A 54,670-nucleotide genomic window follows, 5' to 3' on the forward strand; every position below is an offset into this window, starting at 1 on the left:
TCGGCAAGCGCGCGGTCGAGCCCGCGCTCCTCGTAGATTTGCGTCAGTTCCTCCAGTTCGAACTCGGGATCGTTCGCGAGGTGGAGCTTTTCGAGTTCGATGTCGGCCTTTTCCGCATCGCCCTGCGAGCTCACCGAGACATATTCGCCCGCTGCCATCGACATCGCGCCCGCGACAAGCCCCGCGGTGCCGGTGACGAGGATCGACGATTCGGAGGCACCCGCCGCGGCGACGCCCGCGATCAGGCTCGCGGTCGAAACAATCCCGTCATTGGCGCCCAGAATCGCCGCGCGCAGCCAGCCGATTCGCGTAACGGCGTGTGTTTCCTCATGCATCGTGGCGCTCCCCGTTGCGAACGGCGCGCCATCAGGGTCAGCGGGCGCGCTCCGACTTCAGCCCTGCTGCCGCGATCCCGGCGGCGGCGCAAGCCGCATCGTCGGCGGGCGCTTCGCCCGATGCGCCGACCCCGCCGAGCCGCGTGCGTCCGTCGGCGCTGAAGATAGGCACACCACCGGGCACCGTGACGACGTGCGGCGCATCGGCGAAGCCCGGCGTGCCCTTCGCCGCTTCTTCCATCCCGCTGGTCGGAAAGCCCCATGCGGCGACCGCGCGGGCTTTCTCCAGTGAGAAGTCCATTATCCCGAAGGCATTGCCGTCCATCCGCCATGTCGCGACGGGATGGCCGCCAAGATCGACGACCGCGATCGCATGGCTCTGTCCCTTCGCACGCGCGTGCGCCGCGCAGCCCTTGACGATCGCATCGGCCTGGTCGGCGGTCAGCACCTGTGCGCTTGCTGGCGTTGCCGCGAGCAGAACGGCGGCCGCGAATATCTTCATCCTCGCCTCCCCAGCCAAAGTCAGTGCTGGAGCTTCAACCCCGGACGCTTCCACCGCGTCTTCACTAGCCGGCCAGACCCCGACAGGGTGAGATAGGCGTCCTGCATATCGGCTCCACCGAAGGCGATGTTGGTCGTGAAAATGTCGTCGGTCTCGACAAATTCGACGAGCGCGCCATCGGGGCCGACGACCGATATCCCGCACTCGCCGATCGTCGCGACGCAGATATTGCCGTTCGCTTCCATCGCGAGGCTGTCGAAGAATTTATAGCCCGCGGGGCGATAGAGCGGGATGCCGGGGCCGCCCGGCCCCGCGGCATCATCGACCTTGCCGGGGGCGATAATGTTGAACTGCGTCAGGCGGCAGGTGTAGGTCTCTGCCGCATAGAGTTTGGTTCCGTCGGGCGAGATCCCGATGCCGTTCGGATTATAGCTCGGGAAGATCACTTCCTCGATGAAGCTGCCGTCGGCCTTGGCATAGAAGATGCCGACGATGTCATGGCAGCGCTTCGCATAGTCGACCTTGCCATGGTCGGTGAACCAGAAGCCGCCGTGCGCATCGAACATGATGTCGTTCGGGCCGCGCAGCACGACGCCATGGTCGCCGGTCTGATACAGCACCTCGACCGCTCCGGTCTCGATGTCGATCCGTTCGATCCGTCCGCCCGAATAGTCGTCGGCGATCCCGTGCGGCGCCAGATAGCCGTTCGATTCGACATAATTGAAGCCGCCGTTGTTGCAGCAATAGAGCTTGCCGTCGGGGCCGATCGCGAGGCCGTTGGGGCCGCCGCCGGGGGTCGCGATGATCTCTTTCCGTCCGCCCGGCCAGCAACGCGTGATCCGCCCGGGGGCGATCTCGGTCACGATGACGCTGCCATCGTCCATCACGACCGGCCCCTCGGGGAAGCGCAATCCGTCGGCGATCAGTTCAAACTCGGCCATCCTCGTCTCCCTCTTTGCTCGTTGTTGCGGGGTCCGGGTCGTTCGCTGCTGCTTCTTTTTCGTCACCCCGGACTTGATCCGGGGTCCATCAAGGCCTCGGCGGGCGGAATGGATGCCGGATCAAGTCCGGCATGACGACTCAAGCGGCAGCGTCTCTCCTTGCTCTCGCGCGTTTCCTATGCTTTGCGCCCATCATGCCCGTTCGCACGCTCTTCGCCACCAATTTTTACGAGGCCGATATCGGCACCCCCGACCTGCTCGCAGAGCTGGAGGAAAGCTGCCGCCTGTTCGCCGAAGAGGATGGCGCGGGCCGTGCGTGGAGCCGCGAGCATGGCTACAAAGGCTATACCAGCTACGCGAGCCTCGGCGACCTGCCCGAACGCGACCCGGCTTTCCATGACCTCAAGAGGCTGCTCGACAAGGAGGTCAAAGCCTTCGCCAGGGCGAGCCATTTCGACCTCGCCAAGCCGCTGAGGCTCGACAGCCTGTGGGTCAATGTCCTGAAGCCCGGCGGCACCCACAGCGGCCACATCCATCCGCACAGCATCGTGTCGGGAACCTTCTATGTCGCCGTTCCGCCAGGATCGGGCGCGCTGAAGCTCGAAGACCCGCGCCTGCCGATGCTGATGGCCGCGCCCGGCCGCACCGACGATGCGCCGGAGCATCAGCGTCCCTTCATCTACGCCGAACCCGCGGCGGGCCGCGTCTTCCTGTGGGAAAGCTGGCTGCGGCACGAGGTGATGCCCAATGCCGCCAAGAAGGATCGCATCAGCATCAGCTTTAACTATCGCTGAGCGGCCTTATATGAGCGCTATCTGAACACCCATTTCCGTTCGTGTCGAGCGAAGTCGAGACACGCATCGGCGTGGAGCAAGGTCGAGGGGCATCTCGACTTCGCTCGATGCGAACGGATCAGGCAGGAAATCCCCCATGACCGCGACCTACGACGCCGACCTCCAGCTCTTCATCAACGGCGCCTGGCGGAGCGGCGAAGGGCGCGACGAGCGGCCGGTGTACAATCCCGCAACCGCGGGCACGATCGCCGAGCTGCCGGTCGCGACCGCGGCCGACCTCGACGAAGCGCTCGCCGCTGCGGAGCGCGGGTGGCCCGCCTGGCGCGCCAAGACCCCCGACGAGCGCGCCGCGCTGATGCACAAGGCCGCAGGGCTGATCCGCGAGCGCGTCGAGCATATCGCGACCTTGCTGACGCTCGAACAGGGCAAGCCGATCGCCGAGGCGCGCGGCGAGGTGCTTTCGGCCGCTGGGCTGTTCGCCTATTTCGCCGAGCAGGGCAAACGCATCGAGGGCCGCGTCCTCCAGCGCCCCGTCGGCCAGCGTGCGATGGTCACCAAGCATCCGGTCGGCCCGGTCGCGGGCTTCAGCCCGTGGAACTTCCCGGTCAATCTGATGGTGAAGAAGATCGCCCCCGCGCTCGCCGCGGGCTGCGTCGTGATCGCGAAAGCGCCCGAGGAAACCCCCGGCTGCACCAGCGCGATCATGCGCTGCATCGCCGATGCCGGCATCCCCGGCGACGTCGTCCAGCTCGTCTATGGCGACCCCGACATGATCAGCCGCCACCTGCTCGCCAGCCCGGTGATCCGCAAGGTCAGCTTCACCGGCTCGACCGCGGTCGGCAAGCATCTGATGAAGCTCGCCGCCGACGGCGTGAAGCGGATCACGATGGAGCTTGGCGGTCATGCCCCGGTGCTGATTTTCGACGACTGCGACCTCGAGAGCACGCTCGACAAGGTCGTATGGCAGAAGTTCCGCAACGCCGGACAGGTCTGCATCTCGCCGACGCGTTTCTATGTCCAGCAGGGCATCTACGACGCCTTTGTGAAGGGCTTTGCCGAGCGCACGGCGAAAGTGAAGATCGGCAGCGGCCTTGATGCCGATACGCAAATGGGCCCGCTCGCCAACGCGCGCCGCGTGCCCGCGCTTGAAGCTTTGGTCGCCGACGCCAAAGCCAAGGGCGCGCGCGTCATCGCGGGCGGCGAGGCGACCGGAAACGGCTATTTCTTCCAGCCGACCGCGATCGCCGACGTGCCGATCGACGCCGCGGCGATGAACAACGAACCCTTCGGCCCGATGGCGCTGATCCGCCCGTTCGGCACCGAGGAGGAGGCGCTCGAACAGGCGAACCGGCTACCCTATGGCCTCGCGGCCTTCGCCTTCACCGAGAACGGCCGTCGCATCAACCGCATCGTCGATACCATCGAAAGCGGCATGGTCGGGGTGAACAGCTTCGTCATCTCGACGCTCGACATGCCGTTCGGCGGGATCAAGGAATCGGGCTTCGGCAGCGAAAGCGGTCCCGAGGGGCTCGACGGCTATCTGGTGACCAAGGCGGTGCATATTTATTGATACGTCAATAATTTGGTGTGCCCCCGCGAAGGCGGGGGCCCATCACCTGCCGGTGCCAATTCGAGCCCACCGGAGATGGGTCCCCGCCTTCGCGGGGACGCGATTGGTCAATCCCGCTCCAACGCCACAAAATCGCGCCCCAGCGGCGCCAGATGCGCGCCGCCGTCGACGAAGATCGTCTGTCCCGTCACCGCCTCGGCGCGCGCCAGATAAACGACGGCATCGGCAACCTGCGCCGGCGTTGGCAGCGCGCCGAGCGGCATGCGCTTCGCCAGCCGCCCGACCTGCGCCGCCGAATAATCCTCGGTCGCCATCGTCAGCCCGGGCGCGACGGCATTGACTCGCGCGCGACCGCCGAATGCGACCGCCAGCGTCGCGGTCGCCTGCCACAGCGCCGATTTCGACAGGCTGTACGCTATCTGGTCGGGCACCGGGTGGACGACGCGTTGATCGACGATATTGACGATTGCGGGTCGCTTGCCCTCGCTCGCCGCAACCAGCGCCTTTGTCAGCATCACCGGCGCAGACAAATTGACCTGCATCATCTTGGCCAACGTCGCGGCGGACAGGTCGGTCCACTCGCCCTCGGCGAACAGCGCGGCATTGTTGACGAGCAGGTCGGGCGCGCGGCCGAACTTGTCGATTACCGCCGGGACCAGCGCGTCAACCGCCGCCGGATCGGCCAGGTCGGCGGCAAAACGGTGACTCACCGCCGCCGTCTCGGCCAGCGCCTCGGCCAGCACCGGATCGGCCTCGCCCGGGCTGCGCTTGTGGATCGCCAGCGCATAGCCCTCGCGCGCCAGCCGCGCCGAAATCGCCGCGCCGACGCGGTGGAGTCCACCCGTGACGAGAGCGAGCTTCTGCGTCACTTGCGGCTCCGCCGCATCGTGATGCCGATCTGCTCGCCTTCCTCGGCGATCGCGAGTTTGACGATCTTGACCTCGACCTCCTCGACCTTTTCGTCCTGCAGGAACAGCGTGTCGATGATATGGTCGGCGACGCTTTCGATCAGCACGAAATGCACGTCCTTCGGAATGCCCTCGGTCGCCGCGAATTTCAGGTGCATGTAATTTTTCGAGCGGCTGAGCGGGGTCGTCGGATCATAATGATCGGCCATTGCCAGCTTTGCGCGCACCGAGATGCGCAGCGGCTGCGGCAGGTGCGTTTCTTCGGAATAGATGCCGGTCAAAACGTCGACGGTCAGGCCGTCCACCTCCAGCCACAATGTGTCGGTCACAAGAAATTCCTGTTCGGCGGGACCGACATTCGGCTTTGCATCGCCGCGCAGCGCCCCTAAAGCGCCGCCGCATTAGCGAAAGGGTGCGCGTTGGTCGAGTTACTTCCATTGTCCGATATCGAGCCGCAGGCGGTCGAGCATCTGCTCGACCTCGCTTTCGGACCGGATCGTTTTGGACGAACCGCCTACCGTATCCGTCAGGGCATGGATGCGGTTCCGGCCTTGAGCTTCGCGGCGGTCGAGGGTGGCGCGCTGATCGGCACGATCCAGTGCTGGCCGGTCGCGCATCATGCGCCGGACGGCGGTGCGACGCCGCTGGTGATGGTCGGCCCCGTCGCGGTGCGTCCCGACTTCCAGCGCGGCGGGCATGGCCGGGTACTGATGGCACATATGCTTGAGGCCGCTCAGACGGAGGCCGACAGCGCGCTGATGATGATCGGCGATCCCGAATATTACGGCCGCTTCTTCGGTTTCACCGCCGACGCGACCGGCAATTGGGATTTGCCCGGCCCCTATGAGAAACGCCGACTGCTTGCGCGGGCAGTGAATGGGCATGGCTTGCCGACCGGTGCGGGGATGATCGGGCCGCGCTAGACAGAAAATCGCTGTCCTACATTATCCGGCGGGCATAGCCTTCCGGAATGCCGGTCGCCCGCCCTTCCGAATGTCGCTTTGCGCGTGAAGTTACGCAGATTTCTGCGGTCTCCCGGAAAGACTCCCGATCGCTCGTCCCTCTCTCCAGACCCAGTCTTCGTCATCCCGGACTTGATCCGGGATCCATCTGGCGGACGTGCCGTCGACCCACGCCTTCAGTGCAAATCGCGAGTGAAGTTGCGCAGTTTTCCGCCAATCTCCATCATCGCCCATTTCACGCGACCCGGCGCGGGGTCTCTTTACTTGCGCCCCCACATTCCTATGTCGGACGCATGGTCACTCCCGCACCCTCGCTTCCCAAGGACTTCGCCCAACTCTCGCTGACCGAGGTGGCCGAGCTACTCGCAGCGCGCAAACTGCCGCCGGTCGAAAGCTGGCATCCCGAGCGCGAAGGCGACAGCGCGATGGAGATTCGCGCCGACGGCAGCTGGTTTCACGAAGGCGGGCGCATCAATCGCCCGGCGATGGTCAAACTCTTCTCGACGATCCTCCGCCGCGAGTCCGACGGCGGCCACGTCCTCGTCACCCCGGCCGAGAAGCTGTCGATCGCGGTCGAAGACATGCCCTTCCGCGCGGTCGAAATGAAGAGCGAAGGGACGGGCGAAGCCCGCAAGCTCGTCTTCCGCCTCGACACCGACGACCTCGTCATGGCGGGCCCCGATCACCCGCTTCGCTTCGGCAGTGACGCCGACAATCCCGATCCGCGGCTCCACGTTCGCGGCGCCATCGGCAACGGCCTCGAAGCGCGAATCGACCGCGCGCTCTATTACGAGATCGTCGAGTTGGCGCTCGCCGAGAGCGCCGAGCCACTTGCAATCTGGTCGAACGGCGCTCGCTTCCCGCTGGTGGACGCCTGATGCTATCGGAGAGGCTGCGCGACGCGCTCGGCAATCTGCGCCCCGATGAGGGCGCCGACGAAGCCTACCTGCTCCACGGCCAGGCGCTGCGCGACGCCGCGGTGCTGGTGGCCTTCACCGACCGGCCCGATCCCGGTGTAATCCTGACCCAGCGCCCGCAATGGCTACGCAGCCACGCGGGGCAGGTCGCTTTCCCAGGCGGCAAGATCGATCCGAGCGACCGCGACGCCATCGACGCGGCGCTCCGCGAGGCAGAGGAGGAGATCGGGCTCCACCGCCGTGACGTCATGGTTGCGGGGGCGACCACTGCCTATCGCTCGGGTAGCGGCTATCACATCACGCCGGTGCTCGGCGTCATCCCGCCCGATCTGCCCCTCGATCCCAATCCGGACGAGGTCGAGGACTGGTTCGAGGTGCCGCTCGACATCTTGTTCGACCCCGGCAATTATCAGCGCCGCCATGCGAACTGGCAGGGACAGGACCGCCATTATTATGACATGGACTGGCAGGGACGGCGGATCTGGGGCGTGACCGCGGATATCATCATCAATCTGGCGCGGCGACTGCCGGCGGGCTGGTATCGGTGACGGTGCTGCCCGACACTCGATGGCGCGCGGCGCCGGGGCTCCGGCGGATCGTCGCCGCGCTGGGCGCCGACGCGGTGAAGATCGTCGGCGGCGCGGTGCGGGACACGCTGCTCGGCCTGCCGGTGACCGACATCGATCTCGCGACTCCGCTGTTGCCGCAGGACGTGACGAAGCGGCTCGAGGAGGCCGGAATCAAGGTCATTCCGACCGGGATCGCGCACGGCACCGTCACCGCGATCGCCAGCGGCGACCATCACGAGATCACCACCCTGCGCCGCGACGTCGAAACCGACGGTCGCCGGGCGACGATCGCCTTTGCCGACGACTGGCGCGAGGATGCGGCGCGGCGCGATTTCACGATCAACGCGCTCTATGCGGACCCTGAAAGCGGCGTAGTCGACGACTGGTTCGGCGGGATCGCGGACCTGCAAAATGGCTGCGTGCGCTTCATCGGCGACGCCGCGGCGCGCATCGCCGAGGATCATTTGCGCATCCTGCGCTTCTATCGCTTCGCCGGGCGTTTCGGGCAAGGCGATCTCGAACCCGACAGCCATGCTGCGGTTGTTGCGGCGCGTCAGTCGCTCAAGAGCCTGTCGCGGGAACGGGTGGCCGATGAACTGACCAAGATCCTGTCGCTGCCCGATCCGCGGGCGGTGGTCGGCCAGATGACGGCCGACGGGATTTTCGAGGTGATCCTTCCCGAATTGGCCGACGATTTTGCGGCCACGCTCGACCGGCTGCTCGGCAACGAAGCCGCGACGGGCGTCTGTCCCGCGCCACTGCGCCGTTTCGCGGCGCTGCTGCCGCCCGATGCCGCGACCGCAGAACAGGTCGCGAGCCGCCTGCGCCTGTCGACGCGCCAGCGCAAGCATCTGGCGGCGCTCGCGGCGCATCGCACCGGACCCGTCCGCCCGGCGCGGCAACTCGCCCATGCCATCGGGGTCGATGGCGCGCGCGACGTCTGGTTGCTGGCGGGAACGCCCGACATGGCGACGGCCGCCGTGCTGTCGCTGAACGGCTGGGACGTACCGCAGCTCCCGATGAAGGGCGGCGATATCATCGCACGCGGCGTCACCGCGGGCCCGGAGGTAGCGCGCATCCTGCGTGCGGTCGAGGCGACTTGGGTGGCCGAGGATTATCCCGATGCCGCGCGCGTCGCGGCGCTCGCCGATCAGATGATCGGGCGCACCAGCGACTGACGCCAATAGGCGAGCGCTGTGCTCGCTTCCATCGGGTGCGCGAACAGGAAGCCCTGCCCGAAATCGCAGCCCAGGGCCGAGAGCAGCCGGGCCTGGTCGGCGGTCTCGACACCTTCGGCCGTCGTGCGCATCCCCAGCACTTCGGCCAGGCTCTGGATCGTGCGGACGATCGCCGCCTTGTCGCGGTCTTCGACCATGTGATCGACGAAGCTGCGGTCGATCTTGAGCACGTCGAGCGGCAGGCGCTGGAGATAGGCGAGGTTCGAATAGCCGGTGCCGAAATCGTCCATCGCGACGCGTGCGTCGAGCGCCTTGAGTTCGCTCAACACCGACATGGCAAGGTCGGGATCGCCGATGATGGCGCTTTCGGTGAGTTCGATCATCAGCCGGTCGCCGCCGATCGCGTTGGCCGACAGCGCGTCGCGAACGACGGCGGCGATATCGTCGCGGACGAGCTGGATCGCCGAGACGTTCACCGAGATATAGCAGTCGACCGGCTTGTTCGTATTCTGGCGGTCCCAGTCGGCAAGCGTCGCCGCCGCCTTCCCGATCGCCCATTGGCCGAGCGGGACGATCAGCCCCGAATCCTCGGCAATCGGGATGAATTCGGTCGGCGGCACCGAGACGCCCTTGCTGTTGTTCCAGCGCGCCAGCGCCTCGAAGCCCGCGACGGTGCCTGTCGACAGTTCGATCAGCGGCTGAAAGTCGAGGCGCAGCCGGTCTTCCTCGATCGCGTTGCGCAACTCGGTTTCGAGACCGAAACGATTGTCCGAAAGGATGGCGGCTTCGGGTTCATAGATTTCGATGCGATCGGTGCGCTTGGCGCGCTTGAGCGCGATCTGCGCGTGGCGGATCTGGTCCGCGATATCGGTGTCAATTTCGGGCTGAATTGCGCAGCCGAGCGCGCAATCGACGCTGACTTTCAGCTCGCCGATCCGGAACGGATGGTCGAAACAACCGCGGATACGTCGCGCCATCTCGCGGACATCGGCCTTGCCGCCGGGGACGCGCGACGAGATCGCGAATTCGTCGCCGCCGGTGCGCGCCAGAATGTCGCCGCTGCGGAGGCTCGATTTCAGCCGCCGTGCGACGGTGATGATCAGTTCGTCGCCCGCCATCGGGCCGATATGCTCGTTGATGCGGCTGAAGCGTGCGAGGTCGAGCAGCAGGATCGCATGGTCGCCGCTCCCCTCGGGGTCGCCGCGCTGTTCGACGAGCTCCTCGAAGCCTGCGCGGTTGGGCAGGCCGGTTAGGCTGTCGGAGACCAGCTCGCGGCGAAGGTTGCGCTCGACCATCATCTCCTGCGTGCGGTCGATCAGGGTCAGCAGAAACAGCGAGGTCGCGCCATTTTCATCGGTCAGCAGGGCGACCGATCCGCGCAGGTCGCGCGCCGCGACGCCCTTGCCCAGCCGGCACGAAAATTCGTGCGTTCCGGCGCCGCCTTGGGCGGCGCGCTCGATCGCGCGGCGAAGCTCGAACGGCGCGTCGACCCCGGCGGGGGACAGGTCGAGCCGGTCGAACGCCGAATTGCTGGCATGGAGCGAAAAATTGCCGCGATCCATCGGACGGATCAGCGCTGCCGGAACGGGCAGGGCGTCGATCCAGCCGACGAACAGCGAGGGCCGGTCTTCGCCGGTTCGATCAATAGTCATAACAGCGGGTTTTGTGCGACCTTTCCCCATTGGCCGTTGCCTAGGGGATGGGGGGTAAAGAAGCTATTTACGGCAAAGGGGTTTTACGATCAGTCGAAGCGATTATTCCTTGGAAAGCCCGTGGGCGGCATCCGGCCCGATGCGCTGCGGGCGACGCGCCAGGGGCCAAGGTCGGTTTCGGTGCGCGTGCGGCCGGTGTCGCCGCCCATCGCCCAGCTCAATCCTTCGGCAAAGACGAAGGTGGTGGCATCGGACAGACCGCCGTCGCGATATTTCTGCAGCATCACGCCCTGGCCGCGCGCCATCACCGGGACTTCGGCGAGCGGGAAGACGACCAGCTTGCGGTTCTCGCCGATCACCGCGACGCTGTCGTGCGCTGCCGGGATCGGCCGCACGACACTGAGCTGCGCCTTGGGTTTCAGGTTCACAACGTTGCGGCCCTTGCGCGTCTCGGCGATCACTTCGCTCATTTGCGCGATGAAGCCGTGTCCGCTCGACGAGGCGAGCAGCAGGCGGCCCTCGGCGCTCGCCGGGATCATCGCGACGATGCGCGCGTCGGGATCGATATCGACCATCAGCCGCAGCGGTTCGCCGAACCCGCGCCCGCCGGGCAGCTTGTCTGCACCGACGGTGTAGAAGCGCCCGTCGCTCGCCGCGACCAGCAATTTGTCGGTCGTCTGCGCGTGCGTCGCAAAGGCGAGCTCGTCGCCTTCCTTGAACTTGAATTCGCCCCACTGGTCGGCGGCGACATGGCCGCGCTGGGCGCGGATCCAGCCGCGTTTCGAGAGGATCACCGTTGCCGGCTCCTTCTCGATCATCGCGTCGAGCGGGATGTCGCGTGCAGGCGCCGCTTCGGCCAGCGTCGTGCGGCGCGCACCGAGCGCGGTTTCGGGTCCATAGACCGCACGCAGCTTTTCCAGATCCTTGCGCAGCCGCGTCCGCTGGCGCGCCGGGCTTTCGACCAGCTTGACGAGCTCGTCGCGCTCGGCGGAGAGATCATCCTGCTCGCGCTTGAGTTCCATTTCCTCGAGCCGGCGAAGCGAGCGCAGCCGCATGTTCAGGATCGCCTCGGCCTGCCGGTCGGTCAGCATGAACTCGGCCATCATGACAGGCTTCGGCTCGTCCTCGGTGCGGATGATCTCGATGATCCGGTCGAGGTTGAGGAAGGCGATGATGTAACCCGCGACGAGTTCCAGCCGGTCGTCGATTTTCGCGATCCGGTGTTTGGCGCGGCGGACGAGGACGATGATCTGGTGCTGCAGCCACTCGGTCAGCAGTTGGTGCAGCCCCATCACCTTCGGCGTGCGCGTCGCGTCGAGGACGTTGAGGTTGAGCGCGAAGCGGCTTTCGAGCTCGGTCAGCCGGTATAGGCTTTCCTTGAGGATATCGGGATCGACGTTACGGCTCTTGGGCACCAGCACGATGCGGATGTCCTCGGCGCTTTCGTCGCGGACATCCTCGAGGATCGGCAGTTTCTTGTCGGCGATCAGTTGCGCGATCTGCTCGATCAGCTTGCCCTTCGCGACGCCATAGGGAATCTCGCTGATGACGAGCTGCCAGGTGCCGCCCGCCTGCTTCTCGATTCCGGTCTCTTCCCAGACGCCGTCGTGCTTCCCGGTCGAGAAGCGCGCGCGGACCCGAAAGCCGCCGCGGCCGGTTTCATAGGCGTAGGCAATCGTTTCGGGGCTGTCGACGATGATGCCGCCGGTCGGGAAATCGGGGCCCTTTACATGCTCCAGCAGGTCGGACAGCTCGGCCTTCGGATTCTCGATCAGCACCAGCGCGGCGTCGATCACCTCGGCGGCGTTGTGCGGCGGGATATTCGTCGCCATGCCGACCGCGATCCCGCTCGCGCCATTGGCGAGCAGGTTCGGGAACAACCCCGGCATGATCTCGGGCTCTTCGTCCTCGCCATTATAGGTCGGGCGGAAATCGACCGTACCCTCGTCGAGCCCCTGCATCAGGTCGATCGCAACGCCTGTCAGCCGCGCTTCGGTGTAGCGGTAGGCGGCGGCATTATCGCCGTCGATATTGCCGAAATTGCCCTGACCGTCGACGAGCGGATAGCGGAGCGAGAAATCCTGCGCGAGGCGGACCATCGCGTCATAAACGGCCGTGTCGCCGTGCGGGTGGAACTTGCCGATGACGTCGCCGACGACGCGCGCCGACTTCTTGTAGCCCTGCGACGGATCGAGCCGCATCGCGCGCATCGCCCACAGCAAGCGGCGGTGGACGGGCTTCAGGCCGTCGCGCAGGTCGGGCAGCGACCGCGCGGTGATCGTCGACAGCGCATAGACGAGATAGCGTTCGGACAGCGCGCTGTCGAACGGGGTGTCGATGCTGTGGTCGGGTCCGGAAGGAGGAAGATCGTCGGTTGTACTGGCCATTGTTGCGGCCGCGATAGCAAGCCTCGCGCGTCAAGGCAAAGGCTTGCGTTGGCGGCGCACGATACTAGCTTGGGTTTCTCACCGGGAGAGGGATGACAGCTTGGCCGAAGTCACTGGCGCAGTTCGCAAAAGCCTCTGGACCCGCGCGCGCGATATGGCGGCGCAGGCCCCGCCCGAGCGTAACCGCTACGTCGATTTCCTGCGCGCGCTGTCGATTCTTGCGGTCGTCGTCGGTCATTGGCTGGTCGCCGCGCCCTATATGAAAAACGGCGCGGTCGAGGGCGGACATCTGCTCGGCATCCTGCCCTGGACGCAGTGGCTGACCTGGGGGTTTCAGGTCATGCCGCTCTTCTTCCTCGTCGGCGGCTTCTCGAACGGCATGTCGTGGGCCGCGACCCTCCGCAAGGGCGGCCGCTATGCGGGGTGGTACAGCGGGCGGCTGCAACGGCTGATCAACCCCGTGTTGCCGCTGTTCCTGATCTGGTCGTTGTTTGCGGCCTTCGGCACCGCAATGGGGGTAGAGCGGGGCGTCGTCGCGATGGCGGCGCAGCTCGCGCTGATCCCGGTGTGGTTCCTGTCGGTCTATCTGATGGTCGCCGCGCTTGTTCCGCTAACGTGGAAGGCGTGGAAGCGCTGGGGCTTCGCGTCCTTCTGGGCCTTGGTCGCGGGGGCGATCGCCATCGACGTCGCGGCGCTGCGTTTCGGCGTCCCTTACGTCAATTTCCTGAACTTCGCCTTCGTCTGGCTCGCGATCCACCAGCTCGGCTTCGCATGGAGCGAGGGACGGCTGACGCCGGGCAGGGCGCTCGGCTGGGGCGTCGGCGGGCTAGCCGCGCTCGGCCTGCTCATCGGGCTCGGACCCTATCCGGTCGCGATGATCGGGGTGCCGGGCTCGGCCCTGAGCAATTCGATGCCGCCGACGCTCGCGCTGCTCGCGCTCGGCATGGCGCAAAGTGGCTTCGCGCTCGCGCTCGAACCTGCGGGGCGGCGGATGCTCGACAATCTGACGCGCTGGACCGGGGTGGTGCTGGTCAACGGGATGATCATGACCATCTATCTCTGGCATCTCACTGCCTTTGTGTTCGTGATGGTTGCGGCGTGGCTCCTCGGCGGCATCGGGCTCGACGTCGCACCGGGCAGCGCAGCATGGTGGCTTGCGCGGCCCGTCTGGTTCGCGCTCTATATCGCCGCGCTGCTGCCGCTGATCCTGCTCTTCGCCCGGTACGAGCGCGGCGATGGCAAGGCCGATATGGAAACACCGCACTGGCGGCTGATCCTCGGCCTCGTCCTGATCAGCGCCGGCCTCGCCGCGACTGCCGCGATCAGCATCGCCAGCCCCGCGGGGGTCACCGGAGTTCGCCTGTGGCTCGTCGCGCTGCCCTTTATCGGTGCTGCCGTCGCGCAGTTCGGGCCGGTCCACCGGCTGGCGCGATCATCGCTGCCGTAAGTTGGCTTTGGGGTGAGGAGTGGACGCTACCAATAATCGTCGCCCCCGCGAAGGCGGGGGCCGCCATCGGCCTTTTCCTGCGCCGCAGTCGGTTTACGCGGCCGCGCAGAAATGGGCGGCTAGCGGCCCCCGCCTGCGCGGGGGCGACGTTGTTGATACGCCCGCTTCCACCCCAAAGCTGCTTTACACAGATTCGGGCGAGGCGTGGCAGCGTAACACAGGAAGCGATATCGCACTTTAGAGAGCGGTGGAGGATGGTGCGCCCGGCAGGATTCGAACCTGCGACCACCCGCTTAGAAGGCGGGTGCTCTATCCAGCTGAGCTACGGGCGCGTGCACCAAGGCTGTCGCCCGCGCGAATAGCGTGGTTTGCGTCCGGCGCAAAGCGGGTTAAGCAGTTCGTGTAGCGCGGATTCATTCGAACGGGCGCGAAGGTTCGAATGAATATTGCGCTCGGGGGACGCGATCGCATGCTTAGGAATCATGCCATGGAACTGCTCCGGTTCGCCTTTGTCGGCGTTCTGAATACGGCTGCGACGCTTCTGGTAATTTATGCGCTGATGGCAGCGGGGGCCAATCTCTACCTGGCGAACTTCATCGGTTATGCCGTCGGGCTCATGATCAGTTTCACGCTGAACCGCCGCTGGACCTTTCGCTTCGGCGGGCGCGCGGACCTGCGGCTTGCCCGACGCTTCCTGCTGGCCGTCGCCGCCTCCTATTGCGGCAACCTGCTGGCGGTCTTCCTGAGCTTGCAGGGCGGCCTGTCACCCCATTTCGCCCAACTGGCGGGGATGCCGGTCTATACGGCGTGCTTCTTCCTCCTCACGAAATTCTATGTTTTTCCGAAACAGCATGGCCATCGCTCGGCCATAGAAAGGCGCGTTCAAGAATGACCAGTGGCGAGACCGACCCCGTCAGTGTTTCCATCGTCGTTCCCGTCTATTCGGGCGAGGCATATCTCGGCAGGCTGGTCGAAGAGATTGCAAAATTGAAGACGCAATGGGCGGAGCAGAATGCGCCCATTATGTTGGCAGAGGCGATACTGGTCGACGACAGCGCGATTGACGGATCGCCGTCCCTGATCGATCGGATCGCGGATGAATATGACTGGGTCGTCCCGCTGCACCTCTCGCGAAATTACGGCCAGCATCCCGCAACAGCCGCCGGTATCCTGCACAGCGTCGGCAATTGGGTGGTCACGATGGACGAGGATCTGCAACATCCGCCCGGCAAGATACCCGACCTGCTGGCAAGGGCTGTCGCCGAATCCGCCGACGTCGTGTACGCCAAGCCGACCGCCGCGGTCCACAAGAGCGCGATCCGCGATTTCTCGTCGACAGGCATCAAGCGACTGCTCGGCTGGCTGACGGGGAGCAAGCATGTGCGGATGATCAACAGCTTCAGACTCATCCGCGGAGAGATCGCGCGAAGCGTCTCGAGCGTGGCCATCCACGACACATATTTCGATATCGAACTGGGCTTCTTCACCCAGCGGATCGTAAGCGAGCCCATGGACCTGGTCGACGAGCGCTATGTCGCAACCGGCAAGAGCGGGTACAATTTCCGCTCGCTGATTTCTCATGCGCAGCGCATGATATTCTCGTCGAACCTCCGCATCCTGCGATTCATGACCCTTGCCGGCGCCATCACCGTCGGTTTTGCGCTCCTCATGGCAGCGGGGCTCGCGATATCGAAACTCATCTGGCCCGGCTTGGTCACCGTGCGCGGCTGGTCGTCGTTGATGGTGGCAATTCTGTTCTTCAGCGGAATGAATATCGGCCTGATCGGCGTCGCGCTCCAATATCTCTCCACCCTTGTCCTGAGAGCGCATGGTCGACCGACCTTTTTCGTAATCGATCGGTCGCGCGACACGCATCTCGCGGCATTCCTGGGCAAGCGACCGCGATGCTAACGGGATGATATTGTACGAGCGGGACGCCGACGGCGAAAAACGCCATATCCTGCTGTTCGGCAGCGGGTTGATCGGTTCGGCGATCGACGCCGCCGTCCGAAGGCAACGCCGCTGGGCTGCTCGGCCCGTCGCATGGTCGTGGCACGACCGCGTGCAACGTGCGACCGTTGCTGCCGAGATCTCCCGGCGAATCAAGGGAGCCTCGCGGATCGACATGATTTGGGCAGCAGGAATCAGCGGCTTCGCTTCCGGTGACCCCGACATGGCAGCGGAGACCGCCCAAGTCGGCGAAATCTTGGCCCTCACGAGGCAGCTGGCTCAGACCAACGATCAGCTCGTCTTCCATCTCTTCAGTTCGCTCGGCGGGCTCTATGAGGGGCAGCGCTCGATCGGGTCTCAAAGCGCCGCGATCGCAAAGCGGCCCTATGGACGCGGCAAAATAGAGCAAGAGAGGCTGGTCGGAGCGCTCGGCGGAAACATCACGCCGCGAATATATCGTCCGAGTTCGGTCTATGGCTATACGAGCGGGGGCCGCCGAGGCCTTTTTGCCACGATGATCGCGTCAATGATCGCATATCGTCCCATCGAAATCTATGGATCGGCCCACACGTTGCGCGACTATGTGTTTGCGCCGGACATCGGCGCTTTCGTCGCCCATTCGCTCGAGATGGCGCCGACGCGCGCGACCGAACTCGTCGCGAGTGGAAAGCCGACCAGCGTCACCGAAACAATCGCCACTCTCGAACGGCTGGTCGATCGGCGCGCCCTTTGCCGATACGCCAGCGCACCTCACAATGCGCTCGACATGACGGTTCAAAGGATCGCCCTTCCCGCCGCTTTGCCGCGCACCCCATTGCTGGTCGGCATCGCATCGGTCTTTCAGCAGATGTCCCGGAGCCTCATATGTCAGCCTTATCAGCCGCGCTAGACGAAGGACGGCGCGCATTTTCGGATCTGCGACCCGTCGAACGGTGGCTCATCACGCTGTTCCTGTTTGTCTGGATCGCTACGTTGCCGGTCCTGTTTCACGCCTATAGCAGGCTGAATCCATCGCCCGATCAAAGCATTTTCGACTATATCGCGTGGCTCGCATCGCAGGGGCTTGCGCCGTACAGGGATAGTTTCGAGGTAAACTGGCCGGGCAAAATCCTTATCCACTGGCTTGCGCAATCGGTCTTCGGGCCGGAGCCGGGCGCCTTTCGTACATTCGACTATGTCCTGATGCAGGCTGCCACATTGTTCGGCGCGGCGATGCTGTGGCGGAACGGCCTTCGTGTCGGCGCAGCATGTCTGTTGGCGATCAATCCTGTCATCTATGTCACCAGCGGCTACTGGATGGCTGGTCAGCGCGACATCGTTGCGGCCGAAATCCTGCTCATCGCCTGCTTCGCGCTCGCTGGACCACGACGAAGTCAGACGGGCTTGGCTGCCGCGGGTGCGCTGATGGCGTTCGCCGTCGCCATTCGCCCGACCTACCTCGCGTTCCTGGCCGGCGTCCTTGTTCTTGAAGCGATCTGGCAGCCCTCTCCCGCGCGCGTACCGATCAGGCTGAAGGCGATCGCGCTGATCGCCGCAGGGGCGGTTTCGACCATCCTCCTGTTCGTGGCATCCGGTCTTGCGCAAGGCTCGTTGGGCGCTTGGTACGACGACAGCATCCGGTATGTGCTCGACTGCTATGCGTCCGGTCCGCCGCCGCAGTCGATGACCGGAGTGCCTGTCGCGTTATTCTTCGGCTCATGGCACTGGATTGTTGGGGGGGCCATTGGCGGCATTATCTGCTGGGTTGTGCGTCCTGACCTCAATCGCTTCCTGTTCATGCTGGTCCTCGGCGCGATGGCGACCTTCGCCCTTTCCTTCATCGTCCAGAAAAAGGGGTTCGGCTATCATCTGGCGGGGATGCTTCCCTTCCTGGTCCTGCTGTATGCCATATTGGTCGACACGCTCGCTCGATCCGCTAGCGACCGAGCGGCCACCCGGCCGTGGTTCGGCCCATGGCATCGCATCGCCGCCCCCGTCCTCTGGTTCGCGCTCTTGGCGGTTCTGGCTGTCGGGGCGGCCGGTACGGCCCTGAAGCTGCGAAACAATCTTCAGGCTGATTGGCGAAGCCCGCTGCCTGTCGCCATGAATCCCGTCGAAGACGATTCCTGCGAGAGCGAGGCCGCTGCCCAGTCAGCGGCGACCTACATCGCCGCTTCCGTCTCGCCGCACGAATATATACTTCCCGTCAACTGCGGGTATCGCGCGGCGTATCTGGCCAAGCGCCTTCCAGCCAGCCGTTTTGCGACGAGCACCGCCTTTGGAGATCGGCAACGGGCCTGCGCCCTGGGCAGTCGTTTCATGGATATCTACACCGACGACATCCGGGCGCGCAAACCAGCGCTCATCCTCGTGTGGTCGAAAAACTTCGATGCGAAGGCGGAGCGCCCGTCTCCGCTAGGCGACGTCAGCGCAAGCGAGCGCCGCGTGGCACAAGTGGCGAATAATTATCAAAAAGTGGCCGCATTCGGCTCGTTGCTCATCTTCAAACGCGACGCCGACGCTCCTGCTGGGCGGCGTTAGCATGTGCATACCCTTCGGCTCTTCGGTCGCGGCGAACGAAGCGCAGAGGGCGTTGGCCGCCGACAATGAAGATCGCGTGGTTTGCGTCCGGCGCAAAGCGCGTTAAGCAGCGCATCGCGATGACCGATACACCCGCCCCCTCCGCCAGGCCCGCGCACGTCGCTGCTTCGGCGGTCCGCCACTTCCGTTATTACGACCTGATGATGGCGGCGTTCGTCGCGATCCTGTTGCTCAGCAACATCATCGGCGCCTCGAAGCCGAGTTACATCGTACTGCCCAGCGGCGAGCAATGGGCGTTCGGCGCGGGCGTGCTGTTTTTTCCGATCAGCTACATCATCGGCGACGTCCTGACCGAGGTCTATGGTTATGCCCGTGCGCGCCGGGTGATCTGGACCGGATTCGCGGCGCTCGCCTTCATGGCGTTCATGGCGTGGGTGGTCGTCTCGTTGCCGCCGGCGGATGGCTGGCCGGGGCAGCAGGCCTATGAGTTCGTGTTCGGAAACAGCTGGCGCATCGTTCTCGCCTCTATGATCGCCTTTTGCGTCGGCGAATTCGCCAACTCCTATGTGCTGGCGCGAATGAAGATGTGGACCGGCGGGCGGATGCTCTGGGCCCGCACGATCGGTTCGACCGTCGTCGGACAGGGTCTCGACAGCCTGATTTTCTACCCGCTCGCCTTTTACGGGCTTGCCGGATGGCCGCCAGAGCAGTTGATGCAGGTCGTGCTGTCGCAATGGTTCATCAAGACGGCCTGGGAAGCCGCGCTGACCCCGGCAACCTATGTCATCGTCGGTGCGTTGAAGCGGCGCGAAGGTGTCGACGTGTTCGATGAAGGCACCGACTTCAACCCCTTCGGCGCCAAGGTCTGATCCTTCCGATGACATTGATAGAATTGGCTTCGCTGTTCGAGGAGCGAAAATCCTGGCTCGTCACGGCGTCCGATCTCGGCAAGGACGCGCTGCACATCTATTTCGGCCTGGCGCTCTTCATGCTGGTGCGGCTAGCGTGGCGCTGGCGCGGCGGTTGGGTGGCCGCGTGGCTAGCGGTGCTCGTCATGGCGTGCGGCGGCGAATGGCTCGACATGACGGTGGAATTCAGCAACGCCGCCATCCAGCCCGACGCCGCGCACTGGCACGACATATGGAACACGATGTTCTGGCCCACCGTGCTGCTGCTCGTCGGGCGCTGGCTCCAGCCCGCGGCGCAGCCGCGGGCGGACGTGTCAGGCGAGGACGCCGAGCGCCGCCTCGAACAGGCGTAGCCCGTCTGTGCCGCCGTGCGCGCGGTCGATCGCGCGTTCGGGGTGCGGCATCATCCCGAGCACATTGCCCGCATCGTTGAGGACGCCCGCGATATTGCGCGCCGAGCCGTTGACATTGTCGGCGTAGCGGAAGGCGACGCGCCCTTCGCCTTCGATCCGGTCGAGCGTCGCCGCGTCGGCGAAATAATTGCCGTCGTGATGCGCGACGGGGATCGCAATCTCCTCGCCCGCGCCATAGCCCGCGGTGAACAGCGACTGGCTGTTTTCGACCTTCAGCGGCACGGTGCGGCACACGAAGTTGAGCCCCGCGTTGCGCATCAGCGCGCCGGGGAGCAACTGCGCCTCGGTCAGCACCTGAAAGCCGTTGCACACCCCGAGCACGGGGACGCCGCGCCCCGCGGCATCCGAAACCGCGCGCAGGATCGGCGAGCGCGCCGCCATTGCGCCCGAGCGGAGATAGTCGCCGTAGGAGAAGCCGCCGGGCAGTGCGATGAAATCGACGCCATCGGGCAATTCGCTCTCGCGGTGCCACACCATCGCGGGCGCCTTGCCCGTCACTTGTTCGAGCGCGACCGCCATGTCGCGGTCGCAGTTGGAGCCGGGAAAGACGATGACGGCGGTCTTCATGATCGCGGCTCCTGTATTACGGGCGTTCGATGCGGTAGTTTTCGATCACCGTGTTCGCGAGCAGCTTCGCGCACATCGCGTCGAGGTCGGCATCGCTCGTGCCGTCGGCGACGTCGAGTTCGATGAAGCGGCCCGCGCGGACGTCCGCAACGCCGCCGAAACCCAGCCCTTCGAGCGCATGATGGATCGCCTTGCCCTGCGGATCGAGAACCCCCGGCTTGAGCGTCACATAGACATTCACTTTCATGGGGGCGGACCTCTGCTTTGCGGTGCTGGGAAGATGGGGGCGCCTATGCCCGCGAATCGCGCTGCGGGCAAGGCCCGGCGGGGCGAAAATTGCCACTGTTCGGATTGCGAACCAATCGCAACTTTCCAGTTGCGAATCGCTCGCACTATCCCTAGATAGGCCTTGTTGAGAAGGATTCGCACATGGTCGTTTGTGTCTGCAACGCAATAAGGGAGCGCGATCTGCGCGACGTCGCGCGCGACGGCCAATTGCGCTGCGCCAAGGCCGCCTATGCGCAACTGGGTCGCAAACCCAAATGCGGCCAGTGTCTGCCTTTCGCTCGCAATATCATCAGCGACGTCGCCGAGACCGCCTGATTTTTATCGGTTTTCTGCCGTTTTTGACCTTGGCCTGATGCGGCCGGGAGGCGTATGATGCCGCCCGATCCCATCCCAAGAAAAATGACAGGACTGACAGCATGAAGGGCGACGCAAAAGTCATCGATTTCCTCAACGAGGCGCTCAAGAACGAACTGACCGCGATCAACCAATATTGGTTGCATTACCGGATGCTCGACAATTGGGGCATCGCACGCCTCGCGCATTTCGAGCGGCATGAATCGATCGACGAGATGAAGCACGCCGACAAGCTGGCGGACCGCATCCTTTTCCTCGGCGGCCTCCCCAATTTCCAGCTGCTCGGGCGCCTGCGGGTCGGTGAAACCGTCGAGGAGATACTGAAGGCCGATCTCGCGCTCGAGGAAGAGGCGATCCCGCTGCTCAAGGACGCGATCGCGCACAGCGAAAGCGTTCGCGACTATGTCAGCCGCGACCTTTTCTCGGACATCCTTGAAAGCGAAGAGCATCATGTCGACGAGCTCGAAAAGCAGTTCGAAATGATCGAGCGCATGGGAATCGAGAACTACATCCAGTTACAGTCGAAGCCGGTCAGCGAAGACTGACGATGGCGCGAAGGCGGAGGGGGCTTCGTCCACGGCCTAAACCGTTGAAATGAGGGGTGCCTTCGGGCGCCCCCTTTTTTGCTTGTATATGCGAATAATTCGCAATAGCAAGATTGGGCAGTCCCCTCCTGCCGGCCGCTGCACCTTTCAGCTGCATTATGGCGGCCGGCATCTTTTTTGAGGCGTGGGACGGGACCACGAAACGTCCGGCCGATCCGGCCGGCATCGATGGGGAGTCTTCATGCAGAGCAGCGAACTGGTCCGGAAATTCACCGCGCAGCCGCTCGTCCGCGACCTGTTTCCCGACGCCGCCCAGGCCGTTCTCGCGCTCCGCTATTGCATCCTCTGCCGCCGTGGCGAGCGCGACCCGATGCCCGAGCTCGAACGGCGCTGGGGCAATATCCTCGTGGCGCGGCGCTTCCGGCTGGTGGTCGAGGCGATCGGCCATGTCTGGCCCGACCCGTTCGCGGTCGCCCCGCCCTGCTGCCCGCAGCTCAGCTTCGACGAGGCGCTGCTCGCATCGATCGTCCGCGCCGCGGGCGCAGGCGACCGGATAGGATTCGACGTGCTGACAGGCGAGATGCTGGGCAGCGACGCGCGGGCGATGCTGTTCACCGCGCTAGAAAACTTCGTCCGCGCGCAGGCAACGGGGAGCGTGGGCGGGCTATAAACCGCGCCTCGACTTCGCCAGCAGGAAGAATGACGGTTTTGGGGTGGAAAACGGACTTCGCCGATCCTCCCCGGCACGGGGAGGGGGACCATCCGAAGCATGGTGGAGGGGTACGTGCGGTCTGGCGCGGCCTATGATCTCCTGTGCCCCTCCACCACTCTGCGGGTGGTCCCCTCCCCCGGTGGGGAGGATCGTCTAGGACCACCTCCGGTCCAAACTCGCCGCCGCTGCCGCTGCACTACTCTGACCTCGCTCCGTCCATTCCGCGCCGCGCCATGCAGAAAGTCCGCAGCGCGACGGCGTCGTGATAAGCATTGTGCGGGACATGGCTGAGCTCGGCCGACGAGAAACTCACCACCTCGGCAAGCTCGAAGCTCACCGCCGAGACGATCAGCCGCCGCCCGTCGCTGGTCGCGAGCAGGCGCGCGGCGTGGACGATGTCTTCGGGCCAGTCGGCGACGAGTACCGGATGCGGGTCGGGCGCCAGATAGTCGGCAAAGGCGTCCTGCAAGGCTTCATAGGCGGCGGGCGCTGTGTCGAGCACCGGCAGCACATGCGCCGCGACCCAGGGTGTCGGGTCGCGGCACTCGACCGCGCCATAGAAGCGCGGGTGATCGGCATTCTCCGGCGCGAGTCCGATCGAGATCAGCGCGCCGCCGAAGCCGTTGAACTCGGCGTCGAGATAATAGCGCACACGCTACTTCGCGCGCGCGGCGTCGACGCTCCAGATCCCGGCACCCCGCGTCGCGATGTACAGGAAGATAAAGCAGTAAAGGATGATCGTCTCGCCGCCGTTGGCGATCGGATAGGGCCCCTGGCTGCCGTGCGCGACCCAATAGCCGACCGCCGACATGCCGCTCGCGATGAAGGCGGCGGGGCGGGTCGCAAACCCGATGATGATCAGCGCGCCGGCAACGATCTCGATCGTCCCCGCCGCCTGCAGCATCGGGTTCAGCGGATAGGGAAAGGCGGTCGGAAAATTGAAAAATTTCTGCACGCCGTGCGCGAGAAAGAGCAATCCGGAAACGATCCGGAGCAGGGCATAGGCGCGGTCGCCGTGGTCGTCGAGAAACTTCATGGTCATCCCCCTCTCTTGCTTTGGATTGGGCGATGCTAGTGCAGCTCCGCGGCGTGAAAAAGCGCATTATACGAAACGATGCGTTTCCAATGACTTGGCTCGGCATCGCATCGAAATGTCGCCTTCCGGCCGATTTTTTCGCACGCCATGTCACAGGCGGCCGCGCTGTCTCGTCATGCAGGTACAACCCGATGAAGGAGATGTGAGATGACCAAGGTAGCCGACCCCTATGCCGCCGCCCCGACCCTTATGAAACAGTGGACCGCGACCGGCTTCGCCGTCGAGAAGAGCCTCGACAAGACGCTCGTCGAACTGGTGAAGATTCGCTCGTCGATCCTCAATGGCTGCGCCAACTGCATCAACATGCACACGGTCGACGCCCGCGCGCATGGCGAGACCGAACAGCGCATCTACCTGCTCGCCGCGTGGCACGAAGCCCCGGTCTATACCGACCGCGAACGCGCCGCGCTCGCCTGGACCGACGCCTTGACCCGCATGTCGGAAGGGCACACACAGAAGGCCGCGAAGGAAGCACTCGAAGCGCATTTCACGCCGGAGGAGCAAGTGAACCTCACGCTGCTGATCAACATCATCAACGGCTGGAACCGCATCGCGGTCGGCTTCGACCTCTGGTACGAGGGCGGTGTGCTGGTGAAGGCGGCCTGATGACCCCCGCGGGCATTCGCGGCGGGATGGAAGCGGGCGCGGACGCGGCGGCGAGTTTCGATCCGTTGCGTCCGCTCCTCACCCGCGTCGCCTATCGGATGCTCGGTTCGGTCGCCGATGCCGAGGATGTGGTGCAGGATGCCTTCATTCGCTGGCTCGGCACCGACCGCGGCGCGGTGCGCGAGCCCGCGGCCTTCCTTCGGCGCACGGTGACGCGGCTCTGCCTCGACCAGCTCAAATCGGCGCGCGCGCAGCGCGAGACCTATGTCGGCCCCTGGCTCCCCGACCCGCTGGTCGAGGAGGACGACGACGACGATGTGACGTTGCCGCTCATGCTCGCGCTCGAACGGCTCTCCCCTCTCGAACGCGCGGCCTTTCTTCTGCACGACGTCTTCGGCGTCGAGTTCGACGAGGTCGCAAAGACGATCGAACGCGACGCTGCCGCGACGCGCCAGCTCGCCGCGCGCGCCCGTACCCATGTCCGCGACGCGCGTCCGCGCTACAAGCTGGAGAAGGCGCACGGGCTCGAGATCGCCAACGCCTTTTTTGCGGCCTCACGCAGCGGCGACATGGGCGCGCTCGGCGCGATGCTCGCGGCCGACGTCGGCATGTGGTCCGACGGAGGCGGCAAGCGCCCTGCCGCGATGGTGCCCGTACTCGGCTTCGATACGGTGATGACGCTGCACCGCAGCCTTGCCGTATTGTTCGGCAAATATGGCTCGACGCTCGTGCACGTCGGCACGATCAACGGCTTGCCGGGCTTCGTGACGCGCGAGGCCGACGGCGAGTTCCAGACCACCGCGCTCGAGATCGAGGATGGCAAGGTTGCCGGCATCTATGTGATGCGCAACCCCGACAAGCTGAAGCATATGCATTGATGACGAGCTGCGTGCGGGAGCTGACATTTGCGGCCGACAAGGATGCGATGACCGGAATCGAGCGATTGCTGCCATTCTTCTCCCCTCCCGCAGGCGGGAGGGGTTGGGGGTGGGCCAGCGGCGGTGCGTATGCCCACCCCGCTGCGGCTAGCCAGCAAGCTGGCAAGCCTCGCTGCCCCTCCCGCCTGCGGGAGGGGATGAGCAAACGTCCGCTCCCCACCCCAAAACAGACGCCCTATTTCTTCAACCCGATCTCGCGCAGCCGTTCCTGCAGATACTCGTCGGCGGTGATCGGCGTCGGGTAGAGGTTCGGGTGCGAGGCATCGATGCAGCTTGGCAGCGTCTCGATCGGATAATCCGAACGGAAATGAAGAAAGAAGGGCATCGAATAGCGCGCGACGCTCGCGCGGCCTTCGTCGGGGTTGCGGACGCGGTGCGTGGTCGAGGGCAGGCGGTTGTTCGTCAGCCGCTGCAGCATGTCGCCGACGTTGACCGCCATCGCCCCCGGCGGCGGCGATACGGGAAGCCAGCTGCCATCCTTGTCGAGGATTTCGAGGCCGGCTTCCTCGGCGCCGAGCAGCAAGGTGATCGTGTTGATATCCTCATGCGCCTCGGCGCGGATGCCCTTCGCGGGGCCTTCGACGGGCGGATAGTGCAGGAGGCGCATCACGCTGTTGCCGTCCTTCACCGTGTCGTCGAAGAAATCGGGGGCGAGGCCGAGGTAGCGCGCGATGCCCGACAGGAGTCGGCCGCCGACGCGGTCGAATTCGGCGAACAATTTGTCATAGACGGCGCGGAAGCCCTCGACTTCCTTCGGCCAGACATTGTTCGGCTGTTGCGCGGCGAGCCGGTGCCCCGCGGGCAGATCGCGCCCGACGTGCCAGAATTCCTTGAGGTCGACTTCCTTCGCACCCTTGGCGATCTCGGTGCCGAACGGGGTGTAGCCGCGCGCGCCGCCACCGCCGGGAATGTGATAGGCGCGCTTGACGTCCTCGGGCAGCGCGAAGAAGGCCTTCGCCTTCGTCCAGGCGTCGTCGATCAGCTCGGGGTCGATGCCATGGTCGGTGATCATCGCGAAGCCGAAGCGCTCGAAAGAGGCGCCGAAATCCTTCGCAAACTGATCGGCGGGGAGCGACATGGAAATGACGGGAACGGCAGCAGTCATGTATATTCTGTCCATCTGATCAGGGGCGGCGCCTCCACGGGCGCTGGATGAGTCGCGATTTAGGCGCGGCGGCGCGACCTTTAAAGGGAAAAAGGCGGTTCCACCTCGCGCGGGGCTCGGCTAAGCCCGCCGCCATGGCAAAGCAATATTGGCTGATGAAATCCGAACCCGACGCCTATGCGTGGGAGCAACTCGTCAAGGACGGGACCGGGATGTGGGACGGAGTGCGCAACCACACCGCGAAGCTCAACCTGATGGCGATGAAGGTCGGCGACGAGGCGCTCTTCTATCACAGCAATATCGGCAAAGAATGCGTCGGGATCATGAAGATCACCGAGACGGCGTCGCCCGATCCGACGGCGGAGGAGGGCTCGCCCTGGGTGATCGTCCGCGTCGCGCCGGTGCGCGCGCTCAAGCATCCGGTGACGCTTGCCGCGATCAAGGCCGATCCGGCGCTCGCCGACATGGACCTCATCCGCCAGTCGCGGCTGTCGGTCGGGCGCGTCACGCCTGCCGAGTGGAAGCATATCCTGAAAAAATCCGAAAAGCCGGCGGGCTGATCCTCAGCGCAGCTTGACCTGGAGGTGCTTCGCGACCGACGGGTGCAGCGGGTGCGTGAACTCGCAGCCGTAATTATTGCCGTCCGCGCGGCGAATGATCGCTTCGAGCGGCTGGAGGCTGGGCAGGCTGACCCAGATCGCCTTGCCGATCTGCGGGCGCGAGAATGTCACCATCCGGAAACCCGTCGAGGACAGGTCGTACAGCTCGACATCGAAGGGATTGAAGCCGGGCTCGCGAAAGCGCGCCCGTGCCTGCACGGGCGAGCGTTCGGCACGGCGGCCCTTAGTGGTCGTCTTGGTGTTGGCGTTGGTCAGCACGTCTGTGTTCCCACCTCGCTGGTCGATTCGGGGCGAATTTAACGCCCCGTTGGTTATCGCAAGGTGAAGCGAATTGATGAAATTACGGGTAGGGATAAGTGTCGTCGACCGCCATCAAATGGCTCGGGAAGGGGGTGACGAGATGCACGGCGTCGCGCCAGTCGGCGGTCAGCCAGCGCTCATGGTCCTCGGCGTGCAGGATCATCGGCATCGCGACAGGAGCGAGGCGTTCGAGCAGGCCGTTCGGGTCGGTCGTCAGCACCGCGAAGCCCGGCCAGTCCTCGGTCTGGCGCTGGATGCCCGCGAAGGCGAAGATCGGGCGGCCGGGTACCGACGCCCAGCGCTGGCGCTTCGCGCCCGCGGGCCCCGACCAGATGGCGAAGCTCGTCGCCGGGATCAGGCAGCGGAGCTCCGGGTGGCGTAGCGTCCCGATCCAGAAGGGGCTCGCGAGATTGCGGACGGTGGCGACGGGCTGCGTGCCCTGCGGCGGCGGCGGGACGCCCCAGAGTTTCGGGCGCAGATAGCGGCGCGGCCCGCCGCGGCTGTCGGGGGCGATCACCGGCGCGGGACGGCCGGGCGTGACATAGCCGCCGGTCCAGGGATCGTCGCCCGCATCGACGTCAAAAGTAGCGGAAATCTGCGCTGCTGTGGCGTCGAGCCGATAGAGCTGCATGCCTAGTCGAGATGCACGCGGCCGCGGCCCGCCTTGACCGAGCTCCGCGCTTTCTTGGTGTCGACGCGGCGGGCCTTCGCCGCCTTGCTCGGCCTGGTCTTGATCCGTTTCTCGGGGCGGACGAGCGCGGCGTCGACCAGTTCGTTCAGCCGCGCGCGGGCGTCGGCGCGATTGGCCTCCTGGGTGCGAAAGCTGCGGGCGAGAATGACGAGTTCGCCGGCGGAGGTCATCTTGCTTCCGGCGAGCGTCTTGAGCCTGCGATAGGCATCGGGCGCGAGTCCGAGCGCGAAGACATCGACGCGAAGCTGGCACGCGGTCGCGACCTTGTTGACATTCTGACCGCCGGGGCCCGACCCCGCCAAGAACTTTTCGGTGATCGCGCTTTCGGGGATGTCAGCCACGGGTCGGCGACGCCCCTTCGGGTGCCGAAAAGCCCATCGCGGCGAAGCGATCGGGAAAGGGCGCCTCGGCAATTACTGGCGGCTTGACGTCACGTTTCACGACGAGCCGTTCGGCGTGGAGCATCGTGCGATCATTCGCACCACCATTTCCGTAAACGGGATCGCCGACGATCGGAAAACCAAGCCCTTCGAGCGCATGGACGCGCAGCTGGTGCGTGCGGCCCGTCTCGGGGCGAAAGCGCAGCAGCGCGCGGCCATCGACTTCGGCAAGCTTTTCCCAATGCGAGACCGAGGGTTTGCCCTTCGGGTCGACGACCATCCGCCAGCCTTCTTCGGCGGTCGAGGTCTTGCCTAGCGGCAGGTCGATAATGCCGCCGTCGTCGGCGGGGATACCGTCGAGGATGGCGAGATATTGCTTCTCGACCTCGCGGCTCTCGAACGCGCGGGTGAAGCGGCCATGCGCTTTCGGATTGCGTGCGAGGAGCAGGCAGCCCGACGTGTCGCGGTCGAGCCGGTGGACGGGCAGCGGCCAGCGCTTGAAGCCGAAGCGCAGGCTGTCGAGGTGATTTTCGAGGCTGAGGCTGCCGTCGCGCGGCGCGTCGACGGGCAGGCCCGCCGGCTTGTCGATAACGAGCGCTTCGCCGTCGAGGAAAAGGATATGGTCTGAAAGAAGCATCGCCGCGCTATACGGCGGCGCTCTCCTCGCCGAAAGCGTAAACGTCCATCGCCAGAAACGCATAGGTCGTGCTGGCGTGGAGGCGCTTCGCGTGCAGGCGGTCACCATCGGCGCCGGCGCCCATCGCGACGAACAGCGGCAGGATATGATCGGGGGTCGGATGGTTGTCCTTGCCGTGCGGGGCGCGGTCGACGGCGTGGAGGACATCGTCGATGGCGTTCGCCTCCATCCGCCCGGCGACCCAGGCGGTAAAATCGCTGACCCACGCGGGGGTCGGGGCGTCGATTGCTGGGCGCGTCGTGAGAAAGGCGCGGAGATTGTGCGTGATGCTGCCCGATCCGACGATCAGCACGCCGTCGTCGCGCAAGGGCGCGAGCGCCTGCCCCAGCGCATAATGCCATTCGGGCGGCGCGTTCGACGCGATCGAGAGCTGGACGACCGGAATGTCGGCCTGCGGATAGATCACCGACAGCGGCACCCACGCACCATGGTCGAGCCCGCGCTCGGGATCGGCGGTGACGGTCAGGCTATGCTCCGCGAGCAGATCGACAACGCGCGCCGCCAGCGCCGGATCGCCCGGCGCGGGATAGCGCATCGCGAACAGCTCTTCCGGGAAACCCCCGAAATCGTGAATTGTCGGCGGTGCGGGCGAGGCGGTCACGGTCGCCCGGCCATCCTGATACGCCGCATCATGATGAGCCGACACGACAAGGATCGCGCGCGGACGTGGCAGCGAGTTGCCCAGCCCGGCGAGGAAATCCCGCGCCGGGCTGGGCTCGAGCGCCATCATCGGCGAGCCATGCGAAAGGAACCAGCTCGGGAGACGGCGCATCGGTTCAGGCGATCAGCTTGGCGGCGGTCTTCGCGACGCGCTCACCCAGATAGCGGGCGCCGCCGAGATCAGCTTCGCTTGGCTGGCGCGAACCGTCGCCGTCGGCGACCGTCGTCGCCCCGTAAGGTGCGCCGCCCTTGACCTCGCCGACACCCATCTGGCCGGCATAGCCATAGTCGAGCCCGACGATCGTCAGGCCGAAGTGGAGCAGGTTGGTCAGGACCGAGAAGAGCGTCGTTTCCTGCCCGCCATGCTGCGTCGCGGTCGAGGTGAAGGCCGCGCCGACCTTGCCGCCCAGCTTGCCCTGCGCCCAGACGCCGCCGGCAGTGTCCCAAAAGCTCGCCATCTGGCTCGCCATGCGGCCGAAGCGCGTCGGGGTACCGACGACGATCGCGTCGTAATTCGCGAGCTCGTTCGGATCGCTCAGCAGCGGGTGCGCGGTGTCGGTCTTGAAGCCCGCGGCCTCGATCACCGCCTGCGGGGCGGTTTCGGCGACGCGGCGGATGTCGACGTCGGCGCCTGCGGCGCGCGCGCCCTCGGCGACGGCATCGGCCATCTGTTCGACATGACCATAGCTCGAATAGTAAAGCACCAGTACCTTGGCCATCGTTCAGTCCTTTCCTTGCAGAGAGGCCGCCGCCACGCAGGAGGAAGCGCGCGGCGGCGACTTGGGGATCAAGCGGCCTGCTTGAGTTCGTCGATTGCGGCGGTTGCGCGGTTCACGGCATCGCCATCCATCATCTGCTGACCGGCGTCGATTACGGTGACGTCGGTGATGCCGACGAAACCCAGAACATGACGCAGATAACCGGTCGCGAAATCATAGTCGCTGCCGACCGGCACGCCGCCCGTGGCGACGACCAGATAGGCCTTCTTGCCCTTCAGCAGCCCTTCGGGACCGGCTTCGGTGTAGCGGAAGGTACGGCGGGCGCGGGCGATGAGGTCGATCCAGGCCTTCAGCGACGCCGGAATCGCGAAGTTGTAGAGCGGCACGCCGATGACGATCGTGTCGGCGGCTTCGAGTTCGCCGATCAGCTCGTCCGATGCGGCGAGCGCGGCCTTCTGATCGGCGCTGCGGGCATCATCGTCGGTGAAGTTCGCGCCGACCCAGTTTTCGGTCAGCAGGGCCGGCGGGGTCTGGGCGAGGTCGCGCACGGTGACGCTGGCGCCATAACCCTGTTCGACCAGGCGGGCGACGAGCTTGTCGGCGAGCTGGCGGGTGGTCGAGCCCGCGTGGCGCGCGCTCGCATCGATACGAAGAATGTGGCTCATCTTGTTACTCCTTCAATCTGAACTTGGTGAAAAGGGGGTGGGCCGCCGCCGACGGGGAGGGGCTTGGCGGCGGCCCGGGGGACTTCGTCAGAGGCTGTCGACCAGCACCAGTTCGGCGTCGTCGAGCGCTTCGACCTCGATCGTTCCGAGGTCGCGGATCGCGATGCCGTCGCGGGGGTCGGCATCCTGACCGTTGACGCGGATGCGGCCCTTGGCGGCGACGAGATAGGCGTGGCGGCCGGGGCCGAGGTCGTAGGCGAGCTTTTCACCCGCCTCGACCGTCGCCGCGGCCACACGGGCGTCGGCGCGGATCGGCAGCGCGTCGTCATCGCCCTCGATGCCGCTCGCCAGGGTTACGAACCGGCCCGACCGGTCGGCCTTCGGAAATTCGCGCTGGCCCCAACCGGGATTGCCGCCGCCTTGGGTTGGCATGATCCAGATCTGGAACAGCGTCGTTTCCTCGTTCTCAAGGTTGAACTCGCTGTGCATGACGCCGGTGCCGGCGCTCATTACCTGGACGTCGCCCGCCACGGTGCGGCCGGCATTGCCCATCGAGTCACGGTGGCTGATCGCGCCGCTGCGGACATAGGTGATGATTTCCATGTCGCGGTGCGGGTGGGCGGGAAAGCCCGACTGGGCCGCGATGGCATCGTCGTTCCAGACGCGCAGTGCGCCCCAGCCCATGCGGCCGGGTTCGTAATAGTCGGCAAAAGAGAAGTGATGACGGGCATCGAGCCAGCCGTGATTGGCATGGCCCAGCGTGTCGAATTTGCGAATATCGATCATGGCCTTGTCCTTCCTGGGTGCGGCCTTGCCGGCATTGGTGCCGGACCGCGCCCTTGTGTTGAGGACAAAATAGGTTTTGGGATCGTTTCGAAAATAGCGTAGATGGAAAATCATCGTTTCCATTTTCGAGGTATTGGATGTCGCTTCCCGATTATGAGGGCTGGGCCTGTTTCGCCGCGGTCGCCGACAGCGGCAGCTTCACCGCCGCCGCCGCGACGCTCGGCCTGTCGAAGGCGAGCGTGTCGAAAGCGGTGACGCGGCTCGAGGCGTCGCTGGGCATCACGCTGCTGCTGCGCAGTTCGCGGCAGGTGACGCTGTCGACCGCCGGGGCGGGGCTGGTCGACGAGGCGCGGGCGATGGTCGCGGCGGCGGTGTCGGCGACCGAAGCGGCGCGCGGCGACCGGCGCGACCTTGCCGGGCCGATCCGCCTCGCCGCGCCGATGAGCTTCGGGATCAAGGTGCTGGGGCGTCCGCTCGCGACCTTTCTCGAAATGCATCCGGCGGTCGAGGTCGACATCATCCTCAGCGACGCGCGGAGCGACCTGGTCGCCGAGGGGATCGACCTCGCGCTCCGCATCTCGCGGATGGACGATTCCAGCCTGCTCGCGCGGACGATCGCGCCGGTCGCGGCGTCGGTGATCGCGAGCGAGGCCTATCTGGAGCGCCACGGCACGCCGCGCCACCCGCTCGAACTCGCGGGCCACCGACTGGTCGGATACGGGCACCGCGAACGCGCGATGCCGCTCCACTTCCACCGCGAGGGCGAGCAGGCGACGGTCGTCCCCAGCGGGCCCCTGTTCGCGAACAACGGCGACATCGCGGTTCCTTTGCTTGTCGCGGGGGGCGGGATCGCGGTGCTGCCCGACTTCATCGCCGACCAGGAACTGGCGTCGGGCGCGCTGGTCCGCATCCTCACCGACTGGTCGCTGCCGCAATCCTATCTGCATCTGCTGTCGCCGCCGTCGCGGCTGCGTCCCGCGCGCGTGACCGCGCTGGCGGACTTTCTGGTCGATGTCCTCAAACGCTCCTGCACCGGCGCGCATGACGATCATCTCGCCCGGCGAACGGGGTGAATCTGGTGCAAAATGGCAACGGAATTCGCCGCGACTCGTGGATTCCTGCGGGTTAAACCAAAATTAACCTTTTCCCTTCATTAGTTTCATGGTTAATGTTCCGGCAGTCTCGCGAGCGGGTTCCGGTCGGCACATCCAGGGGGGTCGTGCGATCGGGTTCGCGGGATCATCGTGGGAAACAGTTAAGGGGTGCCCAATGCGCGTACTGCTGATCGAGGACGAGCCGACGACCGCGAAGGCGATTGACACGATGCTCACCACCGAGGGCTTCAACGTTTACACGACCGATCTGGGCGAAGAGGGCCTCGATCTGGGCAAGCTCTATGATTACGACATCATCCTGCTCGACCTGAACCTGCCCGACATGCACGGCTATGACGTGCTGAAGAAGCTGCGCACTGCGAAGGTGCAGACGCCGGTGCTGATCCTGTCGGGCATTTCGGAAATGGATTCGAAGGTGCGCTCGTTCGGCTTCGGCGCCGATGACTATGTCACCAAGCCGTTCCACCGCGACGAGTTGGTCGCCCGCATCCATGCGGTCGTCCGCCGGTCGAAGGGCCACAGCCAGAGCGTCATCAAGACGGGCAAGCTGGCGGTCAATCTCGACACCAAGACGGTCGAGGTCGACAGCGTCCGCGTGCATCTGACCGGCAAGGAATATCAGATGCTCGAGCTGCTCTCGCTCCGCAAGGGTACGACGCTGACCAAGGAAATGTTCCTGAACCACCTCTATGGCGGCATGGACGAGCCCGAACTGAAGATCATCGACGTCTTCATCTGCAAGCTGCGCAAGAAGCTGGCGCTCGCCTGCGGCGGCGAAAATTATATCGAGACGGTCTGGGGTCGCGGCTATGTGCTGCGCGATATCGATGATGAGGGGAATGAAGTGCGCCGGGTCGCCTGAGCCGCTTCAAGCCAGTTATTACACGGGGACCCGGCGCGGAGCGATCCGCGCCGGTTTCCGTTTGGGCATCAGCCGGCGGTTTTCGCCGCGACGGCGATGGCCTCGATCTCGATCCGGAAGCGGAAATGCAGCGGTCCGGTCGCGATGACGCTCCGCGCCGGCCGCGCGGTGCCGAAGAAGGCGCCATATACCTCGTCGAGTTCGTCCCAGTCGGCGATGTCGGTCAGATAGACGGTCGTCTTGACCACCTGCGAAAGGTCGGCGCCCGCGCTTGCGAGCACCGCGCGCAGGTTGGAAAGCGCCTGTTCGGCCTGCTCCCGGAACGATGCCGCCGCCAGCGTCGTATCGCGGCCCGGCCGCAGGGGGAGCTGTCCCGACACGAAAATGAGGCCGCCGCCGAGGGTGAAGGGCGAATAATGCGGACCTGAATCGCCCGATGTCATCTCATGCTTTTCCCGATCATGTCGCCGACGATAGCACGGCTTTTCGGCGGGCGGTCGAAAAATGGCCGAGTGACGGGTTGCGACCGATTGCAGACGTTTGTTAAAGCGGTAATAATTGCCTTATGACCACCGCTCGTCCTTCCATTGTCGCCCTCGGCGTAGCCGCTTTGATGATGAGTGGATGTGACAATCTCGTTGAGCGTAAGTCCAGCGACCAATCCGTAAGTTCGGCGGCAGGTGTCGATGGCGCCTCTACTTTTGACATTGTTCCCGCTGAACGCATTGCGCTCCAGCAGCAGGCGCGCGCGGGCGATGGGGAGGCCGCTTATAAACTTGCACTCTTCTATGGGATGGCGGGGGGAGAATCTGGCGTCGCCGGTGACCCGAGAAACTTGCGGGAAGAAGAGCGATGGCTGCGGCTTTCAGCAAAGGCCGGGTTCGAGCCCGGTAGGCATTCCTTGGCAGTGAAAATTGGCCCAAAGGATTGCCCCACCGCGCGTCAAATGATGACCGAAATCGCGGAAAAGAGTAGCGACCCCCAACTTAGCAAAAATGCCCAGTCTTGGTTAAAGGACGACGCTCTTTGCAAATGACCGCTAACGACCGAAATAAGCCGTCGCCCCCGCGCAGGCGGGGGCCGCTGTCGGTTTACGCGGCCGCGCAGGAATAGACGGCTAGCGGCCCCCGCCTGCGCGGGGGCGACGCTGTTGATACGTGCGCTAACCACCCCACAGCCGCCATCGGCTTCAAATTGGCCTTTCCTACATTATCCGCCTGTGCCAGCCTTCACCCTGCTCTTTCATCTGGTTGACAAAAGCGGTCTCGGCCCGGCTTGCGGGCGCGGCGTGCGCGATGCGTTCGGCAATCCTGCCGGTCACAAACGGGGTGATGAATTGGGCTGAACTTTCCTGAACTTTGAAATCCGGGCCGCGATGACCAGCGAAGCATGACAGCCCCGCACCCCATTTATCCGTCTGGCTTTTGGGCCGCCCATGAAGCCGTCGGCGCAATTCGTCTCCAAAACGCGACGGTCTCAAACTCCGCTCCAGAACCGGCGCCCCGAGCGCGGAATTAATGGATCCTGACTCTAGACGCCGGTCCGTTTTCACCCTATGTTCAGGGAACGGGGCGCAATAATCGGGGCTCCGGACGTTTAGAGGGGCGATTCTTGCGGCTTTTGCTGACCCTTTTGGCTTTGCTCACCGGTTTCGCGAGTGCGGACCGGGCGATGGCTGCGCCTGCCGTTCCGGCGGCGATGGGGTCGCTCGTCATGCTCGCCGAAAGCGCGGGCAAGGTCGAGGCCAGCGACAGCGAGCGCCGTCCGGCGGCCACCACACCGACTCGCCGCGCCAGCGGCGGCGGCGGCAAGCCCCGCAAGGCGGGCCCGCCGCACCTTCCCGGCCTCCTCACCGGCAGCGACCGCGCGCTCGAATAGCATCGCCCGCTGACGCCCTTTCGGGCTTTGCCTCCGCTCGCGCGGGGGCCGTTGCATATCATTCGCGTGCGGTTTGAAACTGCGCTGAAGCCATAGAATTCCAAGGAAATCCATTATGTTCGGCAGCCTTGCCAAGAGCCTGTTCGGTTCGTCCAACGACCGTTATGTCGCCTCGATCCGCAAGATCGTCGCCAAAATCAACGCCTTCGAACCCGAGTTCGAAGCGCTGAGCGACGAGAATCTGAAGGCGCAGACTCAAAAGTTCCGCGACCGCCTCGAGGCCGGCGAGACGCTCGACGACATCCTGCCCGAAGCCTTTGCGACGGTGCGCGAAGCGGCGAAGCGCACGCTCGGCATGCGTCACTTCGACGTGCAGATGATCGGCGGCATCGTCCTCCACCGCGGCGAGATCGCCGAGATGGCGACGGGCGAGGGCAAGACGCTGATGGCGACCCTGCCCTGCTATCTCAACGCGCTGGAGGGCAAGGGCGTCCATGTCGTGACCGTCAACGACTATCTGGCGCGCCGCGACGCCGAATGGATGGGCATCGTGTACAGCTTCCTCGGTCTCACGACCGGGATCATCGTCCCGAACCTCAACGAGACGCAACGCCGCGAGGCCTATAACAGCGACATCACCTACGCGACGAACAACGAGCTGGGGTTCGATTACCTCCGCGACAATATGAAGTTCGACCGCCAGCAAATGGTCCACCGCGAATTCAACTTCGGCATCGTCGACGAGGTCGACTCGATCCTCATCGACGAGGCGCGCACGCCGCTGATCATCTCGGGCCCGACCGACGACAAGTCGGAGATGTACGTCCGCGTCAACGAGGTCGTGCATCAGCTCGTCGAGGAGGATTATGAGAAGGACGAAAAGTCCAAGTCGATCAACCTGACCGAAGAAGGCACCGAGCATGTCGAACGGCTGCTCGAAGCTGCGGGTCTGCTGCAGGGTAGCAACCTCTATGACATCGAGAACACGCAGGTCGTGCATCACGTCAACCAGGCGCTGAAGGCGATCCAGATGTTCAAGCTGGACATCGATTATATCGTCAAGGACGGCAAGGTCGTCATCATCGACGAGTTCACCGGCCGCATGATGGACGGCCGCCGCTGGTCCGACGGCCTGCACCAGGCGGTCGAGGCCAAGGAAGGCGTGCAAATCGAGCCCGAGAACCAGACGCTCGCGTCGATCACCTTCCAGAATTACTTCCGCATGTATCCGAAACTCAGCGGCATGACCGGCACGGCCGCGACCGAAGCGGCCGAATTCTTCGACATCTACAAGATGAACGTCGTCACCATCCCGACCAACCGCCCGATCGCGCGGCAGGACGACGAGGACGAATTCTACAAGAATATCACCGACAAGTTCGGCGCGATCGCGAAGACGATCCGCCAGGCGCAGGAGCGCGGCCAGCCGGTGCTCGTCGGCACCGTATCGATCGAGAAGTCGGAGCTGCTGTCGTCCTTCCTCGAAAAGGAAGGCGTGGCGCACAGCGTGCTCAATGCGCGCTTCCACGAAAGCGAGGCGCATATCGTCGCGCAGGCGGGCCGGACCGGAGCGGTCACCATCGCAACGAACATGGCGGGCCGCGGCACCGACATCAAACTCGGCGGCAACGAAGAGTTTCGTATCGAGGATGAGCTGAAGGACATGCCGGCGGGCCCCGAGCGCGAGGCCGCCGAGCAGCGCATCCGCGACGAGGTCGCGGCCGAACGCGAAGCCGTGCGCGCCGCGGGCGGGTTGTTCGTGCTCGCGACCGAACGCCACGAAAGCCGTCGTATCGACAACCAGCTGCGCGGCCGGTCGGGGCGTCAGGGCGACCCCGGCCTGTCGAAATTCTATCTCTGCCTCGACGACGACCTGCTGCGCATCTTCGGGCCGGACACGTTGTTCGCCAAGATGATGAACAAGAATCTGGAAGATGGCGAGGCGATCGGCTCCAAATGGTTGTCGAAGGCGATCGAGACCGCGCAGAAGAAGGTGGAGGCGCGCAACTACGATATCCGCAAGCAGGTCGTCGAATATGACAACGTCATGAACGACCAGCGTAAGGTCATTTACGAACAGCGCGGCGAGATCATCGACAGCGAGACCGTCGACGAGGTGATGACGGCGATGCGCGCCGAGACGGTGAATGCGATCGTCGCCGACGCCTGTCCGCCGGGCAGCTATCCCGAGCAGTGGGATATCGAGACGATGAAGGCGCGCGTCGCCGACGTGCTCGACCTCAATCCGCCGATCGACGCGTGGATGCAGGAGGATGCGGTCGATCCCGAAATCTTCGAGGAACGCATTCAGCAAATGGCGGACGCGGCCGCGGCCGAAAAGGCGGGGCAGGTCGAACCCGAAACCTGGCGCAGCGTCGAAAAGTCGATCCTGCTCCAGACGCTCGACCATCACTGGAAGGATCACCTCGCGACGCTCGACGCGCTGCGCCAGGCGATCTTCCTGCGCGCCTATGCGCAGAAGCAGCCGATCAACGAATATAAGCAGGAAGCCTTCGCGCTGTTCGAGCGGATGCTCTCGAATATCCGCGAGGATGTGACGCGCACCGTCGCGCGGATCGATTTCCAGTTCCAGGAGCCCGAGGCGATGCCGCTTCCCGAACTGCCCGACTTCCTGACCACGCACATCGATCCGTTCACCGGCGAGGATGACAGCGCCGATATCGACGGCGGCCAGCTGGGCGTGATCGCGAACACGCTGCCGCCGATGCAGGCGCCGCGCCCGGATTTGCCCGAGGGCGAAAACCCTTACGCGGCGCTCGAGATCAGCCGTAACGCGCCGTGCCCGTGCGGCTCGGGTCGCAAGTACAAGCATTGCCACGGGCAGCTATGACGTCAGGCTGAGGCAATGCCCGGACTCGCCGCTCTCTTCGGATTGACCGCGCTGCTGTATGCGGCGGTCGGTTTCGGTGGCGGGTCGACGTACACTGCGCTGCTGCTCTTGGGCGGTGTCGCGGTCGGGCTCGTCCCGGCGATCAGCCTCGCGTGCAATGTCGTCGTCGTCACCGGCGGGACGATCCGCTTCGCGCGCGCCGGAGTGATGCCGTGGGCCAAGGCGCTTCCCCTGGTCGTCGTCGCGGCGCCGCTCGCCTTTCTTGGCGGGCTGACCCCGGTGAAACAGGGCGTGCTCGTCATTCTGCTCGGCGTGTCGCTGCTCGCCTCGGCCATCGCGCTGCTGTTCCAGCCGCAGACCGCGAAGCCCGTCGAGCTGTCGCCCAAGCTGTTGCTGCCGATCGCCGCGGCGATCGGCTACCTTGCGGGCGTCGTCGGCATCGGTGGCGGTATCTTCCTCGCGCCGATCCTCCACCTCATCCGCTGGGCCGAGGCGCGCAGTGTCGCCGCGACCGCCAGCCTGTTCATCCTCGTCAACAGCCTGTTCGGGCTGACCGGCCAGCTGATCAAGGGCAAGGGCGCCGAGATGATCGACGCGGTCGCCGGGCACTGGCCGCTGCTCGTCGCGGTGCTGATCGGCGGCGCGGTTGGTACCCAGCTCGCGGTCAAGACCGGGCCCGCGACGCTGATCCGGCGGCTGACAGCGCTGCTCGTCGGCTTTGTGGCATTGCGCCTGCTCTTTGGTTTTTAAGGGCTTTCAGCGCTCTTGCCTTCCGGCGTGTCAGTGCTAGCATCACCCAACAAGCTTGGCGGCCGCGTAGCCTACAAGCGACGCAGCAGGCAGGGATGACCCGGGCCGCGCACCGCGCGCGGCCGGACCGAAGGTATGTTGCGTGGAAAGGGCTGGGGCATTCCTTTTTTCGACGAGATGACGGGACATGGGGGCGAGGTCCGATCGCCCTACCGCGATTATCATGACTGGTTCGATCGTGAGGATGCGGCCCGCATCCAGCGCAAGGCGCAGCAGGCCGAGGCCTTTTTTCGTACCACCGGCATCACCTTCAACGTCTATGGCGAGGATGAGGCCGACGAGCGGCTGATCCCGTTCGACGTCGTCCCGCGCATCATCTCGGCGGGCGAATGGCGCCGCCTGTCGCGCGGGATCGAACAGCGCGTGCGCGCCCTCAACGCCTTCCTCCACGATATCTACCACCGGCAGGAAATCCTTCGCGCCGGCCGCGTGCCGGTCAATCTCATCTCGCGCAACGAGGCCTTCCTGCCGATGATGATGGGTATGGACCCGCCGGGCGGCGTCTATACACATATCAGCGGCATCGACATCGTCCGCACCGGGCCGAATGAATATTATGTGCTCGAGGATAATGCGCGCACACCATCGGGCGTGTCGTACATGCTCGAGAATCGCGAGACGATGCTCCAGATGTTTCCCGAGCTGTTCGCGAAAATATCGGTGCGCGAGGTCAGCGACTATCCGCTCAACCTCTTGAAGTCGCTCTCGGCCTGCGCCCCGCCGAAGTGCAACGGCACGCCGACGGTCGCGGTGTTGACCCCCGGCATCCACAACAGCGCCTATTTCGAGCACAGCTTCATCGCCGACCAGATGGGCGCCGAGCTGGTCGAGGGGCATGACCTGCGCGTCGTCGACGGCCGCGTCGCGATGCGCACGACGCAGGGCTATACGCCGATCGACGTCATCTATCGCCGCGTCGATGACGATTTCCTCGACCCGCTCAATTTCCGGCCCGATTCGATGCTCGGCGTGCCGGGCATCTGGGACGTCTATCGCGCCGGCGGGATCACGATCGCCAACGCGCCGGGTACCGGGATCGCCGACGACAAGGCGCTCTACAGCTACATGCCCGACATCATCGAATTCTATACGGGCGAGAAGGCGCTGCTGCCCAATGTGCCGACGTGGCGCTGCAGCGATCCCGACCATCTGAGGGAGGTGCTGGAACGGCTGCCCGAACTGGTCGTGAAGGAAGTCCACGGCTCGGGCGGCTACGGCATGCTCGTCGGCCCGGCTGCAAGCAGGAAGGAGGTGGCCGCCTTCCGCAAGAAGCTGGAGGCGAACCCCGGCAATTATATCGCGCAGCCGACGCTGTCGCTCTCGACCGTCCCGATCTTCACCAAGGCGGGGCTGGCACCGCGGCACGTCGACCTTCGGCCCTTCGTGCTGATGTCGCCGCAGGGGATCACGATCACGCCCGGCGGGCTGACGCGCGTCGCGATGACCAAGGGGTCGCTGGTCGTCAATTCGAGCCAGGGCGGCGGCACCAAAGACACCTGGGTATTGGAAGACTGATGCTCGGGAAAACGGCAGGATCGCTGTTCTGGATGGCGCGCTACCTCGAGCGCAGCGAGAATAATGCGCGGCTGATCGACGCGGGCTTCCGCATCGCGCTGACGCGGTCGAGCACCGCGGCGGCCGAATGGCGCTCGGTGCTCGTCACCGCGGGACAGGATGTCCGGTTCCGTCAGGCGCATCAGGACTATCATTCGCAACGCGTCGTCGATTTCATGCTGCGCGACCCGGCCAATCCGTCGAGTATATTATCGGTGGTCAAGCAGGCGCGCGACAATGCGCGCACGGCGCGCACCTATCTCACCCGCGAAGTATGGGAGGCGGTCAACACCAGCTGGATGGCGCTCGGCGCGCAGCTCAAGCGGCAGGTGCGTGAGGACGATCTGCCCGATGTGCTCGCGGCGATCCGCCAGAACAATGCCCTTGTCCGCGGGGCCTTTTCGGGCACGATGCTGCGCAACGACGGCTATAATTTCGCGCGGCTCGGCACCTTCCTCGAACGCGCCGACAACACCGCGCGCATCCTCGACGTCAAATATTATCTGCTGCTGCCGTCGGTTGCGCATATCGGCACCTCGATCGACAATGTGCAGTGGGAGACGATCCTGCGCTCGGTGTCGGCGCACCGCGCCTATCACTGGCTCTACGGTACCGAGATCAGCGCGCTCAAGATCGCCGAATTCCTGATCCTCTACAAACAGATGCCGCGCAGTCTTGCTTTCTGCTGCGACCAGATGAACGACAATCTAGGCCTGCTCCAGCGCGCCTATGGCGTGGAGACCGACGCGATCCGCATGGGTTCGTCGATGTGCCGCGAACGCCTGTCGCGCCCGATCGGGTCGATCTTCGACGGCGGGCTGCACGAATTCATCACCGACTTCCTTCGCGCCAACGCCGCGCTCGCGCAGCAGATCGAGCGCGACTACCGGTTTGTGGAATGACGATGAAACTGCGTGTCGAACATACCACCCATTATCAGTACGACAGCCCGGTTCGCTACGCGCTGCAGCAGCTCAAGCTGACGCCGAAGGAGCGACCCGGACAACAGCTGATCCACAACTGGACGATCGAGATCGACGGCGGTTCGCAGCAGCTCCATTATACCGACCATCACGGCAATGGCGTCGACCTGATCGCTGTCGACAGCGGCGCGAGCGAGCTTGTCATCCGCTGCGCCGGCGAGGTCGAACTGGTGACGTGGGACGGGGTGATCGGCCCGCATCGCGGGCCGATGCCGCTGTGGGGCTTCCTGCGCCGCACGCCGCTGACGCGGCCGGGACGCGGGGTGCGCGCGCTGGTATCCTCGCTGGGCCGCGATTTTGCATCGGATATCGAGCGCGCGCACGCGCTGTCGGCGCTGATCCTCGAAAAACTGCCGTACCGGATCGGCGTGACCGATGCCGAAACGACGGCTGAGACCGCGCTCTCTGGCGAGGGCGGCGTGTGTCAGGACCACACCCATATCTTCATTTCGGCAATGCGGCAGCTCGGGCACCCGGCGCGCTATGTCTCGGGCTATCTGATGATGAACGACCGGACGCATCAGGATGCGACGCACGCCTGGGCCGAGGCCCATTTCGACAACATTGGCTGGATCGGTTTCGACGTCAGCAACGGCCATTCTCCGGATCGCCGTTACATCCGCGTCGCGACCGGGCTCGACTATCGCGATGCGGCCCCGGTTCGCGGGATGCGTTATGGTGCAGCGCAAGAAAATCTGGTTGTCCAATTGCAGGTCCAGCAATAAGCGGGCTGCGGGCGATCAGAATAATCCGGGGCGGGAAACGGGATTCGATGACTTATTGCGTTGGCATGCGTTTGAACAAGGGGCTGGTGTTCATGTCGGACACCCGCACCAATGCCGGCGTCGACGATATCTCGCAGGTCCGCAAGATGCGCAGCTGGCATGTGCCGGGCGAGCGCGTGATCACCCTGATGTCGGCGGGCAACCTCGCAACGACGCAAGCGGTCGTCAGCTTGCTCGACGAGCGCACCAAGGCCCCCGAGGAACGGCATCCCTCGATCCTCGCCGCGCCGTCGATGTTCGCGGTCGCGACGATCGTCGGCGAGACGCTACGTCAGATCGTGATGCGCCACAATGACGAGGGGCCGGCGGCGGAGTCGCTGTTCCGCGCGTCGCTGATCGTCGGCGGGCAGATCAAGGGCGCCGAGCCGCGGCTGTTCCTGGTCTATCCCGAAGGCAATTTCATCGAGGCGGGGGAGGATAATCCCTTCTTCCAGATCGGCGAAACGAAATACGGCCGGCCGATCATCGTGCGCTCCTATGATCCCGCGATGTCGTTCGAGGATGCGGTGAAATTGCTGTGTGTCTCGTTCGATTCAACGATCCGCGCCAATGCCGGCGTCGACCTGCCGATCGACCTCAAAGTGCACGAGCGCGACGATTTCACTACGGTCCGCGAACGTCGTTTCGAGCGCAACGATCCCTATTTCGAAAGCGTCGCCGACGGCTGGGCCGAGGCGCTGGGAATCGCGCTGGCGGAGCTTCCCGACTTTCATTTCTGATCCCGGCCGGCAATCGCAGGCTCGCGCCGCTAACGAAAAAGAAATGGCCCGGAAGGTGCGTAACCTTCCGGGCCTTGTTGCTCCGGCCGTCAGGGAGGGGGGAGGAGCGGCCGGAACTGGGGTCGCTCCCTCTATGGCGCCCGCCGCTCCGCCGCTCAATCATACCAAAGCATGATGCGGCCTATCCGGGGACTGCGGCCGATATTGTCAGCGGTTCTTTCGTCCTTCGATCAGCCCGTCGACGAGGCTCGGGTCGGCGAGCGTCGACGTGTCGCCGAGCGATCCGAAATCATTTTCCGCGATCTTGCGCAGGATGCGGCGCATGATCTTGCCCGAGCGCGTCTTGGGCAGCCCCGGGGTCAGGTGGATATGGTCGGGGGTCGCGATCGGGCCGATTTCCTTGCGGACCTGCTGCTTGAGCGCCGCGACGATCGCGTCGGTGGCCTCGACCCCTGCGTTCAATGTGACATAGGCGTAGATGCCCTGACCCTTGATGTCGTGCGGGAAGCCGACGACCGCGGCCTCGGCGACATCCTCGTGCAGGACGAGCGCGCTTTCGACCTCGGCGGTGCCCATGCGGTGGCCCGAGACGTTGATCACATCGTCGACGCGGCCGGTGATGCGCCAATAGCCGTCGGCGTCGCGGCGGCAGCCGTCGCCGGTGAAATATTTGCCCTTGTAGGTCGAGAAATAGGTCTCGGCAAAGCGGCCGTGGTCGCCGTAGATCGTGCGGGCCTGTCCGGGCCAGCTGTGCGTGATGCAGAGGTTACCTTCCGCCGCGCCGCCCGTTTCTTCGCAGACGAGCGTGTTGCCCTCGGCGTCGACGAGTTCGGGGCGGATGCCAAAGAAGGGCTTGCCCGCGCTGCCAGGCTGCATCGCGTGCGCGCCGGGTAGGGTGGTGATCATGATCCCGCCGGTCTCGGTCTGCCACCAGGTGTCGATCACGGGGACGCGGCCTTTGCCGACAATCTGGTGATACCACCGCCATGCCTCGGGATTGATCGGTTCGCCGACGCTGCCGAGCAGGCGGATCGATGACAGGTCGTGGCGCGTGACATAATCGTCGCCCTCGCGCATCAGCGCGCGGATTGCCGTCGGCGCGGTGTAGAGAATATTGACGCGATGCTTGTCGACGACCTGCCAGAAGCGGTCGTGGTCGGGGTAGTTGGGAATCCCCTCGAACATCAAGGTCGTCGCGCCATTCTGCAGCGGGCCATAAACGACATAGCTGTGTCCGGTGACCCAGCCGATGTCGGCGCTGCACCAGAAGATCTCGCCGGGGCGATAGTCGAAGCCGTACCAGAAGGTCGTCGCGGTCCAGACGCTGTAGCCGCCGACGGTATGCAGTACGCCCTTGGGCTTGCCGGTGGAGCCCGAGGTGTAGAGGATGAACAGCGGGTCTTCGGCATTCATCGGCTCGCACGGACAGTCTGCGCCGACGTCGGCCGACAGCGCGTCGTACCAATGGTCGCGGCCTTCTTTCATCGCGACGTCGCCGCCGGTGTGCGCGATGACGAGCACCGCCTTCACATCGACGCGTTCGAGCGCCTTGTCGACATTGGCCTTGAGCGGCACGGTCTTGCCGCCGCGCAGGCCCTCGTCGGCGCAGATCACCCAGTCGCTCGCGCAATCCTCGATGCGGCCGTGGATTGCCTCGGGCGAGAAGCCGCCGAACACGACGCTGTGCACCGCGCCGATGCGCGCGCAGGCGAGCATCGCGACCGCGCCCTCGGGGATCATCGGCATATAGATGGTGACGCGGTCGCCCTTCCGGACGCCCAGCTTCTTCAGCGTATTCGCGAAGCGGATGACGTCGGCGAGCAGCGCCGCATAGCTGATCGTCCGCGTCTCGCCGTCGGGTGCGTCGGGCTCGAAAATGATCGCGGTGTGCATCCCGTGGCCCGCGGCGACATGGCGGTCGAGCGCATTGTGACAGAGGTTGAGGACGCCGTCCTCATACCAATTGATTTCGACGGGGCCGTAGGACCAGTTGCCGATTTTCGTCGGCGGTGTGATCCAGTCGAGACGCCTGGCCTGTTCGGCCCAGAAGCTGTCGGGATCGCTCACGCTCTGCGCATAGAGGCGGTCGTAGTCGGCGGCGGTGCAATGCGTGTTCGCGGCGGCGTCGGCGGGGACGGGGACCAAAGGTTCGGAGGGGGGTAGGTCGGACACGTCTGATTCTCCCGCTTTCGATTTGACTCGGTTGCTGGCTGCGATAACCCGCGAGCCACAAACTGCAAGGGCGGTCGCCCTTATACGGAAGGATGGATGATGGCCGGGATCGGCGAAGAAGTAGCGCATTTGTTGGACGCGCTGGGTGTCGACAGGGCGGCGTGGACTGACGGATCAATGCCGTCGCACTCGCCGCTGACCGGCGAGCACGTCGCGTCGGTGCGCGTCGCCGACGCCGCCGATATCGATGCGGCGCTGAACCAGGCGAGCGCGGCGTTTCGTGCGTGGCGGAACGTTCCCGCCCCGCGTCGCGGCGAACTGGTGCGGCTTTTCGGCGACGAATTGCGGGCCGCCAAGGACGATCTGGCGAAGCTGGTGACGATCGAGGCGGGCAAGATCCCGTCCGAGGGCGCGGGCGAGGTGCAAGAGATGATCGACATCTGCGACTTCGCGGTCGGGCTGTCGCGCCAGCTATACGGCCTGACGATCGCGACCGAGCGGCCGGGGCACCGGATGATGGAGGTCTGGCATCCGCTGGGCGTCGTCGGGGTGATTTCGGCGTTCAACTTTCCGGTCGCGGTGTGGGCGTGGAACGCGGCGCTTGCACTGGTGTGCGGCAACAGCGTGGTGTGGAAACCGTCGGAAAAGACGCCGCTGACCGCGCTCGCGACGCAGGCGATTTTCGAGCGCGCGGTGGCGCGTTTCGGCGATGCGCCCGCGGGGCTGTCTCAGCTGCTGATCGGCGGGCGTGAGGCTGGCGAGGCGCTGGTCGACGACGCGCGCGTTGCGCTGGTCTCGGCAACCGGATCGACGCGGATGGGCCGCGCCGTGGCGCCGCGATTGGCTAAGCGTTTCGCCCGCGCGATCCTCGAACTCGGCGGCAACAACGGCGTGATCGTCGCGCCTTCGGCCGACCTCGACCTGGCGCTGCGCGGCGTCGCCTTCGGGGCGATGGGAACTGCGGGGCAGCGCTGCACGACGACGCGGCGGCTGTTTCTTCATGACGGCATCTATGACGGTTTCGTGGCGAAGCTTAAGGCCGCCTATGCCAGCGCGGGTGTCGGCAATCCGCTGGAGGGCGAGGTTCTCGTCGGGCCGCTGATCGATCGGGCCGCTTATGAGAGGATGCAGGAGGCACTGGGTGCGGCAGAGGCAGCGGGCGGGGTGGTGCACGGCGGCGAGCGCGTCGGCGAGGGCGCCAGCTTCTATGTGAAGCCCGCGCTTGTCGAGATGCCGGGGCAGGTCGGGCCGGTGCTCGAAGAGACCTTCGCGCCGATCCTCTACGTCATGCGCTACTACGACCTCGATGCCGTGATCGGGCTGCACAATGACGTCGCGGCCGGGCTGTCGTCGGCGATCTTCACCACCGACATGCGGGAGGCCGAGCGGTTTCTGGCCGCGAGCGACTGCGGCATCGCGAACGTTAACCTTGGCACCTCGGGCGCCGAGATCGGCGGCGCATTCGGGGGCGAAAAGGAAACCGGCGGCGGGCGCGAGAGCGGTTCGGACAGCTGGCGCCAATATATGCGCCGCGCGACGAATACGGTGAATTATTCTGACGCGCTGCCGCTCGCGCAGGGGGTTTCGTTCGAGATTTAGCTTCCGAAAAGCCGGTCCAAAATTTCCGTTCGCATCGAGCGAAGTCGAGACGCCCATCGGAGTGGTGCGAGGCCGACAGGTGTCTCGACTTCGCTCGACACGAACGGAATAGAGGTTGGATCAGATTGACCGCCAACCGAAGCCTTCCTCCAACGCCACAATCTGCCCTGCCGTGCCCACCGGCTCGGCCTTGCCATCAGTCAAGAACGCCAGCATCGCCGCGTCGGTCACATCAACATGCGCCAGTGTGCGTGCGCCTTCGGGCGTGCGCGCCACCACGACACCCGCTTTCGGACTGCCGTCACGGTCGTAAAAGACCGTGTAGCTCTCGATCGTCGCCGGCCCCGCATAATCCTCGATCAATTCAGGCACCGGTCGACGCTTCGTTTCCGCCTCGGCCTGATAGTCGAAATCCTGCGGAAAACTCGCCGCCGCGATCGGCTCGCTGCCCAGCACGATGCAATGATTGTCGGTTGCGAAGCCGCCATTGGCGAACAGGAATCCATAGCGGCCTCCGCGGCGGAGTTTCTCCACCATCGAGACGATCGCATGGCTCATATAATTGGCGATCGGGCCGCCGCCGAAGGTCAGCCCGCCGAACACCGTTGCGGGCCGGTCGGCGGGCCAGCCGAGCGTGCGCCGCGCCATCTTGGGCACGCAGGGGAAGCAGCTGTAGAGTTCGACATAGTCGAAATCGCCGACCGCCATGCCATTCAGCTCAAGCGTGCGATTGATCGACGTCTCCATGCTCACGCTGCCGTCGTAGCGGTCGCGGTGGAGGATGCTTGCGGGCTCCTTCGCCGCCGCGCCCATCCCGACATAGATCAGCCGGTCCTCGGCGATGCCGCGACGGCGCGCTTGAGCAAGGCTCGCGACGAGGAAGCCCGCGCCCTGGTTTACCGACGAATTGGCGACCATCAGCTTCGAATAGGGGAAGGCAATCGGGCGGTTGCGCTCGTCGACGCGGAGGATGTCATCGGGCGTCGCGGGTTTACGAATCCATGCGCCGTCGTTCGCGGCCGCGATCTCCGAAAAGCGCGACCAGATTTCCGCGCTCTCGGCCTGAGCCTCGATCAGGCTTTGCCCCCATGCGGCGCGCGTAGCATTTTCATAAAGCGGATAGACATCGACCGGCGCCGCAAGGCCGTGCTTCTGTGCATAATTCGGTTCGCGCCGCGTCGCGACCTTGCGGATCGCATTATAGCTCTTGTCCTCGCCGCTCGCGGCCTTGGCGGCGCGGCCGGCGGCGGTGCGCAGCGCCTCGGCGCCGACGATCGCGGCGAGCTTGACCTCGCCCGCGCCGATGCGATTTGCGGCTTCGTTGAGCAGCCGGACCGGCGTGTCGCCGTGTGGCGCAGCCGACTGGTAGTTGATCGCCGGGTTCGCACCGATCGCGGCGGCGAGCGGCTCGGGGAGCTTGCCGAGGCTGTGAAAGCTGATCTGGTCGACGATCGCCAGGCTGTCGATGTCGGTCAGCGAGACGCCCGCATCTTGTGCCGCGACGTTCAGCGCGGCGATCATGAGGCCAAGCGAGTCCAATCCCCGATCGGGATCGTCGGGCCGGTCGTTGACCTGCCCGACGCCGATGATGACAGGAATGCGCTCGGGATCGGCAAGGCTCATATCAGCGCGCCTTCCATTCGGGCTTGCGCTTCTGCGCGAAGGCGAGCGGGCCTTCGCGGGCGTCTTCGCTGCGCATAAGCACACTGCGTTCCCGGGTATTGTGCTCCCAATAGGGCGCGTCGGCCGGGATACGGCCATCCTGAATCCCGAGCGCAACGCGCTTCGATGCTTGCACCGACAGTGGCGCATTGGCGGCGATCTTCCCGGCGAGTGCGATTGCAGTGGGCATCAACTCGGCGAGCGGGACAACATGATTGACGAGGCCGAATTCGGCAGCGCGTGCGGCGGGGATCGGGTCGCCGGTCAGCATATATTCCATCGCGAGCTTGCGCGGTAGTTGCTGGGCAAGGCGGAACGCGCCGCCCGCCGCAGCGAACAGCCCGACCTTGACCTCGGGCAGGCCGAATTGCGCATGATCGGCCGCGACGATGATGTCGCTCATCAGCGCGATCTCGCAGCCGCCGCCAAAGGCGAAGCCGTTCACCGCGGCGATGATCGGCTTCGAGATCGGGTGGGACACCATGCCCGCAAAGCCCCACGCCTGCTGCGCCGGATCGTCGGGTGCGAGACTTTCGCCTCGCGACAGCGCGACGAGGTCGGCGCCAGCGCAGAAGCTCTTGTCGCCGGCGCCGGTGATGACAACGGCGCGGATTTCGGGGTCGGCCTCCGCGGTCTCGAGCGCCGTGCCGATGCCGATATGCACCGCGGCGTTGACCGCGTTGCGCGCCTCGGGCCGGTTGATCGTGACGATCAGGACATGGCCGCGGCGTTCGGTCAGGATGGTGGTATCGGTCATCGCGAATCTCTCCCTTTCGGGCGAGTATCGCGGGTGGTTGACGTTTACGTCAACTGCTGATCGTCATTGCTTCGCTCCGCTCGCAATGACGAGGTTCATCAGATCGACTGCCCGGTCTTCGCCCAGTCGGCGAGGAAGCCTTCGATGCCCTTTTCGGTGAGGATGTGCTTGAAGAGGCCCTTGATGACCGACGGCGGCGCAGTCATCACGTCGGCGCCGATCTTCGCGGCTTCGAGCACATGGATGCCGTGGCGCACGCTCGCGACGAGGATTTCGGTTTCATAGGTGTAATTGTCGTAGATGAGCCGGATGTCGGCGATCAGTTGCATGCCGTCGAAACCATTGTCGTCGTGGCGGCCCACAAAGGGAGAGACGAAGGTTGCGCCCGCCTTCGCGGCGAGCAGCGCCTGCGCCGCCGAGAAGCAGAGCGTGACGTTGACCATCGTTCCGTCGTCGGTCAGCGCCTTGCAGGTCTTGAGCCCGTCGATCGTCAGCGGCACCTTGATGCAGACATTGTCGGCGATCTTGCGGAGGATTTCGGCCTCCTTCATCATCGTTTCGTGGTCGAGCGCGACGACCTCGGCTGACACCGGACCATCGACGATGGCGCATATTTCCTTGGTCACTTCCTTGAAGTCGCGGCCCGACTTGGCGATCAGCGACGGGTTGGTGGTGACCCCGTCGAGCAGGCCGGTCGCGGCGAGTTCCCGGATGTCGGCGATTTCGGCGGTGTCGGCAAAGAATTTCATGGCGCGGGCGTTCCTTTTGGGAAGGTGATTCGGATGCTGGCGATCCCCTATAGCCCTTTCCTCGTCATTGCGAGCGAAGCGAAGCAATCCAGAGTTGCGTAAGTCGCCCTGGATTGCTTCGCTTCGCTCGCAATGACGATGTTATTATCTTCTAGCGTTCGTTCTTTGTTCCCGTTAAGCGAGGCCATGATGGCCAAAGCGAAACGTCAATATGTCTGCCAGAATTGCGGCTCGGTCTCGTACCGCTGGCTGGGACAGTGCGCCGACTGCAACGAGTGGAACACGCTCGTCGAGGAGGCCGGCGAGACGGCTTTTTCGGCGAAGCACGACCTGAGCCGGGGCGGGCGGGCGCTCGCGCTCGAAACGCTCGACGTGCATAGCCCGATGCCCGAACGCATGCTGTGCGGAATCGCCGAGTTCGACCGCGCGCTCGGCGGCGGTTTCGTCGCGGGATCGGCGACGCTGATCGGCGGCGATCCGGGGATCGGCAAGTCGACATTGTTGCTGCAGGCGGCGGGCAGGTTGGCGAAATCGGGCAAGTCGGTCGTCTATATCAGCGGCGAGGAAGCCGCGGGGCAGGTGCGGCTGCGGGCGCAGCGGCTGGGGCTCGGCGATGCGCCGGTTGCGCTCGCGAGCGCGACGTCGGTGCGCGACATTCTCGCGACGCTCGACAGCCGGACCGCCGATTTCGTCGTGATCGACTCGATCCAGACGATGCACAGTGACCTGATCGACAGCGCGCCGGGCACGGTCAGCCAGGTGCGCGCCAGCGCGCAGGAACTGATCCGCTACGCCAAAGACAGCGGCGCCGCGATCGTGCTCGTCGGGCACGTCACAAAGGACGGGACGATCGCGGGGCCGCGCGTCCTCGAACATATGGTCGACACCGTGCTCGCATTCGAGGGTGAGCGCAGCCACCAATATCGCATCCTCCGCGCCGTGAAGAACCGCTTCGGGGGCACCGACGAGATCGGGGTGTTCGCGATGGGCGAGGAGGGTCTGGGCGAGGTCGCCAATCCGTCGAGCCTGTTCCTGACCGACCGCAGCCACGACGTGCCGGGTTCGGTCGTGTTCCCCGCGCTGGAAGGGACGCGCCCGGTGCTCGTCGAGGTGCAGGCGCTGACCGTCCGCCTCGCGAGCGGGGCGACGCCGCGGCGCGCGGTGGTCGGCTGGGACAGCGGGCGGCTGGCGATGGTACTGGCGGTGCTGGAGGCGCGCTGCGGGCTCCAGATGGGCGGCGCCGAAGTCTACCTCAACGTCGCGGGCGGCTACCGGCTGACCGACCCGGCAGCCGATTTGGCGGTCGCGGCGGCGCTGATCTCGGCCTTCAGCGAGCGGCCGGTGCCCGCCGACGCGATCGTCTTCGGCGAGCTGTCGCTGTCGGGCGAGGTGCGCCCCGTTTCGCACGATGCGTTGCGTCTGCGCGAAGCGGCGAAGCTCGGTTTTTCAAGGGGCTGGGGGCCAAAGGGGATGAAGGGCGTGAACGGGATCGGCGTCACCGGCTTCGGCCGGCTCGGCGAACTCGTTGACCTGATGCTCGGGCGCGACTAGCGACCGGCGAATGGCAAGTCTGACGGCTCTGGATATCATCGTGCTGACCCTCGTGGGCGGCAGCGCGATCCTCGGGTTCTTGCGCGGCCTGGTGCAGGAGGTGACGAGCCTGCTCGCCTGGGTGCTCGCGATTGCGGCGGTGCGTTTCGGCCATCCCTTCGCCACCGATTTCCTCGAAGCGTGGGTAGGGACGGAAGGCGGAGCGGCGGTGCTGGCGTTCGTATTGCTGTTCGGCGGGGTGTTCTCCATCGTCAAATGGGGATCGCGCGCCATGGGTCAGCGCAGCCGCGCCTCGCTCGTCGGCGGCTTCGACCGCGGGTTGGGGGCCGGGTTCGGTGCGGTGAAGGGGTTGATGATCGCGACCCTCGGCTTCATGCTGGTCACGCTCCTCTATGATGTCGGATATGGCAATGCGCAAAGGCCGGCGTGGATGACCGACAGCCGAACCTATCCCGCGCTCAGCGCGACCAGCGGGGCGCTGAGCAAGGTGATCGCCGATCGTCGCGCCGAAGCGCGCGCCGCCGGATCCGAAGGCGCGCCTGCGGCGGCCCCGAAATGAGCGCTCCGCTCTATAATCGCGACATACTGTCGCTGGCGGTCGCAACTGCCGATTTCCCACCGCTGGAGGCGCCGCACCACCGTGTTTCGGCGCGCGCGCCGCTGTGCGGCAGCGCGATCATATTCGATCTCGATACCGACGAGGCGGGCCATGTGACCGCCGTCGGGATGCATGTCGAAGCCTGCGCGCTCGGGCAGGCGTCGGCGGCATTGCTTGCGCGCCACGCGGTGGGGCGGGGGCTCGCCGACATTCGCGCCGCCCGCGACGCGATCGCCGGCTGGTTCAGGAACGGGGGCGCCGTGCCCGATTGGCCGGGCTTCGACCTGCTCGCACCCGCGCGCGATTATCCTGCGAGGCACGGTGCCATCCTGCTGCCCTTTGACGCCGCGGTCACGGCGTTCGAAGGTCAGGCGGCAGCGGCATGAGCCCAATTCTCCTCACCGCCGCGACGGCCGAGGCGGCCACGGCGGCGGCGGAGACCGCGACCGACACCGCGCTGTTCGAGGGCGCGATCCTGCTCGGCGTTGCGACGCTGTTCGTGCTGATCTTCCGCCGGCTCGGTCTTGGTGCGGTGCTCGGCTACCTGATCGCCGGCGCGCTGGTCGGGCCGCACGGGCTCGGTCTCGTCGGCGGCGGCGAGTCGAAGCTCGCCTTCGCCGAGATCGGCATCGCCTTCCTCCTCTTTCTCGTCGGGCTGGAGCTCCATCCGCGGCGGTTGTGGGAGATGCGCAAGGCGATCTTCGGACTGGGATTGGCGCAGGTGGTCATCACCGGGCTGATCCTCGCGGGGCTGATCCTGCTGACGCTCGGCTTCAGCTGGCAGGCGGCGCTCGCGCTCGGCCTGCCGCTCGCGCTCTCATCGACTGCGCAGGTGCTGCCCAGCCTCAAAAGCTCGGGGCGGATCAATTCGCCGTTCGGCGAAAAGGCCTTTTCCGTCCTGCTGTTCCAGGATCTGGCGATCGTCCCGATGATCACGATCATCGCCGCGCTGTCGCGCGCGCCCGCCGATCCCTCGGCGCCGCCGGGATGGCAGATGGCGCTTTATACAGTGGGAGCGATCGCGGCGCTGGTGCTCGTCGGCCGGTTCGTCGTCAATCCGCTGCTGCGCCTGATCGGCCGCTATGGCGAACGCGAGCTGTTCGTCGTCGTCGGGTTGCTCGCGGTGCTGGCGAGCGCCGCCTTCATGCACAGTCTGCACCTCTCGACCGCGCTCGGCGCCTTCATCGCGGGGATGATGCTCGCCGATTCGCCGTATCGGCACGAGATCGAGGCCGACGTCGAGCCGTTTCGCCTCGTGCTGCTCGGTCTTTTCTTCCTCGCGGTCGGCATGGTGCTCGATGTCAATGTCGTGATCCAGAAACCGATGCAGGTCGTCGGGCTCGCGGCGGGGCTTGTGGCGGTGAAGATCGTCGTGCTCACGCTGCTCGTGCGTACCTTCGGCAAGCCCTGGAGCATGTGCCTCGGCCTCGGGCTGCTGCTGAGCCAGGGCGGCGAGTTCGGTTTTCTGCTCTTTGCGCAGGCGGCCGACGCGCTGCTGATCGCGCCCGAGGCGGCAAGCCTGTTCAGCGCGGTCGTGACGCTGTCGATGATGACGACGCCCTTCCTGATGCTGTTCGCGCGCAACCTCGAATTCTCGCCGGGCGTCGAGGCCGATCTCGACGACCCCGAAAATGCCCCGCGCGGGTCGTCGATCGTCATCGGCTATGGCCGGTTCGGCCAGATCGTCGCCCAGATGCTCCATGCCGTCGATTGTTCGGTGACCTTGATCGACAAGAAGCCGAGCCAGATCGAGCTGTCGGGCCGTTTCGATACCAAGGTCTATTTCGGCGACGGACTGCGCATCGACGTGCTGCGGCGCGCGGGGGCCGAGGAAGCGCGGCTGATCGTTTTCTGCACCGACGACCGGACGATCGATGCGGCGGCACTCGCGCCGATCGTCGAGGCCTTTCCCAATGCCCGCGTGCTGACACGGGTGTTCGACCGCCGCCAGCTGCTGGCGATCGAGGGATCCGGGGCCGTGGGCGCGGTGCGCGAGGTGTTCGAAAGTTCGATCGCGCTCGGGCTCATGGCGCTGCGCCAGCTCGAGGTCGAGCCGCGCGAGATCGACGATGTCGAAAGCGCACTGCGCCAGCTCGACGCCGAACGGCTCGACATGCAGATCAGCGAGGGCGATATCGCGGCGGGGCGCGATTACCGGTTCGTTGCCGGGGGCGGACGGCAGGCGTCAAGCGTGCTCGAGGCGCTGCGCGAACGGCGGCAGGCCGCGAAGCGGGCGCGAGAGGAAGCTGAGGCAGAACAAGCCGCCTAGCCGCGCTGTTCGGCCGGCGCGAGGGCGCGTGGCCGTCGCCAAAGTTCAGGAAAGTTCAGCCTTACGCGCACCCG

At 65.2% G+C, this 54,670-nt stretch carries 59 protein-coding genes and 1 tRNA gene (1 of these 60 running past the window's edge); 34 read left to right on the plus strand and 26 right to left on the minus strand.

Annotated features, from left to right (window positions below; genetic code table 11):
* The 3 genes in view from QOL68_RS01670 to QOL68_RS01680 are tightly spaced (at most 37 nt apart) and all read right to left on the minus strand, a layout consistent with a single transcriptional unit that may run on beyond the window.
* A protein-coding gene (locus QOL68_RS01670; protein ID WP_204992562.1) for a VIT1/CCC1 transporter family protein crosses the window boundary here: on the minus strand, window positions 1-335 show its 5' end (the start). The gene continues 352 nt to the left of window position 1, outside the view; the window shows 335 of its 687 coding nt (coding positions 1-335); the start codon lies at window positions 333-335; its stop codon lies beyond the left edge, outside the window.
* Between the two features lie 37 nt (window positions 336-372).
* Window positions 373-837, minus strand: coding sequence for a GlcG/HbpS family heme-binding protein (locus QOL68_RS01675; RefSeq protein ID WP_282946364.1), 465 nt, complete (start codon window positions 835-837; stop codon window positions 373-375).
* Between the two features lie 20 nt (window positions 838-857).
* The gene (locus QOL68_RS01680; protein ID WP_204992564.1) at window positions 858-1,778 is read right to left on the minus strand and encodes an SMP-30/gluconolactonase/LRE family protein; all 921 of its coding nucleotides are present in this window, start codon (window positions 1,776-1,778) and stop codon (window positions 858-860) included.
* 194 nt (window positions 1,779-1,972) lie between these two features.
* Between QOL68_RS01680 and QOL68_RS01685 the strand changes: the two genes are divergently transcribed.
* The gene (locus QOL68_RS01685; protein ID WP_282946367.1) at window positions 1,973-2,572 is read left to right on the plus strand and encodes a TIGR02466 family protein; all 600 of its coding nucleotides are present in this window, start codon (window positions 1,973-1,975) and stop codon (window positions 2,570-2,572) included.
* A 136-nt stretch (window positions 2,573-2,708) separates the two neighbouring features.
* Window positions 2,709-4,142, plus strand: coding sequence for an NAD-dependent succinate-semialdehyde dehydrogenase (locus QOL68_RS01690; RefSeq protein WP_282946369.1), 1,434 nt, complete (start codon window positions 2,709-2,711; stop codon window positions 4,140-4,142).
* Between the two features lie 107 nt (window positions 4,143-4,249).
* Here the strand turns inward: QOL68_RS01690 and QOL68_RS01695 are convergent, their stop codons facing one another.
* Together QOL68_RS01695 and QOL68_RS01700 are read right to left on the minus strand one after the other, a co-directional pair.
* Window positions 4,250-5,011 carry an SDR family oxidoreductase gene (locus tag QOL68_RS01695; RefSeq protein WP_282946371.1) on the minus strand — a complete coding sequence of 254 codons (762 nt, stop codon included), beginning with the start codon at window positions 5,009-5,011 and terminating at the stop codon, window positions 4,250-4,252.
* Complete coding sequence (locus QOL68_RS01700) at window positions 5,008-5,379, minus strand: dihydroneopterin aldolase (RefSeq protein ID WP_058456990.1); 372 nt, start codon at window positions 5,377-5,379, stop codon at window positions 5,008-5,010. Before QOL68_RS01700 ends, QOL68_RS01695 begins: the two co-directional genes overlap by 4 nt.
* A gap of 90 nt (window positions 5,380-5,469) precedes the next feature.
* Between QOL68_RS01700 and QOL68_RS01705 the strand changes: the two genes are divergently transcribed.
* From QOL68_RS01705 to QOL68_RS01720, 4 genes are all read left to right on the plus strand, one after another.
* Complete coding sequence (locus tag QOL68_RS01705) at window positions 5,470-5,973, plus strand: GNAT family N-acetyltransferase (RefSeq protein WP_502957366.1); 504 nt, start codon at window positions 5,470-5,472, stop codon at window positions 5,971-5,973.
* Window positions 5,974-6,305: 332 nt separating this feature from the next.
* A complete protein-coding gene (locus tag QOL68_RS01710; protein WP_058456992.1) occupies window positions 6,306-6,890 on the plus strand; it encodes a DUF1285 domain-containing protein in 585 nt (194 codons plus the stop codon).
* Window positions 6,890-7,477: a CoA pyrophosphatase gene (locus tag QOL68_RS01715; protein ID WP_282946377.1), complete on the plus strand. Its 588-nt coding sequence runs from the start codon at window positions 6,890-6,892 to the stop codon at window positions 7,475-7,477. Before QOL68_RS01710 ends, QOL68_RS01715 begins: the two co-directional genes overlap by 1 nt.
* Entirely contained in the window at window positions 7,474-8,676 is a 1,203-nt protein-coding gene (locus tag QOL68_RS01720) for a CCA tRNA nucleotidyltransferase (RefSeq protein ID WP_282946379.1), read from the plus strand. Before QOL68_RS01715 ends, QOL68_RS01720 begins: the two co-directional genes overlap by 4 nt.
* Here the strand turns inward: QOL68_RS01720 and QOL68_RS01725 are convergent.
* Window positions 8,649-10,328 carry a putative bifunctional diguanylate cyclase/phosphodiesterase gene (locus QOL68_RS01725; RefSeq protein WP_231728998.1) on the minus strand — a complete coding sequence of 560 codons (1,680 nt, stop codon included), beginning with the start codon at window positions 10,326-10,328 and terminating at the stop codon, window positions 8,649-8,651. The two genes, QOL68_RS01720 and QOL68_RS01725, sit on opposite strands and share 28 nt — an antisense overlap.
* A gap of 89 nt (window positions 10,329-10,417) precedes the next feature.
* Window positions 10,418-12,715, minus strand: a complete 2,298-nt coding sequence (parC, locus tag QOL68_RS01730; protein WP_282946381.1) for a DNA topoisomerase IV subunit A — start codon at window positions 12,713-12,715, stop codon at window positions 10,418-10,420.
* A gap of 100 nt (window positions 12,716-12,815) precedes the next feature.
* Between parC and QOL68_RS01735 the strand changes: the two genes are divergently transcribed.
* Window positions 12,816-14,162, plus strand: coding sequence for an acyltransferase family protein (locus tag QOL68_RS01735; protein WP_282946384.1), 1,347 nt, complete (start codon window positions 12,816-12,818; stop codon window positions 14,160-14,162).
* A gap of 255 nt (window positions 14,163-14,417) precedes the next feature.
* Here QOL68_RS01735 and QOL68_RS01740 read toward each other — a convergent pair.
* Window positions 14,418-14,494 (minus strand) — tRNA-Arg (locus QOL68_RS01740).
* A gap of 155 nt (window positions 14,495-14,649) precedes the next feature.
* On the opposite strand from QOL68_RS01740, the gene QOL68_RS01745 reads away from it, so the two are divergent.
* The 6 genes from QOL68_RS01745 to QOL68_RS01770 all read left to right on the plus strand — a co-directional run bounded on the left by QOL68_RS01745 (window position 14,650) and on the right by QOL68_RS01770 (window position 19,893).
* Complete coding sequence (locus tag QOL68_RS01745) at window positions 14,650-15,054, plus strand: GtrA family protein (RefSeq protein WP_282946386.1); 405 nt, start codon at window positions 14,650-14,652, stop codon at window positions 15,052-15,054.
* Entirely contained in the window at window positions 15,051-16,073 is a 1,023-nt protein-coding gene (locus QOL68_RS01750; RefSeq protein WP_282946388.1) for a glycosyltransferase, read from the plus strand. The genes QOL68_RS01745 and QOL68_RS01750 overlap by 4 nt, the downstream gene beginning before the upstream one ends.
* A 10-nt stretch (window positions 16,074-16,083) precedes the next feature.
* Window positions 16,084-17,001, plus strand: a complete 918-nt coding sequence (locus QOL68_RS01755; protein WP_282946390.1) for an NAD-dependent epimerase/dehydratase family protein — start codon at window positions 16,084-16,086, stop codon at window positions 16,999-17,001.
* Entirely contained in the window at window positions 16,977-18,632 is a 1,656-nt protein-coding gene (locus QOL68_RS01760) for a hypothetical protein (protein WP_282946392.1), read from the plus strand. Before QOL68_RS01755 ends, QOL68_RS01760 begins: the two co-directional genes overlap by 25 nt.
* A gap of 119 nt (window positions 18,633-18,751) precedes the next feature.
* Entirely contained in the window at window positions 18,752-19,501 is a 750-nt protein-coding gene (locus QOL68_RS01765) for a queuosine precursor transporter (protein WP_282946393.1), read from the plus strand.
* 8 nt (window positions 19,502-19,509) lie between these two features.
* Window positions 19,510-19,893, plus strand: coding sequence for a hypothetical protein (locus QOL68_RS01770; protein ID WP_282946395.1), 384 nt, complete (start codon window positions 19,510-19,512; stop codon window positions 19,891-19,893).
* Here QOL68_RS01770 and purQ read toward each other — a convergent pair.
* Window positions 19,855-20,520, minus strand: a complete 666-nt coding sequence (gene purQ / locus QOL68_RS01775; protein ID WP_282946397.1) for a phosphoribosylformylglycinamidine synthase subunit PurQ — start codon at window positions 20,518-20,520, stop codon at window positions 19,855-19,857. The two genes, QOL68_RS01770 and purQ, sit on opposite strands and share 39 nt — an antisense overlap.
* Before the next feature lie 16 nt (window positions 20,521-20,536).
* A complete protein-coding gene (gene purS, locus QOL68_RS01780; RefSeq protein ID WP_037513977.1) occupies window positions 20,537-20,767 on the minus strand; it encodes a phosphoribosylformylglycinamidine synthase subunit PurS in 231 nt (76 codons plus the stop codon).
* A 182-nt stretch (window positions 20,768-20,949) separates the two neighbouring features.
* Between purS and QOL68_RS01785 the strand changes: the two genes are divergently transcribed.
* The 3 genes from QOL68_RS01785 (at window position 20,950) to QOL68_RS01795 (ending at window position 22,377) form a co-directional block, all read left to right on the plus strand.
* A complete protein-coding gene (locus QOL68_RS01785; protein ID WP_058457000.1) occupies window positions 20,950-21,123 on the plus strand; it encodes a (2Fe-2S)-binding protein in 174 nt (57 codons plus the stop codon).
* A 101-nt stretch (window positions 21,124-21,224) separates the two neighbouring features.
* Entirely contained in the window at window positions 21,225-21,707 is a 483-nt protein-coding gene (gene bfr / locus QOL68_RS01790) for a bacterioferritin (protein ID WP_058457001.1), read from the plus strand.
* 241 nt (window positions 21,708-21,948) lie between these two features.
* The gene (locus QOL68_RS01795) at window positions 21,949-22,377 is read left to right on the plus strand and encodes an addiction module antidote protein (RefSeq protein ID WP_282946412.1); all 429 of its coding nucleotides are present in this window, start codon (window positions 21,949-21,951) and stop codon (window positions 22,375-22,377) included.
* Between the two features lie 238 nt (window positions 22,378-22,615).
* Here the strand turns inward: QOL68_RS01795 and QOL68_RS01800 are convergent, their stop codons facing one another.
* Both QOL68_RS01800 and QOL68_RS01805 read right to left on the minus strand, forming a co-directional pair.
* Entirely contained in the window at window positions 22,616-23,071 is a 456-nt protein-coding gene (locus tag QOL68_RS01800; RefSeq protein ID WP_282946413.1) for a hypothetical protein, read from the minus strand.
* Between the two features lie 3 nt (window positions 23,072-23,074).
* Window positions 23,075-23,461: a DoxX family protein gene (locus tag QOL68_RS01805; protein ID WP_231728997.1), complete on the minus strand. Its 387-nt coding sequence runs from the start codon at window positions 23,459-23,461 to the stop codon at window positions 23,075-23,077.
* A 201-nt stretch (window positions 23,462-23,662) separates the two neighbouring features.
* Here QOL68_RS01805 and QOL68_RS01810 point away from each other — a divergent pair, with 201 nt between their 5' ends.
* Window positions 23,663-24,121 carry a carboxymuconolactone decarboxylase family protein gene (locus QOL68_RS01810; protein WP_058457005.1) on the plus strand — a complete coding sequence of 153 codons (459 nt, stop codon included), beginning with the start codon at window positions 23,663-23,665 and terminating at the stop codon, window positions 24,119-24,121.
* A gap of 26 nt (window positions 24,122-24,147) precedes the next feature.
* Complete coding sequence (locus QOL68_RS01815; protein ID WP_502957384.1) at window positions 24,148-24,999, plus strand: sigma-70 family RNA polymerase sigma factor; 852 nt, start codon at window positions 24,148-24,150, stop codon at window positions 24,997-24,999.
* A 235-nt stretch (window positions 25,000-25,234) separates the two neighbouring features.
* On the opposite strand, the gene QOL68_RS01820 is transcribed toward QOL68_RS01815, so the two are convergent.
* The gene (locus QOL68_RS01820; RefSeq protein WP_058457006.1) at window positions 25,235-26,164 is read right to left on the minus strand and encodes an isopenicillin N synthase family dioxygenase; all 930 of its coding nucleotides are present in this window, start codon (window positions 26,162-26,164) and stop codon (window positions 25,235-25,237) included.
* Window positions 26,165-26,298: 134 nt separating this feature from the next.
* On the opposite strand from QOL68_RS01820, the gene QOL68_RS01825 reads away from it, so the two are divergent.
* Window positions 26,299-26,724: an EVE domain-containing protein gene (locus QOL68_RS01825; RefSeq protein ID WP_058457007.1), complete on the plus strand. Its 426-nt coding sequence runs from the start codon at window positions 26,299-26,301 to the stop codon at window positions 26,722-26,724.
* Between the two features lie 3 nt (window positions 26,725-26,727).
* Here QOL68_RS01825 and QOL68_RS01830 read toward each other — a convergent pair whose 3' ends face one another.
* The 8 genes from QOL68_RS01830 to QOL68_RS01865 form a co-directional block, all read right to left on the minus strand.
* Window positions 26,728-27,042, minus strand: coding sequence for a PilZ domain-containing protein (locus QOL68_RS01830; protein WP_282946420.1), 315 nt, complete (start codon window positions 27,040-27,042; stop codon window positions 26,728-26,730).
* 82 nt (window positions 27,043-27,124) lie between these two features.
* On the minus strand, window positions 27,125-27,715 hold the full coding sequence (locus QOL68_RS01835) for an SOS response-associated peptidase family protein (RefSeq protein ID WP_282946422.1): 591 nt from the start codon (window positions 27,713-27,715) through the stop codon (window positions 27,125-27,127).
* A gap of 2 nt (window positions 27,716-27,717) precedes the next feature.
* Window positions 27,718-28,116, minus strand: coding sequence for an alternative ribosome rescue aminoacyl-tRNA hydrolase ArfB (gene arfB / locus QOL68_RS01840; RefSeq protein ID WP_058457010.1), 399 nt, complete (start codon window positions 28,114-28,116; stop codon window positions 27,718-27,720).
* Window positions 28,109-28,792: an RluA family pseudouridine synthase gene (locus tag QOL68_RS01845; protein ID WP_282946426.1), complete on the minus strand. Its 684-nt coding sequence runs from the start codon at window positions 28,790-28,792 to the stop codon at window positions 28,109-28,111. The genes arfB and QOL68_RS01845 overlap by 8 nt, the downstream gene beginning before the upstream one ends.
* Window positions 28,793-28,799: 7 nt before the next feature.
* Window positions 28,800-29,624, minus strand: a complete 825-nt coding sequence (locus tag QOL68_RS01850) for a DODA-type extradiol aromatic ring-opening family dioxygenase (RefSeq protein ID WP_282946428.1) — start codon at window positions 29,622-29,624, stop codon at window positions 28,800-28,802.
* 4 nt (window positions 29,625-29,628) lie between these two features.
* Window positions 29,629-30,231, minus strand: coding sequence for an NAD(P)H:quinone oxidoreductase (gene wrbA, locus QOL68_RS01855; RefSeq protein ID WP_282946430.1), 603 nt, complete (start codon window positions 30,229-30,231; stop codon window positions 29,629-29,631).
* A 68-nt stretch (window positions 30,232-30,299) separates the two neighbouring features.
* The gene (locus tag QOL68_RS01860) at window positions 30,300-30,896 is read right to left on the minus strand and encodes an FMN-dependent NADH-azoreductase (RefSeq protein WP_282946432.1); all 597 of its coding nucleotides are present in this window, start codon (window positions 30,894-30,896) and stop codon (window positions 30,300-30,302) included.
* Window positions 30,897-30,983: 87 nt separating this feature from the next.
* The gene (locus QOL68_RS01865; RefSeq protein ID WP_282946434.1) at window positions 30,984-31,682 is read right to left on the minus strand and encodes a pirin family protein; all 699 of its coding nucleotides are present in this window, start codon (window positions 31,680-31,682) and stop codon (window positions 30,984-30,986) included.
* 137 nt (window positions 31,683-31,819) lie between these two features.
* Here QOL68_RS01865 and QOL68_RS01870 point away from each other — a divergent pair, with 137 nt between their 5' ends.
* Complete coding sequence (locus tag QOL68_RS01870) at window positions 31,820-32,755, plus strand: LysR family transcriptional regulator (RefSeq protein WP_204993388.1); 936 nt, start codon at window positions 31,820-31,822, stop codon at window positions 32,753-32,755.
* Between the two features lie 196 nt (window positions 32,756-32,951).
* Window positions 32,952-33,659, plus strand: coding sequence for a response regulator transcription factor CtrA (gene ctrA, locus QOL68_RS01875; protein WP_058457016.1), 708 nt, complete (start codon window positions 32,952-32,954; stop codon window positions 33,657-33,659).
* A gap of 68 nt (window positions 33,660-33,727) precedes the next feature.
* On the opposite strand, the gene QOL68_RS01880 is transcribed toward ctrA, so the two are convergent.
* Window positions 33,728-34,102 carry a RidA family protein gene (locus QOL68_RS01880; RefSeq protein ID WP_058457017.1) on the minus strand — a complete coding sequence of 125 codons (375 nt, stop codon included), beginning with the start codon at window positions 34,100-34,102 and terminating at the stop codon, window positions 33,728-33,730.
* A 122-nt stretch (window positions 34,103-34,224) separates the two neighbouring features.
* On the opposite strand from QOL68_RS01880, the gene QOL68_RS01885 reads away from it, so the two are divergent.
* The 8 genes from QOL68_RS01885 to QOL68_RS01920 all read left to right on the plus strand — a co-directional run bounded on the left by QOL68_RS01885 (window position 34,225) and on the right by QOL68_RS01920 (window position 43,239).
* Window positions 34,225-34,695 (plus strand): SEL1-like repeat protein, encoded by a 471-nt coding sequence (locus tag QOL68_RS01885; protein ID WP_058457018.1) that lies wholly within the window; start codon window positions 34,225-34,227, stop codon window positions 34,693-34,695.
* A gap of 635 nt (window positions 34,696-35,330) precedes the next feature.
* On the plus strand, window positions 35,331-35,537 hold the full coding sequence (locus QOL68_RS01890) for a hypothetical protein (protein ID WP_231728995.1): 207 nt from the start codon (window positions 35,331-35,333) through the stop codon (window positions 35,535-35,537).
* Between the two features lie 115 nt (window positions 35,538-35,652).
* Window positions 35,653-38,388, plus strand: coding sequence for a preprotein translocase subunit SecA (gene secA, locus QOL68_RS01895; protein ID WP_282946445.1), 2,736 nt, complete (start codon window positions 35,653-35,655; stop codon window positions 38,386-38,388).
* Window positions 38,389-38,403: 15 nt separating this feature from the next.
* Window positions 38,404-39,138: a sulfite exporter TauE/SafE family protein gene (locus QOL68_RS01900; RefSeq protein ID WP_282946447.1), complete on the plus strand. Its 735-nt coding sequence runs from the start codon at window positions 38,404-38,406 to the stop codon at window positions 39,136-39,138.
* A 135-nt stretch (window positions 39,139-39,273) separates the two neighbouring features.
* Entirely contained in the window at window positions 39,274-40,713 is a 1,440-nt protein-coding gene (locus QOL68_RS01905) for a circularly permuted type 2 ATP-grasp protein (protein ID WP_282946449.1), read from the plus strand.
* Entirely contained in the window at window positions 40,713-41,654 is a 942-nt protein-coding gene (locus tag QOL68_RS01910) for an alpha-E domain-containing protein (RefSeq protein WP_058457023.1), read from the plus strand. The genes QOL68_RS01905 and QOL68_RS01910 overlap by 1 nt, the downstream gene beginning before the upstream one ends.
* Before the next feature lie 2 nt (window positions 41,655-41,656).
* Window positions 41,657-42,460, plus strand: coding sequence for a transglutaminase family protein (locus QOL68_RS01915; RefSeq protein WP_282946452.1), 804 nt, complete (start codon window positions 41,657-41,659; stop codon window positions 42,458-42,460).
* Window positions 42,461-42,507: 47 nt separating this feature from the next.
* Window positions 42,508-43,239, plus strand: coding sequence for a proteasome-type protease (locus tag QOL68_RS01920; protein ID WP_215355205.1), 732 nt, complete (start codon window positions 42,508-42,510; stop codon window positions 43,237-43,239).
* A gap of 207 nt (window positions 43,240-43,446) precedes the next feature.
* Here QOL68_RS01920 and acs read toward each other — a convergent pair whose 3' ends face one another.
* A complete protein-coding gene (acs, locus tag QOL68_RS01925; protein ID WP_282946456.1) occupies window positions 43,447-45,411 on the minus strand; it encodes an acetate--CoA ligase in 1,965 nt (654 codons plus the stop codon).
* Between the two features lie 96 nt (window positions 45,412-45,507).
* Between acs and amaB the strand changes: the two genes are divergently transcribed.
* Window positions 45,508-47,010 (plus strand): L-piperidine-6-carboxylate dehydrogenase, encoded by a 1,503-nt coding sequence (gene amaB / locus QOL68_RS01930; protein WP_283418412.1) that lies wholly within the window; start codon window positions 45,508-45,510, stop codon window positions 47,008-47,010.
* 120 nt (window positions 47,011-47,130) lie between these two features.
* Here the strand turns inward: amaB and QOL68_RS01935 are convergent, their stop codons facing one another.
* The 3 genes from QOL68_RS01935 to fsa form a co-directional block, all read right to left on the minus strand.
* A complete protein-coding gene (locus QOL68_RS01935; protein ID WP_282946460.1) occupies window positions 47,131-48,633 on the minus strand; it encodes an acetyl-CoA acetyltransferase in 1,503 nt (500 codons plus the stop codon).
* Between the two features lies 1 nt (window position 48,634).
* Window positions 48,635-49,429, minus strand: coding sequence for an enoyl-CoA hydratase-related protein (locus QOL68_RS01940; RefSeq protein ID WP_204993377.1), 795 nt, complete (start codon window positions 49,427-49,429; stop codon window positions 48,635-48,637).
* 98 nt (window positions 49,430-49,527) lie between these two features.
* Window positions 49,528-50,178, minus strand: a complete 651-nt coding sequence (gene fsa / locus QOL68_RS01945; RefSeq protein WP_058457030.1) for a fructose-6-phosphate aldolase — start codon at window positions 50,176-50,178, stop codon at window positions 49,528-49,530.
* A 189-nt stretch (window positions 50,179-50,367) separates the two neighbouring features.
* Here fsa and radA point away from each other — a divergent pair, with 189 nt between their 5' ends.
* Genes radA through QOL68_RS01965 form a run of 4 tightly spaced genes read left to right on the plus strand, consistent with a single transcriptional unit; the run spans window position 50,368 to window position 54,596 of the window.
* Complete coding sequence (gene radA, locus QOL68_RS01950) at window positions 50,368-51,729, plus strand: DNA repair protein RadA (protein WP_282946466.1); 1,362 nt, start codon at window positions 50,368-50,370, stop codon at window positions 51,727-51,729.
* Window positions 51,730-51,739: 10 nt separating this feature from the next.
* The gene (locus QOL68_RS01955) at window positions 51,740-52,288 is read left to right on the plus strand and encodes a CvpA family protein (protein ID WP_156416442.1); all 549 of its coding nucleotides are present in this window, start codon (window positions 51,740-51,742) and stop codon (window positions 52,286-52,288) included.
* The gene (locus tag QOL68_RS01960) at window positions 52,285-52,713 is read left to right on the plus strand and encodes an iron-sulfur cluster assembly scaffold protein (RefSeq protein WP_282946470.1); all 429 of its coding nucleotides are present in this window, start codon (window positions 52,285-52,287) and stop codon (window positions 52,711-52,713) included. Before QOL68_RS01955 ends, QOL68_RS01960 begins: the two co-directional genes overlap by 4 nt.
* The gene (locus QOL68_RS01965; RefSeq protein ID WP_282946472.1) at window positions 52,710-54,596 is read left to right on the plus strand and encodes a cation:proton antiporter domain-containing protein; all 1,887 of its coding nucleotides are present in this window, start codon (window positions 52,710-52,712) and stop codon (window positions 54,594-54,596) included. Before QOL68_RS01960 ends, QOL68_RS01965 begins: the two co-directional genes overlap by 4 nt.
* The last annotated feature ends 74 nt before the right edge of the window (window positions 54,597-54,670 follow it).

Origin of the sequence: Sphingopyxis sp. Geo25 (genome assembly GCF_949769135.1) — a bacterium.
In the GTDB taxonomy this organism is placed as follows: Bacteria; Pseudomonadota; Alphaproteobacteria; order Sphingomonadales; family Sphingomonadaceae; genus Sphingopyxis.

Excerpts from the sequence above, each read along its gene's own strand:
- QOL68_RS01675 (WP_282946364.1), bottom strand. The coding sequence starts at position 837 with ATGAAGATATTCGCGGCCGCCGTTCTGCTCGCGGCAACGCCAGCAAGC.
- QOL68_RS01680 (WP_204992564.1), bottom strand. The coding sequence starts at position 1,778 with ATGGCCGAGTTTGAACTGATCGCCGACGGATTGCGCTTCCCCGAGGGG.
- QOL68_RS01685 (WP_282946367.1), top strand. The coding sequence starts at position 1,973 with ATGCCCGTTCGCACGCTCTTCGCCACCAATTTTTACGAGGCCGATATC.
- QOL68_RS01690 (WP_282946369.1), top strand. The coding sequence starts at position 2,709 with ATGACCGCGACCTACGACGCCGACCTCCAGCTCTTCATCAACGGCGCC.
- QOL68_RS01710 (WP_058456992.1), top strand. The coding sequence starts at position 6,306 with ATGGTCACTCCCGCACCCTCGCTTCCCAAGGACTTCGCCCAACTCTCG.
- QOL68_RS01715 (WP_282946377.1), top strand. The coding sequence starts at position 6,890 with ATGCTATCGGAGAGGCTGCGCGACGCGCTCGGCAATCTGCGCCCCGAT.
- QOL68_RS01725 (WP_231728998.1), bottom strand. The coding sequence starts at position 10,328 with ATGACTATTGATCGAACCGGCGAAGACCGGCCCTCGCTGTTCGTCGGC.
- parC (WP_282946381.1), bottom strand. The coding sequence starts at position 12,715 with ATGGCCAGTACAACCGACGATCTTCCTCCTTCCGGACCCGACCACAGC.
- QOL68_RS01745 (WP_282946386.1), top strand. The coding sequence starts at position 14,650 with ATGGAACTGCTCCGGTTCGCCTTTGTCGGCGTTCTGAATACGGCTGCG.
- QOL68_RS01750 (WP_282946388.1), top strand. The coding sequence starts at position 15,051 with ATGACCAGTGGCGAGACCGACCCCGTCAGTGTTTCCATCGTCGTTCCC.
- QOL68_RS01760 (WP_282946392.1), top strand. The coding sequence starts at position 16,977 with ATGTCAGCCTTATCAGCCGCGCTAGACGAAGGACGGCGCGCATTTTCG.
- QOL68_RS01765 (WP_282946393.1), top strand. The coding sequence starts at position 18,752 with ATGACCGATACACCCGCCCCCTCCGCCAGGCCCGCGCACGTCGCTGCT.
- QOL68_RS01770 (WP_282946395.1), top strand. The coding sequence starts at position 19,510 with ATGACATTGATAGAATTGGCTTCGCTGTTCGAGGAGCGAAAATCCTGG.
- purQ (WP_282946397.1), bottom strand. The coding sequence starts at position 20,520 with ATGAAGACCGCCGTCATCGTCTTTCCCGGCTCCAACTGCGACCGCGAC.
- purS (WP_037513977.1), bottom strand. The coding sequence starts at position 20,767 with ATGAAAGTGAATGTCTATGTGACGCTCAAGCCGGGGGTTCTCGATCCG.
- QOL68_RS01785 (WP_058457000.1), top strand. The coding sequence starts at position 20,950 with ATGGTCGTTTGTGTCTGCAACGCAATAAGGGAGCGCGATCTGCGCGAC.
- bfr (WP_058457001.1), top strand. The coding sequence starts at position 21,225 with ATGAAGGGCGACGCAAAAGTCATCGATTTCCTCAACGAGGCGCTCAAG.
- QOL68_RS01795 (WP_282946412.1), top strand. The coding sequence starts at position 21,949 with ATGCAGAGCAGCGAACTGGTCCGGAAATTCACCGCGCAGCCGCTCGTC.
- QOL68_RS01805 (WP_231728997.1), bottom strand. The coding sequence starts at position 23,461 with ATGACCATGAAGTTTCTCGACGACCACGGCGACCGCGCCTATGCCCTG.
- QOL68_RS01810 (WP_058457005.1), top strand. The coding sequence starts at position 23,663 with ATGACCAAGGTAGCCGACCCCTATGCCGCCGCCCCGACCCTTATGAAA.
- QOL68_RS01815 (WP_502957384.1), top strand. The coding sequence starts at position 24,148 with ATGGAAGCGGGCGCGGACGCGGCGGCGAGTTTCGATCCGTTGCGTCCG.
- QOL68_RS01820 (WP_058457006.1), bottom strand. The coding sequence starts at position 26,164 with ATGACTGCTGCCGTTCCCGTCATTTCCATGTCGCTCCCCGCCGATCAG.
- QOL68_RS01825 (WP_058457007.1), top strand. The coding sequence starts at position 26,299 with ATGGCAAAGCAATATTGGCTGATGAAATCCGAACCCGACGCCTATGCG.
- QOL68_RS01835 (WP_282946422.1), bottom strand. The coding sequence starts at position 27,715 with ATGCAGCTCTATCGGCTCGACGCCACAGCAGCGCAGATTTCCGCTACT.
- QOL68_RS01845 (WP_282946426.1), bottom strand. The coding sequence starts at position 28,792 with ATGCTTCTTTCAGACCATATCCTTTTCCTCGACGGCGAAGCGCTCGTT.
- QOL68_RS01850 (WP_282946428.1), bottom strand. The coding sequence starts at position 29,624 with ATGCGCCGTCTCCCGAGCTGGTTCCTTTCGCATGGCTCGCCGATGATG.
- wrbA (WP_282946430.1), bottom strand. The coding sequence starts at position 30,231 with ATGGCCAAGGTACTGGTGCTTTACTATTCGAGCTATGGTCATGTCGAA.
- QOL68_RS01860 (WP_282946432.1), bottom strand. The coding sequence starts at position 30,896 with ATGAGCCACATTCTTCGTATCGATGCGAGCGCGCGCCACGCGGGCTCG.
- QOL68_RS01865 (WP_282946434.1), bottom strand. The coding sequence starts at position 31,682 with ATGATCGATATTCGCAAATTCGACACGCTGGGCCATGCCAATCACGGC.
- QOL68_RS01870 (WP_204993388.1), top strand. The coding sequence starts at position 31,820 with ATGTCGCTTCCCGATTATGAGGGCTGGGCCTGTTTCGCCGCGGTCGCC.
- ctrA (WP_058457016.1), top strand. The coding sequence starts at position 32,952 with ATGCGCGTACTGCTGATCGAGGACGAGCCGACGACCGCGAAGGCGATT.
- QOL68_RS01880 (WP_058457017.1), bottom strand. The coding sequence starts at position 34,102 with ATGACATCGGGCGATTCAGGTCCGCATTATTCGCCCTTCACCCTCGGC.
- QOL68_RS01885 (WP_058457018.1), top strand. The coding sequence starts at position 34,225 with ATGACCACCGCTCGTCCTTCCATTGTCGCCCTCGGCGTAGCCGCTTTG.
- QOL68_RS01890 (WP_231728995.1), top strand. The coding sequence starts at position 35,331 with ATGGCTGCGCCTGCCGTTCCGGCGGCGATGGGGTCGCTCGTCATGCTC.
- secA (WP_282946445.1), top strand. The coding sequence starts at position 35,653 with ATGTTCGGCAGCCTTGCCAAGAGCCTGTTCGGTTCGTCCAACGACCGT.
- QOL68_RS01900 (WP_282946447.1), top strand. The coding sequence starts at position 38,404 with ATGCCCGGACTCGCCGCTCTCTTCGGATTGACCGCGCTGCTGTATGCG.
- QOL68_RS01905 (WP_282946449.1), top strand. The coding sequence starts at position 39,274 with ATGTTGCGTGGAAAGGGCTGGGGCATTCCTTTTTTCGACGAGATGACG.
- QOL68_RS01910 (WP_058457023.1), top strand. The coding sequence starts at position 40,713 with ATGCTCGGGAAAACGGCAGGATCGCTGTTCTGGATGGCGCGCTACCTC.
- QOL68_RS01915 (WP_282946452.1), top strand. The coding sequence starts at position 41,657 with ATGAAACTGCGTGTCGAACATACCACCCATTATCAGTACGACAGCCCG.
- QOL68_RS01920 (WP_215355205.1), top strand. The coding sequence starts at position 42,508 with ATGACTTATTGCGTTGGCATGCGTTTGAACAAGGGGCTGGTGTTCATG.
- amaB (WP_283418412.1), top strand. The coding sequence starts at position 45,508 with ATGATGGCCGGGATCGGCGAAGAAGTAGCGCATTTGTTGGACGCGCTG.
- QOL68_RS01935 (WP_282946460.1), bottom strand. The coding sequence starts at position 48,633 with ATGAGCCTTGCCGATCCCGAGCGCATTCCTGTCATCATCGGCGTCGGG.
- QOL68_RS01940 (WP_204993377.1), bottom strand. The coding sequence starts at position 49,429 with ATGACCGATACCACCATCCTGACCGAACGCCGCGGCCATGTCCTGATC.
- fsa (WP_058457030.1), bottom strand. The coding sequence starts at position 50,178 with ATGAAATTCTTTGCCGACACCGCCGAAATCGCCGACATCCGGGAACTC.
- radA (WP_282946466.1), top strand. The coding sequence starts at position 50,368 with ATGGCCAAAGCGAAACGTCAATATGTCTGCCAGAATTGCGGCTCGGTC.
- QOL68_RS01955 (WP_156416442.1), top strand. The coding sequence starts at position 51,740 with ATGGCAAGTCTGACGGCTCTGGATATCATCGTGCTGACCCTCGTGGGC.
- QOL68_RS01960 (WP_282946470.1), top strand. The coding sequence starts at position 52,285 with ATGAGCGCTCCGCTCTATAATCGCGACATACTGTCGCTGGCGGTCGCA.
- QOL68_RS01965 (WP_282946472.1), top strand. The coding sequence starts at position 52,710 with ATGAGCCCAATTCTCCTCACCGCCGCGACGGCCGAGGCGGCCACGGCG.